This is a genomic window from Pseudomonas sp. BIGb0558, assembly GCF_024807515.1.
Lineage (GTDB): Bacteria > Pseudomonadota > Gammaproteobacteria > Pseudomonadales > Pseudomonadaceae > Aquipseudomonas > Aquipseudomonas yamanorum_A.
On sequence record NZ_JANUEW010000003.1, the window covers coordinates 1 to 57,671 of the forward strand.

At 55.5% G+C, this 57,671-nt stretch carries 46 protein-coding genes and 1 pseudogene (1 of these 47 running past the window's edge); 20 read left to right on the forward strand and 27 right to left on the reverse strand.

What is annotated here, in order from left to right:
• Positions 1 to 229: 229 nt before the first annotated feature.
• Positions 230 to 1,243, reverse strand: a complete 1,014-nt coding sequence (locus M2400_RS06100) for a PfkB family carbohydrate kinase (protein ID WP_259198771.1) — start codon at positions 1,241 to 1,243, stop codon at positions 230 to 232.
• Between the two features lie 183 nt (positions 1,244 to 1,426).
• Positions 1,427 to 2,053, reverse strand: coding sequence for a TetR/AcrR family transcriptional regulator (locus M2400_RS06105; protein ID WP_259198770.1), 627 nt, complete (start codon positions 2,051 to 2,053; stop codon positions 1,427 to 1,429).
• 248 nt (positions 2,054 to 2,301) lie between these two features.
• On the opposite strand from M2400_RS06105, the gene M2400_RS06110 reads away from it, so the two are divergent.
• From M2400_RS06110 to M2400_RS06120, 3 genes are all read left to right on the forward strand, one after another.
• On the forward strand, positions 2,302 to 3,483 hold the full coding sequence (locus M2400_RS06110; RefSeq protein WP_259198769.1) for an FAD-binding oxidoreductase: 1,182 nt from the start codon (positions 2,302 to 2,304) through the stop codon (positions 3,481 to 3,483).
• Between the two features lie 653 nt (positions 3,484 to 4,136).
• Complete coding sequence (locus M2400_RS06115; RefSeq protein WP_259198768.1) at positions 4,137 to 4,814, forward strand: GntR family transcriptional regulator; 678 nt, start codon at positions 4,137 to 4,139, stop codon at positions 4,812 to 4,814.
• Positions 4,815 to 4,853: 39 nt separating this feature from the next.
• Positions 4,854 to 5,603 carry an AraC family transcriptional regulator gene (locus tag M2400_RS06120; RefSeq protein ID WP_259198767.1) on the forward strand — a complete coding sequence of 250 codons (750 nt, stop codon included), beginning with the start codon at positions 4,854 to 4,856 and terminating at the stop codon, positions 5,601 to 5,603.
• 38 nt (positions 5,604 to 5,641) lie between these two features.
• Here the strand turns inward: M2400_RS06120 and M2400_RS06125 are convergent, their stop codons facing one another.
• From M2400_RS06125 to M2400_RS06165, 9 genes are all read right to left on the reverse strand, one after another.
• Positions 5,642 to 7,078: an NAD-dependent succinate-semialdehyde dehydrogenase gene (locus tag M2400_RS06125; RefSeq protein ID WP_259198766.1), complete on the reverse strand. Its 1,437-nt coding sequence runs from the start codon at positions 7,076 to 7,078 to the stop codon at positions 5,642 to 5,644.
• Between the two features lie 39 nt (positions 7,079 to 7,117).
• Complete coding sequence (locus M2400_RS06130) at positions 7,118 to 8,740, reverse strand: choline dehydrogenase (protein WP_259198765.1); 1,623 nt, start codon at positions 8,738 to 8,740, stop codon at positions 7,118 to 7,120.
• 76 nt (positions 8,741 to 8,816) lie between these two features.
• Positions 8,817 to 9,539: an amino acid ABC transporter ATP-binding protein gene (locus M2400_RS06135; RefSeq protein WP_259198764.1), complete on the reverse strand. Its 723-nt coding sequence runs from the start codon at positions 9,537 to 9,539 to the stop codon at positions 8,817 to 8,819.
• Positions 9,532 to 10,182, reverse strand: a complete 651-nt coding sequence (locus tag M2400_RS06140; RefSeq protein ID WP_259198763.1) for an amino acid ABC transporter permease — start codon at positions 10,180 to 10,182, stop codon at positions 9,532 to 9,534. The genes M2400_RS06135 and M2400_RS06140 overlap by 8 nt, the downstream gene beginning before the upstream one ends.
• Before the next feature lie 21 nt (positions 10,183 to 10,203).
• On the reverse strand, positions 10,204 to 10,866 hold the full coding sequence (locus tag M2400_RS06145; RefSeq protein ID WP_259198761.1) for an amino acid ABC transporter permease: 663 nt from the start codon (positions 10,864 to 10,866) through the stop codon (positions 10,204 to 10,206).
• 37 nt (positions 10,867 to 10,903) lie between these two features.
• Positions 10,904 to 11,719, reverse strand: coding sequence for a transporter substrate-binding domain-containing protein (locus M2400_RS06150; RefSeq protein ID WP_259198759.1), 816 nt, complete (start codon positions 11,717 to 11,719; stop codon positions 10,904 to 10,906).
• Between the two features lie 600 nt (positions 11,720 to 12,319).
• Positions 12,320 to 13,105, reverse strand: a complete 786-nt coding sequence (gene proC, locus M2400_RS06155) for a pyrroline-5-carboxylate reductase (RefSeq protein ID WP_259198758.1) — start codon at positions 13,103 to 13,105, stop codon at positions 12,320 to 12,322.
• A 35-nt stretch (positions 13,106 to 13,140) separates the two neighbouring features.
• Positions 13,141 to 17,100: a trifunctional transcriptional regulator/proline dehydrogenase/L-glutamate gamma-semialdehyde dehydrogenase gene (gene putA, locus M2400_RS06160; protein WP_259198757.1), complete on the reverse strand. Its 3,960-nt coding sequence runs from the start codon at positions 17,098 to 17,100 to the stop codon at positions 13,141 to 13,143.
• A gap of 287 nt (positions 17,101 to 17,387) precedes the next feature.
• A complete protein-coding gene (locus tag M2400_RS06165) occupies positions 17,388 to 17,588 on the reverse strand; it encodes a 4-oxalocrotonate tautomerase (protein ID WP_259198756.1) in 201 nt (66 codons plus the stop codon).
• A gap of 338 nt (positions 17,589 to 17,926) precedes the next feature.
• Between M2400_RS06165 and M2400_RS06170 the strand changes: the two genes are divergently transcribed.
• Complete coding sequence (locus tag M2400_RS06170; protein ID WP_259198754.1) at positions 17,927 to 19,210, forward strand: FAD-binding oxidoreductase; 1,284 nt, start codon at positions 17,927 to 17,929, stop codon at positions 19,208 to 19,210.
• Here the strand turns inward: M2400_RS06170 and M2400_RS06175 are convergent.
• Entirely contained in the window at positions 19,207 to 20,070 is an 864-nt protein-coding gene (locus M2400_RS06175; RefSeq protein WP_259198753.1) for a GntR family transcriptional regulator, read from the reverse strand. The genes M2400_RS06170 and M2400_RS06175 overlap by 4 nt on opposite strands.
• 48 nt (positions 20,071 to 20,118) lie before the next feature.
• Between M2400_RS06175 and M2400_RS06180 the strand changes: the two genes are divergently transcribed.
• Both M2400_RS06180 and M2400_RS06185 read left to right on the forward strand, forming a co-directional pair.
• Positions 20,119 to 20,967, forward strand: a complete 849-nt coding sequence (locus M2400_RS06180) for a VOC family protein (RefSeq protein WP_259198752.1) — start codon at positions 20,119 to 20,121, stop codon at positions 20,965 to 20,967.
• A 23-nt stretch (positions 20,968 to 20,990) separates the two neighbouring features.
• A complete protein-coding gene (locus M2400_RS06185; protein ID WP_259198751.1) occupies positions 20,991 to 21,476 on the forward strand; it encodes a hypothetical protein in 486 nt (161 codons plus the stop codon).
• 99 nt (positions 21,477 to 21,575) lie between these two features.
• Here M2400_RS06185 and M2400_RS06190 read toward each other — a convergent pair whose 3' ends face one another.
• The 4 genes from M2400_RS06190 to M2400_RS06205 all read right to left on the reverse strand — a co-directional run bounded on the left by M2400_RS06190 (position 21,576) and on the right by M2400_RS06205 (position 25,618).
• Positions 21,576 to 22,973, reverse strand: a complete 1,398-nt coding sequence (locus M2400_RS06190) for a hypothetical protein (RefSeq protein WP_259198750.1) — start codon at positions 22,971 to 22,973, stop codon at positions 21,576 to 21,578.
• Positions 22,974 to 23,055: 82 nt separating this feature from the next.
• On the reverse strand, positions 23,056 to 24,015 hold the full coding sequence (locus M2400_RS06195; protein ID WP_259198749.1) for a restriction endonuclease: 960 nt from the start codon (positions 24,013 to 24,015) through the stop codon (positions 23,056 to 23,058).
• 174 nt (positions 24,016 to 24,189) lie between these two features.
• The gene (locus tag M2400_RS06200) at positions 24,190 to 25,026 is read right to left on the reverse strand and encodes a DUF6602 domain-containing protein (RefSeq protein WP_259198748.1); all 837 of its coding nucleotides are present in this window, start codon (positions 25,024 to 25,026) and stop codon (positions 24,190 to 24,192) included.
• A 127-nt stretch (positions 25,027 to 25,153) separates the two neighbouring features.
• A complete protein-coding gene (locus M2400_RS06205) occupies positions 25,154 to 25,618 on the reverse strand; it encodes a hypothetical protein (protein WP_259198747.1) in 465 nt (154 codons plus the stop codon).
• A 230-nt stretch (positions 25,619 to 25,848) separates the two neighbouring features.
• On the opposite strand from M2400_RS06205, the gene M2400_RS06210 reads away from it, so the two are divergent.
• On the forward strand, positions 25,849 to 26,616 hold the full coding sequence (locus M2400_RS06210) for a hypothetical protein (RefSeq protein ID WP_259198746.1): 768 nt from the start codon (positions 25,849 to 25,851) through the stop codon (positions 26,614 to 26,616).
• A gap of 155 nt (positions 26,617 to 26,771) precedes the next feature.
• On the forward strand, positions 26,772 to 28,931 hold the full coding sequence (locus M2400_RS06215) for an SEC-C domain-containing protein (RefSeq protein WP_259198745.1): 2,160 nt from the start codon (positions 26,772 to 26,774) through the stop codon (positions 28,929 to 28,931).
• 485 nt (positions 28,932 to 29,416) lie between these two features.
• On the opposite strand, the gene M2400_RS06220 is transcribed toward M2400_RS06215, so the two are convergent.
• Together M2400_RS06220 and M2400_RS06225 are read right to left on the reverse strand one after the other, a co-directional pair.
• Positions 29,417 to 31,171 (reverse strand): SMEK domain-containing protein, encoded by a 1,755-nt coding sequence (locus M2400_RS06220; RefSeq protein ID WP_259198744.1) that lies wholly within the window; start codon positions 31,169 to 31,171, stop codon positions 29,417 to 29,419.
• Between the two features lie 483 nt (positions 31,172 to 31,654).
• Positions 31,655 to 32,424 (reverse strand): annotated as a pseudogene (locus M2400_RS06225) (mechanosensitive ion channel family protein); the annotation flags it as partial.
• A gap of 193 nt (positions 32,425 to 32,617) precedes the next feature.
• Here M2400_RS06225 and M2400_RS06230 point away from each other — a divergent pair.
• Positions 32,618 to 33,964, forward strand: a complete 1,347-nt coding sequence (locus M2400_RS06230) for a DEAD/DEAH box helicase (RefSeq protein WP_177044880.1) — start codon at positions 32,618 to 32,620, stop codon at positions 33,962 to 33,964.
• Between the two features lie 46 nt (positions 33,965 to 34,010).
• Here the strand turns inward: M2400_RS06230 and M2400_RS06235 are convergent, their stop codons facing one another.
• Entirely contained in the window at positions 34,011 to 34,286 is a 276-nt protein-coding gene (locus M2400_RS06235) for a hypothetical protein (RefSeq protein ID WP_177044878.1), read from the reverse strand.
• Positions 34,287 to 34,441: 155 nt separating this feature from the next.
• Here M2400_RS06235 and M2400_RS06240 point away from each other — a divergent pair, with 155 nt between their 5' ends.
• Positions 34,442 to 34,831 (forward strand): transcriptional regulator, encoded by a 390-nt coding sequence (locus M2400_RS06240; RefSeq protein WP_177044876.1) that lies wholly within the window; start codon positions 34,442 to 34,444, stop codon positions 34,829 to 34,831.
• 3 nt (positions 34,832 to 34,834) lie between these two features.
• On the opposite strand, the gene M2400_RS06245 is transcribed toward M2400_RS06240, so the two are convergent.
• From M2400_RS06245 to M2400_RS06255, 3 genes are all read right to left on the reverse strand, one after another.
• On the reverse strand, positions 34,835 to 35,701 hold the full coding sequence (locus M2400_RS06245; RefSeq protein ID WP_259198743.1) for a DUF6279 family lipoprotein: 867 nt from the start codon (positions 35,699 to 35,701) through the stop codon (positions 34,835 to 34,837).
• A gap of 66 nt (positions 35,702 to 35,767) precedes the next feature.
• Positions 35,768 to 36,493, reverse strand: coding sequence for a TorF family putative porin (locus M2400_RS06250; RefSeq protein ID WP_177044872.1), 726 nt, complete (start codon positions 36,491 to 36,493; stop codon positions 35,768 to 35,770).
• Between the two features lie 207 nt (positions 36,494 to 36,700).
• Positions 36,701 to 36,880: a hypothetical protein gene (locus tag M2400_RS06255; RefSeq protein WP_088422903.1), complete on the reverse strand. Its 180-nt coding sequence runs from the start codon at positions 36,878 to 36,880 to the stop codon at positions 36,701 to 36,703.
• 323 nt (positions 36,881 to 37,203) lie between these two features.
• Here M2400_RS06255 and M2400_RS06260 point away from each other — a divergent pair, with 323 nt between their 5' ends.
• From M2400_RS06260 to M2400_RS06270, 3 genes are all read left to right on the forward strand, one after another.
• On the forward strand, positions 37,204 to 38,040 hold the full coding sequence (locus tag M2400_RS06260; protein ID WP_177044871.1) for a S1 RNA-binding domain-containing protein: 837 nt from the start codon (positions 37,204 to 37,206) through the stop codon (positions 38,038 to 38,040).
• 110 nt (positions 38,041 to 38,150) lie between these two features.
• A complete protein-coding gene (locus M2400_RS06265; RefSeq protein WP_259198742.1) occupies positions 38,151 to 38,558 on the forward strand; it encodes a DUF2177 family protein in 408 nt (135 codons plus the stop codon).
• A gap of 211 nt (positions 38,559 to 38,769) precedes the next feature.
• Positions 38,770 to 40,212 (forward strand): NCS1 family nucleobase:cation symporter-1, encoded by a 1,443-nt coding sequence (locus M2400_RS06270; protein ID WP_259198741.1) that lies wholly within the window; start codon positions 38,770 to 38,772, stop codon positions 40,210 to 40,212.
• Here the strand turns inward: M2400_RS06270 and M2400_RS06275 are convergent.
• Positions 40,124 to 41,332 (reverse strand): MFS transporter, encoded by a 1,209-nt coding sequence (locus tag M2400_RS06275; protein WP_259198740.1) that lies wholly within the window; start codon positions 41,330 to 41,332, stop codon positions 40,124 to 40,126. The genes M2400_RS06270 and M2400_RS06275 overlap by 89 nt on opposite strands.
• A 104-nt stretch (positions 41,333 to 41,436) precedes the next feature.
• Here M2400_RS06275 and M2400_RS06280 point away from each other — a divergent pair, with 104 nt between their 5' ends.
• From M2400_RS06280 to M2400_RS06290, 3 genes are all read left to right on the forward strand, one after another.
• Positions 41,437 to 42,330, forward strand: a complete 894-nt coding sequence (locus M2400_RS06280) for a putrescine utilization regulator PtrR (RefSeq protein WP_177079495.1) — start codon at positions 41,437 to 41,439, stop codon at positions 42,328 to 42,330.
• A gap of 137 nt (positions 42,331 to 42,467) precedes the next feature.
• Positions 42,468 to 42,590, forward strand: coding sequence for a PA1414 family protein (locus tag M2400_RS06285; protein WP_003210728.1), 123 nt, complete (start codon positions 42,468 to 42,470; stop codon positions 42,588 to 42,590).
• A 442-nt stretch (positions 42,591 to 43,032) separates the two neighbouring features.
• Positions 43,033 to 45,132, forward strand: a complete 2,100-nt coding sequence (locus M2400_RS06290) for an NAD(P)-dependent oxidoreductase (RefSeq protein WP_259198739.1) — start codon at positions 43,033 to 43,035, stop codon at positions 45,130 to 45,132.
• Between the two features lie 62 nt (positions 45,133 to 45,194).
• Here M2400_RS06290 and M2400_RS06295 read toward each other — a convergent pair whose 3' ends face one another.
• The 4 genes from M2400_RS06295 to speB form a co-directional block, all read right to left on the reverse strand.
• A complete protein-coding gene (locus tag M2400_RS06295; protein WP_177044861.1) occupies positions 45,195 to 46,577 on the reverse strand; it encodes a sodium:solute symporter in 1,383 nt (460 codons plus the stop codon).
• A 112-nt stretch (positions 46,578 to 46,689) separates the two neighbouring features.
• A complete protein-coding gene (locus M2400_RS06300) occupies positions 46,690 to 48,195 on the reverse strand; it encodes a cytosine permease (protein ID WP_177044859.1) in 1,506 nt (501 codons plus the stop codon).
• 21 nt (positions 48,196 to 48,216) lie between these two features.
• A complete protein-coding gene (locus M2400_RS06305; RefSeq protein ID WP_177044857.1) occupies positions 48,217 to 48,642 on the reverse strand; it encodes a nuclear transport factor 2 family protein in 426 nt (141 codons plus the stop codon).
• Positions 48,642 to 49,592, reverse strand: coding sequence for an agmatinase (gene speB, locus M2400_RS06310; RefSeq protein ID WP_003210733.1), 951 nt, complete (start codon positions 49,590 to 49,592; stop codon positions 48,642 to 48,644). The genes M2400_RS06305 and speB overlap by 1 nt, the downstream gene beginning before the upstream one ends.
• Positions 49,593 to 49,832: 240 nt before the next feature.
• On the opposite strand from speB, the gene M2400_RS06315 reads away from it, so the two are divergent.
• The 4 genes from M2400_RS06315 to cysM all read left to right on the forward strand — a co-directional run.
• Positions 49,833 to 50,726, forward strand: a complete 894-nt coding sequence (locus M2400_RS06315; protein ID WP_259198738.1) for a LysR family transcriptional regulator — start codon at positions 49,833 to 49,835, stop codon at positions 50,724 to 50,726.
• A 5-nt stretch (positions 50,727 to 50,731) separates the two neighbouring features.
• On the forward strand, positions 50,732 to 51,322 hold the full coding sequence (locus M2400_RS06320) for a tRNA-uridine aminocarboxypropyltransferase (RefSeq protein ID WP_177044855.1): 591 nt from the start codon (positions 50,732 to 50,734) through the stop codon (positions 51,320 to 51,322).
• 70 nt (positions 51,323 to 51,392) lie between these two features.
• The gene (locus M2400_RS06325) at positions 51,393 to 57,320 is read left to right on the forward strand and encodes an NEL-type E3 ubiquitin ligase domain-containing protein (RefSeq protein WP_259198737.1); all 5,928 of its coding nucleotides are present in this window, start codon (positions 51,393 to 51,395) and stop codon (positions 57,318 to 57,320) included.
• A 107-nt stretch (positions 57,321 to 57,427) separates the two neighbouring features.
• A protein-coding gene (gene cysM, locus M2400_RS06330) for a cysteine synthase CysM (protein WP_003210736.1) crosses the window boundary here: on the forward strand, positions 57,428 to 57,671 show its 5' end (the start). Its footprint extends 659 nt past the window's final position; the window shows 244 of its 903 coding nt (coding positions 1-244); its start codon is at positions 57,428 to 57,430; its stop codon lies off the right edge, out of view.

A 57,671-nucleotide genomic window follows, 5' to 3' on the forward strand; every position in this document is an offset into this window, starting at 1 on the left:
TTTGAATTCTTCGGGGTAACGCGGGTTGCTCATGGCACCTCCTAATTGGCCTCAGTTTAAGGCATGGAGGTGTCTACGAAACCCGGGGCGATTCAGTGTTGCCACGCACAACACCGCTATCGCTCGTTGGTAAATGGCAACTGCGTAGCCAAAAACATCCATTGCCTACTGGTTCGTGTCGATTCTGCGCACCGGATTACGCATTGTTCGATAGAGCAGCATCCAGCGATCAATAACCTACTACGTTCAGCAAGTCTTTCACCTCAGCTAGCGCGGGAGCATGCGCTCCAGCATGGCGGCAAGATATGGATGCACAGGCTGCCGAAAACCGTAAACGATCCATCAAATCGGCTATACCCATCAGATCGGCAGCCAGCCAACCAGCCATGCAGGCGTCTCCTGCCCCCACAGTATCAGCGACGTCCACAGGAATCGCTGGCTGCTCATGTTGGCTGTCCGGCGTGTGCAGAATCATTCCGTGCTCACCGCGAGTAAAAAGGATGTGGGCCAGGGGATTTAGGGCCCGTATCTCGTCTATCGCCTGACTTTCGGTGAGCCCTGGGTAGATTTGCCTGATGTCTTCGTCAGAAAGCTTAATCATGTCGGCTAAGACGGTCATCGTTGGGAAGGTTTGCTCCCGGTAATGTCTGTCCATCAAATTACGCCAGCTGAGAGAGGCCATCATTCGGTAGGTCTCGATTTCCAGTAGACGTCTGATCATTCGTCCTTGGCGATAGGCATTCAGGCCTTTATTGATGAATAAAAACCGGTTTGTACCGTCAGGACAGAGTCGGAAATCACTCCAGACCACGGCATCAGATCCACCAATGACGGAGCCGCAAGGGTCTCTAAATGAGTAGCTCTCGAGGCTCTGATGCCATTCGGTATCGCTCTCCACCATTATCTGGACTGAATTAATTAGCCTAGGTAAATGTGGCTTAATCACCTCGGATAATTCCGGCGGCAATGCAGTCCAGTTCCGGAGTCCATCCTCAGAAGGCACCACCCAGGTCACCGTAAAAAATTCGGCATGCTGTTCCCATTTCAATGGGTGGCCACCCAGTCGCGAGATGCCTTGAACAGAGAGTGGATCTACGGATGTTTGGCAGAGTTTTTCCACAAGCGATTTGCACTCAAACGGATCGCCGATGAATGCTAAATGATAAACATGCGCGGGCTCCTCGAAGTAGAGGGACGGTCGAGCGTGTAATTCGTTATGGAGGGACTGTCTTTGGCTATGCATGAAGGGCTCGGATTGTGAGTGATCTGCCACTTATTCAGAGAGTGAACGTTAGAAATGATCCGTCCAGTGCTTGCTGCGCCCGCTTGTGAGGGCCCGCCTGTTGCGCCTTAGCTCTGCGCTGACGCTGCAGATACGCGGTTTTAGCGCGATCCATGTCGCTCCGGGCATGCCTCGTCGATGCAGTTAAGGAAGTAGAGAGGCCGCCTCGGTTGTCGCTGACAGAAGTTGGTTCACCATGCCATTGATGAGACTCACAAGTGTTGGCTCTGGCAGATTCCGGTGCTGCTTCAAAGTTACTGTGCAGCTAGTCAACCCGAGAATCCCGCAGGCAACGACTTCGGCGTCAATGCTTTGAAAAATGCCTTCTTTCATCCCTTTCCTTAGGATGCATTCGAGCTCCCGTGTATACAAATGCTCCTGTTCCAACACGCGCTTCTGCTGGGTAGGGTCTAGATGACAAGCTTCCATCTTGAGCAGACGCTCCTCTTGTTCGCAGTGCAGATGCCTATGTACGTTGAAGCGAATGAATGCTTCCAGCCGTGGACGCGTTGATCGGTGCTTCGATTTTTCGCGACGCCATGAGGCCAGCCGCTTCTGTTGAAGATGCTCCATTACTTCCTCTAGCAAATCCTGTTTGCTTGGAAAGTGGTAGTAGAGACTTCCTGCGTGAAGTCCAACTGTTTTTGCAAGGCCGCGCATGGACATCCCAGAAAAGCCTTGATCGGTGATCAGTTGGCACGCCGAGTCCACGATGTGCTGACCAATGGTAATTGCGCAGGGCGCATGGGCGGTGCCAATGGCGGTATTCATGTCCAAGCCGATCCCTGTTACTGGGGCGATTTGTATTTGACGCAGTACGGATCTCATAAGAAAGAATCTTGGCGTCGGTTTTTGTGCTTAAATCCGTTTGTCGTTAGCGCATTACTGCACAGTTGTTTAGGCGTCCGTAAATGTGCCGCAATGAATATAGAATTTAATCGTACCTCAAGTAAATAGGGGGTTTACAGTGGATCCACGAAAGGATACAAAGTCACCATCAATCCAGTAGGTGGCTACAAATGACTAAGCAAAATGTGCAGAAATTTGATGTTGCTATCATCGGGGGCGGCATCATCGGCTCCAGTGTTGCGTACCATATCCTCAAGGCATCGCCTGGTACGTCGGTATGCGTGATCGAGCCAGACTCAACCTATGAGTTCGCAAGTGCATTGCGTTCCTCGGGCGGTTGTCGAGTTCAATTCACCGGCACTGAGAACATCGAGATGTCGCTTTACAGCATTGAGCGCATCAAGAATTTCGAGCACGAGATGGAGTCGAAGGGTCGTCCAGCTCATGTGGATTGGGTTGAGGGCGGATACCTCTTTGTTGTCGAGCCTGAGCATGTCGCCACCATCGAGCGCAATGTACGCAAGCAGCAAGAGCACGGATGTGTGGTGGAGCTCCTTGACGCAGCAGGCCTCAAAAATCGCTTCCCCTCTATCAACAGTGATGACTTGGGGGTGGGCGCGCTTACCCCTCATGATGGCTGGTGTGATCCGAACGGTCTGCTCTGGGGTTACCGCCGCAAGGCTGTAGAGCTGGGGGCGGTCTACATAAAGGATAAATTCCTCGATGCGGTGGTGGATACGCACAAAGCGCAGACGGCAATTCTGGAATCTGGCTTACGCATTGATGCTGAAGCCTTCGTCAACGCCGGCGGAGCCTGGTCAGGACTGATCGCTGAGAAATTCGGAATGCATCTGCCGATTGTCCCTATGCGTCGATTCGAACACTACTTCACGCCTGCCACTCCAATGGAGCGGTTGCCTTACGTCAAAGACCTTTCGCGATTGGCATTTCGTTCCGAAGGGGAGGGGTTTTCTGGTGGGCTGGTCAACGGTGCTGAACCACGTGGCTTCAATTTTGAAGTGGATCACGATTACTGGGAGCAAGTGGTTTGGCCTGCAGTCGCGCATCGCTTCCCTGCGTTGGAAGCTGCTAAATGCCATCGCACTTGGTCGGGCCTGTATGAGGTCAACGAGCTGGATGGTAACGCCGTAATTGGCCGCTGGAGCACCAGACTGCCGAACCTTTACACCGTGGCAGGTTTCTCAGGTCACGGAATGATGCATGCACCAGCAGCAGGCCGAGCGATCGCAGAGCTGTTACTCCAGGGCTCGTACCAGTCCCTGGATCTGACTCGCCTGGGTTATGAGCGTGTGGAGGAAAATGTGCCTTACGCTGAAGAAGGCATTCTTTGATTCTCCGCATCGCTCAGAATCAAGGTGGTGATAGAGGCGCTCCTAGCTGACAGCCTCCGTCTATTAGTCAACCCTTTGGCGGCGGGAGGGACACACCTTCTCTACCCTGTTGGGGAGCCTTGCCCCACGGTATTTCCTCACCTGCCCAACTGTTGTGCTGGGCAGTTGTTTAAAGGAGGTGCAGGCCCGCATCGACTCATGTGATAGGCCGTTTCGATTTCTGTCGATTGATTAGCAGTCAGCTACCGGGAGCTCCGTTCCAGAGTTGAACAACAGAGATTTGCTGCTGAATTTATGCAGAAATACGTATCAATGAGAGTTTTTTATGTCCATCGATAATTGGCCATGCCCTAATTCAAGAATTGTCGAATAGGCCGTAGAATCTGGACTTTACAGTGGATCCATAAAAGGATACAAAGTGACGATCAAGGTTTTGTCGATTTTTCGCTTAATGGAATATGCAAAAATATGGTGATCAATACTGCCCTTAGGAGCACCATTCTCTCCTGCCATATCTGATCGCCGAGCAAGCCGACTCAGCCCTATCCAAAATGCAGAAGATGCATTTCTCAGACATTTCCGCCACGTAGGCGGGGTTGGAATCTCCTGATCCTGAGGCGTTCGTCTCAACTGTCCATCAAAAAGACTTTTCTATGCCCGTGCAAAATTCTCTCGAAGAAAACAAGATCGGCCTAAGCGCCGACGCCGTCACGAACCGCCTTCGGGAAATGATTCTGAGCGGTACTATTGGTATCGGTGTTCAACTCAAGCAAGTTCATTTGGCCAAGCAATTTGGAGTGAGTCGACTGCCAGTACGCGAGGCATTGAAAAGACTGGAGGCTGAGGGGCTCATTCGCCACGTTGTGCGGCAAGGCTCAGTCGTTGCGAATAAGTCAATTGCTGACCTGATTGAAACGTTGGACATCCGGATCGCCTTAGAGAGCAGAGCTCTCAAGCTGTCGATCCCAAAGCTTCAGGACTCCGACTTCAGTGCTGCTCGTGATGTGTTGCATCGTTACGAAGAAAGTAAATCTCCCAGAGAGTGGGGAGAGCTTAACCTGGAGTTCCATTCCATTCTCTACCAGGCCTGTCAACGTCCAACGTTGTTGAAAATGATCGCGGATACCGTCAAGGGCGTAGACCTTCATCTCAAGGTTTTGCAGTCCAATTCAGTAGATCAAAAATCTTCTCTCAAGGAACACGCTGACATCTTGGATGCTTGTGAGATCCGCGATGTTACGACCGCTATCCTCTTGCTAGAACAGCACATCGAACACACGCAGAATGCCTTGTTGCAAATGCCTGTTCTCCCTGAGTCGTTCGGACTCTGACATAGGCACATCACCACAGCTTAGAAACAGGATTATGAAATGGTCGATCTTGATTTTTTAACCGATCTCTCCTGCTCCGGGACGAATTTGTCGTTCGTCGAACAGCTCTTTGATCTGTTGCCGGATGTCCAGTTTTTCATCAAGGATCACGGCGCTCGGTATTTGGTAGTCAACCAAGCCATTGTTGAGCATGCTGGCCTATCGGACAAAAGAGAAATGATCGGGCGAACATGCGAAGAGATTTTCACCAATCCGGGAGGAAAGATTTCGCAGCAGGATTTGCATGTCATTGAGACCGGTAAAGAAGTCCTGAACGCGTTGGAGATGTGTCTTTCCCTGAACAAGCAACGCAAGTGGTGTCTGAGTTCAAAATTCAAGGTGCGAGGGGCTGTTCCAGGCGGAGCAGCGTTGGTTGGGATTTCTAAGGTGCTCCCTGCGACCGAGGAACGGCATGATAACTACAGGACGTTGAATTCATTTCTGGCGTATCTGAAAGAGAACTGCAACACGCCCATCCTGATAAAGGATGCTGGCAAAAAGTTTAATTTTTCTCCGGATGTGCTTGAGCGTCTGACCCGAGAGCTGTTCAGCCTCACCCCGAAGCAGATTCTCACCCAGCTCCGGATGGAGAGAGCTTGCACGTTACTGGAGACGACGACTCAGAGCGTAAATGAGATTGTCGGTGACTGCGGGTATGTAGATCACAGTGCATTCACTCGTCAATTCAAGGCAAGTACCCACTACACCCCCCTTCAATATCGCCATGCTGTTGCAGGGTTGCGTCGATAATGGGTGCTCCAACTTGGGTAGGTTGGAGCACCTTTTAGTTAAACTTGCGCGTCAGCTACCATTTTGGTTCGCAGATAAGCGTCCAGGCCTTCCATCCCACTTTCATGGCCGTACCCTGATTCATTGAACCCTCCGAAAGGGGTCTCCGCCTCATGCACAGACATGTGGTTGATGCCCACCACACCCGCCTCAACCGCTTGGCTCGCTCGTGCAGCAGTCGTTCCGTCGCGAGTAAAGATGTACGCGGCCAATGCATACGGCAGCGCGTTCGCTCGCTGAATCACCTCTTCGAAGGTGTCGAACACGGTCAGTGGAGCGAGCGGGCCAAACGGCTCATCAACCATGATCAATGCGTCATCAGGGACATCACGCATTACCGTTGGGGCAAAGAAGAAACCTTCACGTTCCAGTCGGCTTCCCCCTGTGAGCACCTTGGCGCCTTTCGCGACTGCATCGGCCACCAAGGCATCCATGTTATCCAAACGACGTTCGGTGATTAGCGGGCCCATTACTACGCCTTGCTCCAAGCCATTCCCGATGACTAGGCGCTTGGTGCGCTCCACAAAGCCTGCAATGAATTGCTCATAGATTGAGCGATGGATAAAGAAGCGGGTAGGGGATGTGCACACTTGACCAGCGTTTTTGAATTTCGCTGCCACGAGTTGGTCGAGAGCACGCTCCAGATTCGCATCCTCAAAGACCAACACAGGAGCGTGTCCACCGAGCTCCATTGTGCAGCGCTTGAGGGTATCCGCAGCCAGCTTTTGCAGCATTTTGCCAACAGGCGTGGATCCAGTGAGTGACACCTTCTTGGGGATAGGTGAGCCAATCAGGTATTCCGAGATCGGGCCTGGCGGGCCAAACACCAGACCGATAACTCCTGCTGGAATGCCCGCGTCCTGGAAGCAACGAACGATACTCACCGCAGTGCCAGGAGTTTCATTGCTTGGCTTCACGATGATGGAGCAACCCGCCGCCAGCGCGCCAGCAATCTTCAGTGCAACGTTACCTGCGGGGAAATTCCAGGCTGCGAATCCGAGCGCCGGCCCGACAGGTTCTTTAAGAACGCTCTGACGAACCAACGGATTTCGTGCAGGAATGATTCGACCATATGCCCTTTTGCCTTCTTCGGCGTACCAGCGAATGGCGTCTACACAGAACTGAACTTCACCCGTGGCTTCCTGCAGCGACTTTCCGTTCTCCTGGGTGAGCACACGGGAAATCTTCGGTTTGCGAAATTCCAGCAGATCAGCTGCTTTGCTGAGCATCGTCCATCGTTGGGCAGCAGTGAGCTGTTTCCATTCTTCAAACGCTCGCTGGGTAGCAATGAGAGCCCGGTCGAGGTCTTCAATGCTCGCACATGGAATGGTAGCAATTTCTGCTCCGGTTGCAGGGTTAAGCAAAGGGAGAGTTTCACCTTCGCTGCCCAGGCACCATGCTCCATCAATCAGCAATTCGATCTTTTCGTTAAACATGTGAACTCCAATGAATTTGGGTGTGGCGCTATGCCCGAATCAGCTTCGATAAAACGATGCTTTTGAAGGGGGAAGAGGAGTTTTGCCAGCGATGCGGTCGCTGATTTTTTCAGCCATCATCATGATCGAGGCACTGAGATTCGCTGTGACTACGCGCGGCATGATCGATGCATCTACGACGCGCAGCTTTTGAACGCCGCGCACGCGACCGTCTGAGTCAACTACCGAGCCTTCATCAGTCCCCATCCGGCAAGTTCCGGCAGGGTGATAAGAAGTGCCGGTATTAGCGCGTATGAATGCCTCCAGATCCTTATCGGACTGAGCGTCAGCACCTGGTGCAAGCTCCTCTCCGCGAATTCCATCCCATACTGGTTGCGCGATCAGCTTGCGAGCGAGGCGGATCGAATCGATCATGTCGCGCATGTCCTGCTGAGTACTCAGATGATTGAACACAATCAGAGGCGCGTCGGTCGGGTCTTTGGAGCGAAGAGTCACCGAACCACGGCTTTCGGGGCGAGAAAGATCGACCCAGAATTGGAATCCCGGAACGGCTACGAGCTTTCCGTTCCGTATAAAGCGGGTGAGTGGCAAAAACTCGAATTGAACGTTGGGAAAGTCGACGTCGTCACGGCTTCTTAGAAACGCACCCGTCTCGAAAAAGTTGGTCGCCCCTAGGCCTTTCTTCTGCATCAGCCACTGCGCACCCATCTTTACCTTACCGATGGGCCCAAGCTGCGAGACCAGAGAATCCTGATGGCGTGCGGCGTACTGGATATTCACCCCTGGATGGTTTTCCAGATTTTTGCCCACGGCAGGAAGGTGTACTTCGCTTTTGATACCTAGTTTGATGAGTTCGTCCGCGTCACCAATGCCTGACAGCATCAGAAGCTGTGGAGAGTTAAACGCTCCCGCGCACAGAATCACTTCGCGTTTGCAGCGAATTGAGTGGGTTTTGCCTTGATGGTCTACCTGCGCGCCAATGGCTACGTTCTTCTCGATATCAATCCGGCGCACCGTTGAGTGAATCCAGACTTCGAGGTTGGTACGGTTTTCCACTGGGTGCAGATAGCCCCTGGAAGAAGACCAGCGCACGCCGTTGTAAACCAACGCCTGAGCAATATGCAGGCCTTCTTGCTTATACCCGTTGTGGTCATTGGTCAGCGCATAGCCGGCTTGCTCGCCGCAGCGCAGGAAGGTGTCGTAAAGTTTGTGCTCGGCCTTGCAGCGAGTGATCTGCATTGGGCCTTCGCCACCTCGCCATTGGTCGGCGCCACCGGAGAAAGTTTCCATGCGGCGGAAGTACGGCAAGCAATGGGCAAAGCTCCATTCGGGGAGGCCGTTAGCAGACCAGCCCTCGAAGTCCAGCGGATTGCCTCGGTTGAAAATCATGGCGTTGATAGACGAGCTACCACCGAGCACTTTTCCTCGCTTTTCGTCGATCATGCGATTGTTCAGGTGCGGTTCTGGCCCGGAATCATAATGCCAGCCCAATTTCTTGCTTCCGTAAGCAAATGGCAAAGCCGCTGGCATGTCGATGATGAGCGATTTGTCTTTGCCACCAGCTTCAATCAGCAGAACTCGTACTGAGGGATCCTCAGTAAGTCGATTAGCGACAATGCATCCAGCGGAGCCCGCGCCAATAATTATGTAATCGTATTCCACGTGAGCCTCGATCTTCATATGACTCGAATTTGGGGTAGCGGCGATACTTCGATCCCACTACCGCCTTCAGCGCTGATCATTTAATGGACTTCAGGAACTCAATCGTCTCTGGACGTGTAGGATTGCGGATGACCTCGTCGGGAGTGCCCAGCTCATGAATGAGGCCGTGGCGGAAGAAGGCGACTCGATCCGAAACCTCTCGGGCAAATGCGATCTCGTGAGTAACCAACACCATTGTCATGCCGTCCTCTGCGAGCATTCTCATCGTATCGAGTACCTCGCCCACGAGCTGTGGATCTAGGGCCGACGTAGCTTCATCGAACAACATGTAATCGGGATTCATTGCCAGCGCCCGAGCGATCGCCATGCGCTGTTGCTGGCCGCCAGAGAGTCGTGTAGGGAACACGTTAAGTTTCTCTCCCAGCCCTACATGCTTGAGTTGCCGAACGGCTTCATTCTCTGCCTCCTCTCGGCTCTTGCCCAAAACCTTGCGTGGCGCGAGCATCACGTTTTCGAGCACCGTCAGATGCGGAAAAGCATTCCACTGTTGGAAAACTATTCCGATTTTGCGACGCAGTTGGTTGAGGTTCGTTTTTGGGCTGTGAACATCGATACCGTCAACCTTGATCGTGCCGGACTGAATTTTTTCCAGCCCGTTTATGCACATGAGCAGCGTAGATTTGCCAGAGCCCGAACCACCAATGATCGAGAGCACTTCGCCTTTCTTAACATCCAGCGAAACGCCTTTGACAACCTCTAGATCCCCAAAGGATTTGCGAACTTGATGGATATTAATCATTGCTGTTCAACCTTTTTTCAACGTGAGCGCCGCACCAGGCGACACCCCAACTCATGATGTAATAGATAAGACCGACGATGCACAGTACTAGCAGTGGTTCTTGGATGCGGGTAATGACCGATTGAGACGATCGCAGTAGTTCGTACAAACCTAACCACGTTACTAGCGCTGTGTCTTTCATTGCCGCCAGGGTCATATTCACCCACGATGGAAAGGCAACCCGTGCTGCAAGTGGCGCACTTATGAAACGAATTTCCTGCCAATAAGTTAGGCCCAGTGAGCGGGCCGCACGAGTTACGCTAGTTGAAACTGACTGCAAACCACTTCGGACGATATCTGTGCAGTATGCAGCACAGTAAAGTCCTAATGCGATGCAGCCAATAGTGAAGGTTTGGAAGTGCCACCCCAAGATGCTATTCAAAGAGTTGGCCAGTACAAACTGAATCAGGAGTGGCACGCTTCTGAAGACATCCAAGATCCAGCCGAGTGGTAGGGTCAGCCTGGGTGCATAATTTCGCAACCATCCAAGTACCATACCGAGCACGGTTCCTATCAGCACTGCCCAAAACGTCAGTTGTATGGTGAGCCAAGTACCGGATAGCAATATCATCAGGTCAGAGCTTGTAAAACTTGTATTGAACATGTGTTAATCCCTCGCTGGTGCTTAGTAGCGAAATAAGCGCCAACCCAACAGGCGGGCTAATCCGACCACCAATTTGCAAATGCAGTAATACATCACGGCTGCTGTTACGAAGAGTTCAAATGTGCGGAAGGTCTTGATGTTGATTTCTTGGGTTACCCCGGCAAGATCATTGTTCAGACCTACAATTACGCCGAGGGACGTCATCAGTACGGCCCAAACCATCTGGTTGGCAATCGGATGGAATACAATTCGCAACAGTTGTGGTACGACGATGTGCAGGTACGCTTGGGTAGCGGTGAGTCCAAGCGACCTTGCAGCTCTGATCTGAGTATCAGGTACCGCCTTCATTCCTCCTCGGAAACTTTCAGCCAGGTAGCCGGCATTGTTGAAGGTGATGCCGGCCACCAGAGCGACAAGCGATGGCACATGAAGGCCAAATGAGCCAAGACCAAAGTACAAAATGTAGATCTGAAAAAGCGAAGGCGTATTGCGAGCAATCGACACCCAGATCATTGCTATGCCTTTCAGGATCCGGAATGGCGATTCCCTCATAACTGTCAGCAGCAGCGCAATGATGACTCCGAGTAGCATTGAGATCGCAGCTATCTCAATGGTAACAAGGGCCCCGTCTAGCATAGCGGGGAGCGCTCGGCGTATCGCGCTCCATTGGATGTTGTAACTCATAACTGCCCTCGCAAATCAGATAACGGGTGACACACAATCATTGGAGCTCGCCTGATTTGCTTGGATCCAGAACTGGGCCGCCGATCCATTTGTTCCACAGCTCGGTATATCGGCCGGAGCGTGTTTGCTGGTTGACGAACAAGTTTAGATAGTTCAGAAAACCATATTCATCTCGTGCTACAGCCAGCGACACATAGTCGATCTGCCACGGCGCAGCGCCAGCAATCTTCAAACCTTTAAACTTCCCAGACTTAACTGCATCCTGAGCAACGGTATTTACAACAACAGTAGCATCGCTGTGACCTTGGCTGACGGCCAAGATATTGTCGTTCATGTTTTGGAATGACTTAAGACTACCCTTAGGGTCGTTCCATCGTTTGATATCAGCTGTAATGAATTCAGTGCCGTAGTTGCCTTGAGGAGTGCTGACCGTGTGCCCTTTCATATCCTCGTAGCCTTTGATGCCGGTATCTTCTCGTGTAAGAACGACATACTGGTATGCGAAATATGGAGCCGAAAAGCCAATCGATCTAGCGCGTTCCATTGTTGGTGATGTCGAGGCGACCGCGACGTCAGCGCGGCCAGAAATGATTGATGGAATTCGGTCAGGAAATGGAACGTCAACGATCGATGCCTTAACTCCCAAGGCCGCAGCGAGGTCTTTACAGTAATCTACGTCGAAGCCGGCCGGGTTGTTTTGAGCATCGCGAAAACCTGCTTGACCATTGTCCAGTGTGATCGCACAGCGAAGCGTTCCGTCCCCCACAATATCTTCCAATTTATCGGCATGTGCTGCTGATACAGAAGCCAGGCTGATCGCGGTCGCGAGATACACAACATTGAACTTATTCATAACGTTTGGATGCCTTTGTGGGTTAAGCACTAAGTGCTACAGGATCGATATTGATAGAGCAGAGAGCGTGCCAGTCTTCAGCGATGGTGCGTGTGGCGGGCGGAGAGCCTCGACCATTCGTCTCGTGTTCAAGGGCCAGTGAGGTGAGCCGATTTTCGTTGCAGCCCCGTAGGGACAAGGGTTTGCGTTTCCCCGCAGGTTCACGGAGGAAGTGAGAGGTGGCCCCGTGAAATCAGCAAATTTTTTTTCTGAAAATTGTGCAGAAAATCGTAATTTATTTATTGTGCAGAATTCCGTTTCCATCTCACGGCTTAAATCCACACTGCTACCAAAGGGAACATCTCCAAAGGTCGCCGAGTTGCACACTTTTTGGGCTAGATTTTGCAGTCTTTTCAGGTGGCGCACCTGGCTGGTGCAACTGGTTGGAATGAACGCAAAGTAAGGGCAAAATTTGCACACATTTGGTTTTAGAATATGTGCAGTAATCCGCTGTATTAGGGTGGCAGTTTGCACCCTTATTGACAGGAATTTGCTGTCGGAGTGATGAAGGGAGCTGGGGATGTAGACCCTGGCCACAGGTTGCCAGGGTCTGGGAGGAGATCAGTCTTGGGACAATTCCACTGATCGTTGGCGAGCAGCCTCTGCCGCAGTCTTCACAAGTTCACGTAGCGAGCTCTGCTTCTCAAATATATCGATCGCCGCAGCAGTTGTTCCATTGGGAGAAGTAACGGCCTTACGCAGGGCCTCAAAGCTAGCATCTGGTTGGCATTGCAGTTTCGCAGCACCCAGCGCCGTGTGGCTCGCCAACCTCTTCGCAAGCTCTTCCGGGAGGCCCATAGCCGCGCCAGCATCAGCCAATGATTCGCTGAAGAGATGAAAATAAGCTGGGCCGCTTCCGCTGATTGCAGTAACCGCGTGGAGCTGCTCCTCTTCATCGACCCAGCAGGCAATACCGACTGCCTCGAATAACCGAGTCAGATCATGCCGGCGCTGTCCGATATCAGAGTCTGTATAGAGCCCGGTGCAGCCGGCATTTACCATTACCGGTGTATTTGGCATTGCTCGTACCACTGGAATGGCGTGACCACTCGCAGTTTTCAACGTGGCGCTAGTGACTCCAGCCATTACCGACAGCAAAATTGCGCCTTGAAGCGCTGAAGCAGGTAACGCTGAAATTGCCTGGGCAGCCATGTTGGGTTTGACCGCCACGACGACAAGATCAAACTTATGGGAAGGCAGTTGGGAGAGGTCGTTAACGATTAGCGCCTGCATACCGCTGGGTGCTCCCGGATCGTACGCAGTTACTTCATTGACAAGGCCGGTGTTCAACCAAGCCTCGCCTAATGCACTACCCATTTTTCCGTAACCTAGAAACAAGACTTTCATTCAATTGTCCTCCGATCGGTTTGGTTTTGGCTGACTTAGTCGATGGTCATCAAGCTTGCGTTTCCGCCAGCAGCTGCCGTATTCACGCTTACCGCTCGCTCGATGACCAGACGTTCAAGGGCAACCGTTGTTTCGCCTTGGGATAGTCCTTGAACTCCAACAATGGCTCCTGCACGTTTCGCAACCTGCTGGCAGATCATCCGCAACTGATCTGAATCCCCGTGGTGGAGTACTGCGTCAAAATGCACGTCGTCTTTATCCCAATCAGACACCATCTGAATTTGAGAGGTGACCTCTTTGGGAAGGCTCGTCAGAAGTCGAACGCTGGAATCGGCGTCGAGCCAAACCGTACTGCCACCCACAGCCAGAACAGCTGCTAACTGGATCAGCAAATCGCCCTGTGTCTCGGCTATGCACAGCACCCGATCGCGACCGAGGATGCTGTAGGAGTTCCGTTCTCCTGTTGGGCCAGGAAGCAGATAAGTCATCCCGCTCTGAGACTGTTCTGCGAACCGTATACAGAGGTCACGTAGCTCGATTTTTTTATTCGCTTCCGCCCAGGCTTTCAACGCTTTCAGGGGGGCGAGTTGCTTCTCTTTGGCTCGCTCATCAGGCGCTGAGGATGCGGTGCGTGTGAGAGTTTTAGTGACTGAGTCCGAGGAAGAGGTCGAAAGCAGTCGATATAGGTAGAGAGGGCCACCCGCTTTTGGGCCTGTCCCCGACAACCCCTCACCACCGAATGGCTGCACCCCGACCACTGCGCCTACGATGTTGCGGTTGACGTAAATGTTGCCTGCATGGACGTTGTCGACGACTTTGGCAATCGTCTCATCGATGCGCGTGTGTACGCCTAGTGTCAGGCCATAACCTGACGCGTTGATTTGCGCAATCAGCTGATCCAACTCTTTGCGTTTGTAGCGAACAACGTGCAGCACCGGGCCGAAGATCTCGCGCTTCAGTTCGTCGAGGCTTTCAAGTTCGATGAGGGTTGGCATGACATAAGTGCCACGCTTTACTTCGTCCTTGTCCGCGATAGCGACTTGGTAGACGGAACGGCCCTTATCACGCATGGCTTGAATGTGCTTTTCAATACCAGATTTGGCTTCTGCATCGATCACCGGGCCGATGTCTACGGACAAGCGCTCAGGGTTGCCAAGGCGACTTTCAGACATTGCGCCTCTAAGCATCTCGATTACACGGTCGGCGGAATCCTCCTGCAAGCATAGTACGCGCAACGCCGAGCAGCGCTGGCCGGCGCTGTCAAACGCTGAGGAGACCACGTCTACGACCACTTGCTCAGTCAGAGCTGAGGAGTCGACGATCATCGCGTTCTGACCGCCGGTTTCGGCTATCAGTGGGATAGGCCGTCCTTGAGAGTCCAAACGGCCGGCGATGTTACGCTGCAGAAGGCGTGCGACCTCGGTAGAACCAGTAAACATAACCCCTTTAACGCGCTCGTCGCCGACCAAGCCGGCGCCTACTGTTTCCCCGCGACCAGGGAGAAGCTGCAGCACGCCTTCTGGCACGCCAGCACCCAGGAGAATACGGACTGCCTGGGCGGCAACAAGGGGCGTCTGTTCCGCTGGCTTGGCGAGTACAGAGTTGCCGGCAGCCAATGCTGCGGCGATTTGGCCGGTGAAAATGGCCAGAGGGAAGTTCCACGGACTAATGCACACCACGGGCCCGAGAGGACGGTGGGTATCATTCGAAAGGTCTTGCCTAGCCTGCGCTGCGTAGTAACGCAAGAAGTCTACGGCTTCACGGACTTCGGCGATCGCATTGGCAAATGTTTTGCCCGCTTCGCGTACGAGCAAGCCCATCAACGGTTGAATCTTCGATTCCATTTGATCAGCCGCACGATCAAGAATTGAAGCGCGCTGACTTGGTGGAGTGGCTTGCCAGATTGGCCCTGTGATTAGCGAAGCTTCAATCGCTGTGCTGACGTCATTGAGGCATGCTTCTTGGACGTAACCAACGATATCTCGATGATCTGAAGGGTTGCGCACTGGAATCGCTGTTCCTTGAACAGTCGGGCCACCAAGCAATGGGCCAGCTATCCATTCGTTGTGAGCAGTAGCTAGCAGGGCGCTGGACAGGGAGCCGAGACGGTGCTCGTTGGCCATGTCGATGCCACACGAGTTGGAGCGATCGCTACCGTACAGATGGCGCGGCAGAGGTATGCGCGGGTGGGGCAAGCCGAATCCCCCTTCCTGGTTGGCCATATTTTCGATGACCAGGACAGGGTCTGCGACCAGTTCTTGTATGGAGATGGAGTGGTCTGCAATGCGATTAACAAACGAAGTATTGGCACCGTTCTCCAGGAGGCGACGTACGAGGTACGCCAACAAGGTTTCGTGCGTCCCAACCGGCGCGTACACGCGACATGGGCGGTTCAGCTTGCCATCGGAAACCTTCCCAACAACCTGTTCGTACAGTGGCTCACCCATGCCATGGAGGCATTGGAATTCGTACTGACCTGGGTAGTAATTCTGTCCGGCAATATGATAAATCGCGGATAGCGTGTGCGCGTTATGAGTGGCGAACTGTGGGTAGATTGCTTCCGGCACTGAGAGCAATTTGCGTGCGCACGCGATGTAAGAAACATCGGTGTACACCTTACGTGTGTAGACCGGGTAGCCCTCAAGTCCTTCGACCTGTGCGCGTTTAATTTCACTATCCCAATAAGCGCCTTTTACAAGGCGAATCATCAGGCGGTGACGGCTGCGGCGGGCTAGGTCGATTACGTAGTCGATCACATAGGGGCATCGCTTTTGATATGCCTGAATCACGAAACCGATGCCATTCCATCCAGCGAGTTGCGGCTCAAAACACAGGCGCTCCAATAGATCCAGTGACAGCTCCAGGCGGTCAGCTTCCTCAGCGTCAATGTTCAAGCCGATGTCGTACTGCTTGGCGAGTAAGGTCAACGACAGCAGGCGCGGGTACAGCTCGTTCATCACCCGATCGTACTGGGCCCGGCTGTAACGGGGGTGCAGCGCCGAAAGCTTGATCGAGATGCCAGGCCCCTCATAAATGCCACGGCCGTGTGAGGCTTTGCCAATTGAGTGGATAGCTTGTTCGTAAGACGCAAGGTATTTCTGTGCATCGACTTCAGTGAGAGCGGCTTCACCCAGCATGTCGTAGGAGTACCGGAAGCCTTTGCTTTCGAATTTATTTGCATTCGCCAAGGCAGCAGCGATGGTTTCGCCGGTGACGAATTGCTCTCCCATCAGGCGCATGGCCATGTCTACGCCTTTACGGATCATAGGCTCGCCAGACTTGCCAATGATCCGACTCAGGGAGGATGTGAGGCCAGATTCATTATGGGTGCCGACCAGTTTCCCCGTGAGCAGAAGGCCCCAAGTAGCGGCGTTTACAAACAGTGATGTGCTATTTCCTAGATGAGGCTGCCAGTTACCGGTACTGATTTTGTCGCGTATCAAAGCGTCGCGTGTGCCTTTGTCGGGAACGCGGAGTAAGGCCTCGGCCAGGCACATCAACGCTACGCCCTCTTGCGAGGAAAGCGAAAACTCTTGTAGCAATCCTTGAACGATACCGGCACGACCGCTGGCATTTTTTTGGTTGCGCAGTTTCTCTGCGATCCCCGCCGCGAGCTTATTGGTAGCGTCGATCATCGCGTCAGATAGGCGGGCTTGTTCCAGCAACATTGGCACCGATTCAGTTTCGGGGCGACGGTAAGCGCCTGTGATCGCGGCGCGCAAGGTGGACTGGGGTAAAACGGTTTCGGCGAAATCCAAAAACGGCATGAGCGGGCCGCTGGCTTCGATCTCTGACAGCGGCAAGGAGGGCTCATCATCGGAGGTCGGAAAATTCAGAAGGTCGTTGACGATATCTCCACGCTCGGATCGCTCAATGAAGTGGAGGATGAGTTGTTTGATGACAAAATGAGGAGTTCTGTCGGCGCCGTGGGCCGCCTTCTTTAGGCGGTCTCGGGTTTCGGGGGATAACTTCACTCCAACAGTCGACGTGCTCATGTGTGATCCTTGCTAATCAGAGTTAGCGTTTGCTCGGTGCTTGGCACAAGCCACAACGCCTTGAAATATTATTCGTTAATTAGATTTCGTATACTTTCACGTCTGCATCAATTGATGCCGTGCTGACTGCTAGGCAGTTAGCCGGCGAGAGCGCCAAGTCAATGCCATTGACTAAAAGCTTGCCGCTGCGGTGATTTTGCTCGGAGCTTAAGCGTCTCGCCCTGTTATCGTCGCTCTACCAGGTATCCCCATCGCATGCGGTTGGATGGGGGGGGGGCTTTAGGATCTTAGCTAGCCTCTGTAGCGGGGGTTGAGTAAAAGCGGCCTCCATGGGCCCAGTTCTCAGGGGCGATTTCAGCAAATATGACATCCACACTTTCCGGAGAGCACTTCAGCACGTCTGCGGTCAGGCGAGTGACCTCCTTCACGTACTGAGCTTTTTGCTCTTGCGACCTACCAGTGCAAAGTTCCACACGGACTGTTGGCATCTCAGATTCCTCAGGTTGTTATCAGATTTAAGAACCGCTCATCGCCGGCACTCCTACCCACCACCTTTCCAGGGAATGAGGTAGCACCTAGGTGCAACCGTACACAGATATCCAAAGTTGTACAATCGTATACTATTACAGTAATGTGTATTCCGACCTACGGCCTTAAAGCACGAGCCAGTGGTACCTGCGCTGCTATAGGGGGCGTAAGGCATACATAGGTGAAGCAGGTTGGCGGTCACCGTCGACCATCAATCCCCACTCTGGATTGCTCAAAGTCTTTGCGGCTTCGGGCGAACTGAGGTTTAAGAATGAGCAGACACCGCAAGGACTCCCTATTGGGTGAACCACTCAATATGCCTACTTCGCTTTGGTCTACTACTGCCGAGGCTGGCCCGCCATCGGAGCACTTGATGCGGAGTGAGGCGGCGGACGTCATCATTGTGGGGGCAGGATTTACTGGTCTTTCGGCAGCCATTCACTTGGCAGAGGCTGGGCTTTCTTGTGTGGTACTCGAAGCAGCTGAGCCGGGATGGGGCGCGTCTGGACGAAACAACGGTCAAGTAATCGCAGGTCTTAAACAGGATCCCGATGTCATCGAAGGTCTCTACCCTGGTGAGCAGGGGCGTAGATTGGTGCAGTTTGGCAGTGACGCGCCAGCCGAGGTATGGAGGCTGGTGGAGAGACATTCAATTAGCTGCGCGCCGAACCAACAAGGATGGATTCAGCCAGCCTTCACAGCAGCAGGCGCTACGGCAGTAAGGTCACGACACTTGGCTTGGCAACAACGCAAGGTGGACGTGCAGTTGTTAGAAGGGGCACGTTTGCACCAGCTTTTAGGCACTACGAAGTACAGCTTGGGGTGGCTGGATCCGCGTGGTGGGTCTGTGCAGCCTCTGAGTTATGCGCGTGGTCTTGCCAAGGTCGCCGTGGCACTTGATGTACGCATATTCGGCTCAGCGAAGGTAGATGATTTGCGTCCGAGCACAGGGAAGTGGACTGCATCAGTCGGCCGACACAAGGTCACAGGTCGGCATGTGTTGGTCGCTACAGGGGCATATGCTGACCAGCTGGTTCCTAAACTTCGTACCTCGTTTGTACCCGTGCGTACTGCACAGGTGGCGACTCGGCCACTTCCCGAGGCAATGCGCCAAGTCATCCTTCCAAATGGTCACGTTTCATCGGACACACGGCAATTACTCACCTCTTTCCGATTATCGCCGGACGGACGCCTTGTCATGGGGGGCTCCGGTGCAACGGCTTGCTTGGATCATTCTGCAATTGTTCCTTACCTGCATAAAGCGGGTCGGGAGCTTTTTGGTCACTTAGGACGAATGGAATGGGAGTTTCATTGGAGTGGCTATTTTGCTGTCACTACAGATCACCTACCGCATGTGCATGAGCCCGAGCGCAATTTGCACATTTCGGTTGGCTGTAATGGCCGAGGAATTGCCGTCTCTACCTCACTCGGAATTCAGATTGCCAATCGAATCCTTGGAGCGTCTGCTGCGGAATTGGCTGTTCCTGTTTCGTCGATCAAAACCGTCCATTTCCACATGTTTCGAGGGATTGGTGTCAAAGCGGCAACGGCCTTCAAACGGCTTCAGGATCGACGAGGTTAGGAGGGCGTTGATTCTGAAAGTTCACCACGAATCGAATGGCGGAACGAACCCTGAACCTCGCGTTGTGTTTGTTCTATGTGTTTACGAAGCAGCGCTACGGCCTTGGCTGTATCACCCTGTTCGCAAGCATCGAGGATCTGAATATGTTCCTTATGCGACCTCGTATGTCCCGCTACACCGGAGACACGCAAGCGGAGCATACGGCCCATGTGGTCTTGTACGGAGCGAATCATTGTGACTAGACGTGGCCTATTGGCTGGGGCGTAGAGGCAGGCATGAAAGCTCATATTAAGATCACTCCACTCCTCTTGGGTCATAGCCTGGTCGTACGCAGCCAGAAGCTGACGCGCTTTAGCTATGTCCGAGGACGCCATATTTGGGACTGCCAGCTCCAGCGCGCGACACTCCAGCGCCAAGCGCATGTCGAGCATTTCGATGTAATCACTGACGGTCAGTGTTGCAACGGTTGCTCCAGCGTTTGGTGTCAACACCACCAAGCCCTCGGACTCCAAGCGAGTGAGCGCTTCACGCACTGGTATCTTGCTGACGCCGATTACTCCGGCGATTTCATCTTGGCGAATGGGGGCACCTTCGGCGAGTGTTCCGTCGGAGATACGCCGCTTGATTTCTTCATAAGCTCTTTGCGCGGCTGTGATTGCCTTCTTCGCTGGTTGCATGCCCAGGGATACCTTAGTTTGACCGCTTGGTTCTGTCTTTTTAGGAGCAAGAAAGTATACCAAATCTAGATTTTTAATATTTGCGGAGGCATTCCATGGTCGAGCCTTACCGCGGATCACAAACAGCAGGTCAAAGAAGATTTTGTAAGTGGCATTGAAGCTCACTCCATCGGGTTTTTGCATGGACAGGCCGAGCCGTCGATCTCATGTATCAATAAATAAGGAAAAGCTATGACCGCAAAAGTAGGAAGGGTTGATCATCCTGTTGTGGCGGTAAACGACCTCAGGGCGACGCGTGCGCAGTACCAGAAGCTAGGCTTCGTAGTCCCGCCTAGCGGGAAGCATCAGGAGTGGGGCACCGAAAATCTTTGCATCATGTTCCCTGGGGATTATTTGGAAATCCGCGGAATCGGGGATCCGAGTAAATTTTTAGCGGGAGTCGATAAATTCCTGGAGAAAGGCGAGGGTCTGTACAGCGTTGCTTTCAATGCGAAATCCGCTGACGATAGCTACCTGGCAGGAATTAGGGCGGGCTTGGGCATTGAACCGCCAAAGGCGTTAAATCGTAAACTCGTACTCGAAGACAAAGTACTAGACCTTCATTTTCGGACGGTGATGCTCGACCACAGTCTTTATCCTGGATTGACCCACGCCAATCTCTGCGAGCACCTCACCGCGGACACATTGCGCCAGCCGGGCTGGCTGAATCACCGAAATGGTGTCGTTTCGTTTGGTCGTATAGTCGGTGTCATTAGCGATTTCGATGCTGCGCAGACTGCTTACAACAAGCTACTTGGGCCCGAGAGCGTACGTCGAGATACCGATCGCATTTGGCTGAACTTCGGGGAGGGCGCGGGTGTAGAGTTGATCACCGCCAAGGAGGCTGAGTCGCGCGGAGACGCTCATCCAAACAGAGGTGATGCCTATCTCGCCGCCGCTACATTGTTAGTCAAGGACGTGGCTAAAACCGCCCACGTGTTTGAAGAGAATGGTGTCGAGTTCACGCAGGTATCGGAGGGAATACTTAAGGTGAACCCAAAAGATGCCTGTGGTGCACATCTCTATTTTCAGCAGGCTTGACTGCCTGATGCTGCATGTCACAAATGCGTAAAGTTGTCGCGATTGTCAGGAACTATCAGGAAAGAATCTCGGCTGAGTCTGTGGCACGCTATACCCGCGTACGTCTTGAAGATGAGTCTGGCAAGACATACTACATCAAACGCTTGGTTGTCCCTGGCTATCTAGCTAGAAAAGGGGCTTTCAGCAGTGATGTGCCACGGACGTGGTATGTTAAGAATGTTGATAAACATACTGTTGTGATTGTGGGATTTGAGGACAGTGCGGGCAAGTTTTTCTACGACCTTGACGAAGTAAAGACCCTTTCCAAGGGCGCCAGGGTACAGGGTGTTATTTATGCCATTGCTGCTGTGCCAGCGCCCATAATCGTCGCTGTAGCGACTTATGGTCTTGGGCTTCTATTGATGCCACTATTCGTTTATCAGGCTTACAAGTACCTCATCAAAATCCCTTCGCTTCTTAGTCAGGCGACGCTGAAGAGGGATTTCCAGGGTTTCGGAATCAGCATTTAAAGCGCTTGTGGATCTGTCGTAGGCTTGTTAAAGAGATAAGTTTACTGGTGACAAGCCTGCGCGCTGTTGAGGCGCGTAGGTTCTATGCTATGCCGGATTTTACTCCAGATCATCGTCGGTAGAGGTCAGCTGCTGCATGAAGTGATCCTCACGCCGTTGTTGCATTGGGCCGTAAACACCAGGTGGCATGTGAAACTTTTTCATTGCTTCTGCATCATTGACGAGTTGATCAAGTGCGCTGCACTCATCGTAAATATGCTCCCAGTGGGTCAGGACGTTGGCGCGTATTCGAGAAGGTGCGCGTATCCTGGTGTGATCATCGAGGAGGATGTCAGGTAATTTGAAACGCCGGAAGCTATCGCTCGTTTTGAAACTTGTCTTGCGGAGTTTTCGATTGTAACTTGCAGCACAAAGCAGTCCAGTATGCCTGAACTTGGAGTCTTCATGCCTAAGCAGTTTGATGGCTAGTGCGTACTCTCGGTCGCTTAGAGCTTCAGAGAGTGGGTAGCTCATTTCCCAAAGCTTCAGCGTGTGATCAATTAGATGGAGGGCTGATTCTTCAATATGCTCAGCCATCTGCGCAGCTGTCATGCCGACCTCTTTGGTGTACCCATAGAGCATTAATATTAAATAAAAAACCACTACGTGGCGCGACATGCCACGACAGATGTCGTTGCAAAGCACGTCCCCCAGTCCTTTGTTGAGAACAAAGTCATTTATTATGTTGGCCAGCATTGCAAGGTTCAAGCTCGACATGTCAAGCGCGAGGTGGCAAAGTGTCGAGGCGAGCTTAAGTCTGTGACGAAGTGAGAGTTCTGGAAAGTGGATGGCGATGAGGATGTGGATGATGTTGTATTCGAGTCTTTGGCTGTCTTCGAGTAAGTTCTGAAATTTAGATTCTATCCTGTTTTCCTGAAATTGGCTTAGTCCACCTAATCTACAAGTCACCCACTTATATTCACCTTCATATTCACTGGCAATGGCATTGGCTTCAAGAACTGAGAGCATGCTGAAAGCCGTCTCTGCGATGGGTACGCCACCTTTAATCAACGTGATGATGACAATCGAACCGTAGGTTTTGGAGTAGTGCAGACGGTTTTGGATAACCAGGTTGTCTAGCTTGACCTGATGAAAGACCCGGTTGAAGGTCTCGTGCATCATGATTTCGGTTATGTTCAACATCACCACCGAGGCAGCGGATTTGCCCTGCGTCAAGATTTTTGACAAGGCGGCATTTCGGCGCAAAAGAAACTCAGCGCCCCATACCGTAGTCGTCAGGTCAAGATAATGAGTGTACTCATGGATGCAGAGGTTATAGGCATCTTTTTCAGAAGGGGTGAGCTTGCCTGTGCTAAGTCCGGCCTTGAGTGCTGATCGGATCATCTTCCTATCTTTGGCGGAATAGGTGTTCAGGAGGATGACACTAGTGGTGTAATCAAGACTTCCAAGCTCATCTGGCGAGCACAGTGTAAATTTAGATCCTGGCTTGACTTTCATTGTGTTTTTTTGTGCTCGTGGTTGTTGGGTGTTTCATTGTAATGCTTGCGATGTAATTGTCTCAGTTTGTCGAAAATTATTCTTAATTTCGTAGCTCTAGAAACGGTTTCTTGTCGATGATTGCGGCTTGAGACTTATTTTTAAGAAGTTCGACTAAATCGCCCTGGTTTTGCAACAGGCTCACGATTTCTTCTAGGGTGCACAGGAAAATGGTTCTGTGATTAAGGAACTCTGCGCACTGACTGATGACGGCCTGCGTGTACCTGCTGTTTGAAATGAAGATGCCCGACACGTTTGCTCGGTTCATCACCCTCGCTAGGTGCGAGCTGAAATCGCCTACACCTACAGGGTCTTTAAGCCACTTCATTTCCACCACGTGTAGGGTGCCCGAGAGTTCAATGATGCCGTCGATCTGCTCCAGCACCACCGCGCTGTCCGGTGCCCTGCGGACAAAGTTCTCTCTCACATGGATGCCGTAAGCACGGAAGAGATCATTCAGCACCACCTCCAGGCGTCGGCCTCTTTCCTGGGGTTGGTCGTCCATACCGAAGAGGGCGAATAGACGGTTCTTTACGTCCTCGACCTCGCTGCGCTTGCGCGCGGCCTCCTGCTGGGCTGCACGGTGTGTTGCTTGCGCTTGATCGCGTTCAGCCTCTCGCTCCTGCTGCATCCTGGTGAACGCGTCTTTCTTGTTCACAGCTTCACGGACGCTGGCCACCAGGCCCTTGGCTTCGAGACGGTCGTCTGGCCAGCATGATTCGAAATCCTCAAATTCGACGACCCGACGGATCACCCCGCGACGTGGGCCTAATCCGTTATCACCACGCATGTTTAAGCGTGTCAGCACGGTGCGCACGATCTCGTATTTGCTGATCGAGCCTGGCGTGGTTTTCACCGTTGCGCTGACGGCTGCCAAATCCTCCTCAGTGACCCCGGCACCCTGGAAAAATAGGATGACGGATTGCTTGGACTTGACCAGTTTCGGGATGGTCTTGATCAGCAGTTCCAGGAGGTCTGCCGGATAGTGAAATTGCTCAGCCATGAAAGCACTCGTTGTCCGTAACCTTTCCGATGGCTCACGCAAGGCGAGCCTGCTGCGCTTGTCATCATGGCCCTAGATGGTCGGAAGGTAAATCCCGACCGTAGGGTGGCCTTCGCTTGCCAGCTCACCTGACGTGGTCGGGCTGGGTTGCTAGCGAGACTCTTCCAAGCAGTACTAGGACTGAGTGCTGGCTCTTACCTTTCGCAGGTTTTCGAAGAAGGTAGCGTTGAGCGTGCCAGTCCAGTCGATGGGCAGCAATTCAACCCAGCTCAGGGCCTCAAGCAGGGTCACTAAGCCGAGGCCAAACGCGTTTTCGGGGGCCTGTTCTGTGTACAAGCCTGCCCCGTACTTGGTGTCAAAGAAGAGTGATGACTTGATGCCGTCTGGGCCTAGGTTCACCGTCTGAGTCGCGATGTGGCTGTTACCTAGGATTAATAGATCAGGTGTGTGTTCGCCGTAAGTGCGAGGGAGGGCGACGTCGGGTGAAAATTTGCGTGCAAATACTGCACAGAAAGGCTGGTTTTTCAGTGGTGGGTACGTACGTGGCCAATCCCTGGGCCGCCCGTTGTAAACCGGCCCATCCTTTTCATAGTCAGGGTTGTTGAGGCCACGGCGCGTGAGCACAAGCTTCTTCACCGCCTCGGCCTGGCCGATTGCCTTCTCCAGTACCTCTGAGGTCGCTATAGAGTGCTTGCACTCGATGTAGCCGTACACAGCGTCAACCGGGATCTGCTCCTTGACCGGAAACTGCCGGCTCAGGCTGGAGCGCAGGGTTGGACTGGCCATCTTGTCGTAGATGATGACGTCATCCCCAGCTGTCCTGCCATCTTCGGCGACAACGAAGCCACGACAAACCCCGTACTTGGCAGGCAGCACGTCTTCCAGCAAGGCGCAAAGGGCGAGTTCGAATTCGTCGCCCAGGTCGAAGTTGTAGATCGCTTCGATATCCTGCAACCGAGCTTCGACCTTCTTGGCCAACCGCTCAATGTAACCCCCGTACGACCCCATCATTTTGCTCCTTCGCTCGTCAGCTGAATGATTACAGGCAAGACGCTGAGCATGCGTGCTTGTTTGGGTGACTTGCAAGGTGCTGGAGGAGGAGGTGATCTGGCTTAGCAGGTAAGTCTGCTACATGGCATTAGAGAGCCGCTCGCGCGTCCTTCACGGCAGCCACTAGCCAGCACACCAAACAATAGGGAATGGAGCCACAGCTTTCGAAATAGCTGTTGACATTATAGCTGTACGGATATACAGTTAAATCATCTGCCGACGGGTTCCCTCTCAAATCAGTTGAGCAGTAATGAGCATTGCGATGTTCCCCGGTAGTACCGCACACCGATTGGATGACGATGATGCGGATAAGAGCCCCTTCGGGGGCTTTTTGCATTTCTATGTCCGACAAAAAACCTCTGAGGTAGGGTGCTGAGGACGTAAACAGCAGCGCAATCCAGACTAGCTCCTGTTCTCGGTCTGGGCTGTTTTCTGACCAGTTCTGCTGCTGATCATTCGGGGCAGTAGAGTGCGCCGCCCTCAATGGCTGTCGACCAGCAGATGCGTTGCCGGCTGATTTCGGCTCAGGTTTTGCTTTTGTTTGGGCCGCCAACTTCTCATCATCGGCTTTCTTCGCTTTATCTGCTTCAGCTTCGGTAGTTGTCGCGGTCTCCCCAGGCCTCCACTACTACAATCTGGGCGTGTCGAGAGGTAATGCCGCTATTTGATGACTCTCTAGGGTGAAGGGTGGATGGCTCTATCTCGCTGCTGTGAGACCAACTGGTCGTTGCTTGGTAGTCGAAGTGTCGCCACTATGGCCGATTGATTCAGTCGAGAATTGGCATGCGGACAGCACTACACCGTGACACCCTCGAAACCCTGGATGCTCAGGGCTATGAAGACGCCTATGGAAAGCCCGTTGATAAAAATGGCAAGGAGCGAGTACGACCTCCGGCCCTTTGTGATATCTGCCGACAAGATGTGTTCTTGCGAGCTGAGCACAGCAAGCTTCGCACTCCCAATTTCGTTCACTTCGAGGACAGCGCTCCCTGTCCGGTCAAAGCCTTCAACGCTCGAGCCTACCGCGCACTCCATCCCGGACAGGGCAATGCCGACGACGCTCAGAGGCTTCGAGAGGACTTCTTTGCGATCTGGCGGTATCACTGGCGAGAATTCGACCGGATCATCGGTTACGCCTCGGTCTTCGATTTTGTCTCCGTCCTCAGATACGCTGATCGCCACGGCATCTGGCGGTACCGGGACATGGGTGTTAAGGATGTGCTGCCTGTCCTGCTGACGCTGATGGACTTCCCCCCGCTCCCAAAGGGCAAGCGCCATCTGCGTGACTATGGCTTGCGCTTCCTCTATGTGGGCACCGTTGCCAGTACCAATGACTATTGGAACCTGCCGGCTCACGAGCGGAGCCTTCTCAAAGTGGTTTACGAATTCCCGGGACAGGCTCGTACATTCCAGTCAGAGCGAATTTCAGCGAAGCATCCCGTGGTTTTTGAGCCGGATTACCAGGCTGCTCGCTTCGATTTGGACGTCGATAATCAACCCACAGCCCACCCCTATGTCGTTAGCACCATGACCAAGGAGTTTAGGGTGTAGGTTTCGGGCCGGATTGTTGCTTGCGTACTGCCATACCTGATAAGCGATATGTGCCAAAATCTAACGAGTAAGTTCGCCAAGCAACATCACCGATGGTGGGAGGGAGACGGGAAGTCCACCCTCCCATAGGAATCACGAACCTTGGAGCAGCAGGAATGAATCCCACGCACCGAAGTGAAGCCGAAGTTTTCAAGGAACTGATAAATCTGACGGCTCGACCAGGCTACGCTCACGCTATAGCCGGGATTTGTCATCGCGACAACTTTGTGTCGTTCCAGGGTGAGCACAAGCCCTCTGATCTTGATCATATACTTGACCGTAAAAGACTCAACCGCAATGAAATAAGCACGGTGTTGGGTCTGATGATGCGTCAGCCTCTCGATCTGTCTGAGGTCGATGAAACCACACTTAGAGGCTATGCCTCCCGCACTGACCAGCTATTGGGTGAGCTTCACAGTGCTCTCAACGGCCAGGTGATCGGCGAGCTGGCCCCACAAGCCCAGAAGGGCGAAGTCGTGGAGGACTTTTGGCAAGGGCCGATGATGAAGGAGCCCATTTTCTATGCCACCGAATCAGCCTACAGCTTCCAGTATCGAGATTTTTTTGCAGAGAAACACGCGCCGGATGATGCCTGGTTAGAGCGGGTCTTGGGGTTCAGCAGCGCCCAAGCTTTACGAGTGGCGAACGCGATGTGTTCGTTGATGAACGAGCGAGCTAACAACGGAGCGCGACTGACTGGTGAACCCCAGCTAGGCCGAATGCCGACAGGCTCGGTGCTGGAGCTTTTCGAGTTCAGGGCGCAAGAAGTAGCCCATTGTTCGGGCCTGGAACAGGGTGTCGTTGAGGCAGTTTTCAAAGCGCTGACGTTCAGTGGTGATAATGGCCTGTTCAGGGAGGTTGGGGACTTCAACCAGGTAGCGGCTACGCCTCTGCTGCCAACAGGTCGGGACTCAGTACTTCTGTTCTCTAATCACATGATTTACGAAGCCCTGTACGAGTCGCCTTTCTTCTGGATGAATCAGGATAAGGATTACAAGCAACAGGCCTCAGACAATCGTGGTGCATTTACCGAACAGTTCTCTCTGCGCCGCTTGGTATCGGTCTTCGGAAAGTCAAACGTCCACACCAACGTCAATTTGATCGAGGGGAAGCGGATCGTCGCAGAAGCGGACGTGCTGGTCATCTTCGGGGATCGGATTATCATCGTTCAGGCTAAAGCTAAAAAGCTGACCCTGGCGGCCCGCAAAGGTAGCGATGGACACATCAAGGCTGATTTTGCTGCTGCCATTCAGAAAGCCTATGACCAAGGGGCTGAATGTGCGACAGCTATCAGAGCTGGGAGCTGCCGCCTCGAAGATGATCAGGGCCAAGCTGTTGCGCTTCCGAAGCAGGTCAAAGAGATCTACCCGTTCTGCGTCGTGTCCGACCACTACCCGGCGTTAGCATTCCAAGCCAGCCAATACCTCAAATACTCAGCCGATGAGGTCGTTCGTCCACCTTTGGTGATGGATGTATTCCTGCTGGATGTCCTTGCGGAGATGCTTGATACGCCCATGCGTTTTCTAAGCTATGTCCGAATGCGCTCAGAGTCATCATCAAAGCTGATGGCGGGGCACGAGCTCACAGCCCTGGCCTATCATCTGCGGTGCAATCTCTGGCTCGACGATCAGTTCGATATGGTGATGCTGGAGGACTCGATCGCAGCAGACTTAGATGCCGCCATGGTTGTCCGGCGGGAAGGACTACCGGGCCAGCGAGTCCCTGAAGGCATTCTCACTAGGATGAAAGGGACGTACTACGAGCGCTTGATTGAGCAAATTGAGCGCCGGCCTAACCCAGCAATTCTTGAACTGGGTTTCACCCTGCTTTCTATGAGCGAAGAAACCTGTAATGCGGTTCATCATGCCATTGAGCGCTTGACCAACATGACGAAAATCGATGGCAAGCGCCATGATTTTACGATTGGTATGACTGAGCATGGGGTGGGGATTTGTTTTCACTGTAACCCCACTCCTTCCGAGGAAGCCGTTCGAACGCTGGAGGTGCACTGTGCCAAACGCAAGTACACACATCAGACGCCGGAATGGTACGGGGTTTCGGTGGGAGTTAATGGTGAAATTCAGTTTGGCATAACCCTGAATTTCCCGTGGGAGAAGTCCACCCAGCTGGATGATCTAACAAGGGAAATGAAACCATCTTCATCGGTTAGACAGGGCCTGAAGGCCATGGAGAGATTGTTTGCCCCCAAAAAGCATGGGCGTAACGATGCGTGCCCCTGCGGAAGTGGACTCAAGTACAAAAAGTGCTGCCTGTGAGGTTGTGTAAGCCAATGCTTGGTTGCCAGCAGCATGTGATGCTTACATGAAGGCTGGCTTCATAAACTTCAAATTCGCTCTTGACTGAGTCTATCTTTGGTGACTAGCGGGAGCAGGGAAGTGTTTGTGTAAGTCATACCGGTTCTGGCGGTCGTCTTGTGCCGATAAGGTGGCTGCGCGATTGTCAGCCGACGCCACCCACCCCGTGATACCGGAGTGGGTGGCTATGATCAGATATCGCACTCTATGCTGATGCCGTGCTGGCCTGCGTCCTTCAACAGAATTTGCTTTCAGTCGCATCGGGTAGCCCGCAGATATGGAAATGAGCGGAATCACCCATTTGCATTTCCATGCCTTCTCGATCAATCCTATTGAGATGGCATCAGCAGCATTGAGCTTGTCTTTGCCTTGGGCTTCCTTTGGAACTCCAGTCCATCTCTTGATTTAAAATGTGGCTCGGCAATTTGAACGGTAGTTGGTAGTAGTTATGAGATCTTCTGATCAAGTTGTGAAAATCTTACGTGCAAACTATGCAGGTGATCTCGCAGGCCCAGCTTTTTATAAATTTGCTCCGCCTGCGCAAAGTCTTCTTTAGCTCGTGAGTGCTCCCCCAATGCTTTATGGATGAGCGAGGAGCTGGCCAGTATGTGGCCTCGAAGATTTGGATATAGGTTTTCTTCCAGCTTGAGGGCAAGTTCTAAATTTGACTTTGCAGAAGGTAAGTCGTTTTCATCTTTGTCCACCAGGCCGAGATTTAAAAGTGCTGCTATTTGAGAACGTTTTTCTTCTTCTTTGACGGATAGGTCGTAGGCTTTTAAGTTGTATTCCCTTGATTTTTCTAGATTTTTAAGGTTCTGGTAGATGTTTGCGATATTGCCGTAGTGCTTTAATAAGCTCCCCGAGTCTTTCAGCAGTTCTGCCAAGTCAATGGCGTGATGCAATACTTCCAGTGCTTGATGAAGCAAACTCTCGTCGCCTGAGATTTCGGCCTTGTATTTCAATCGAATAGCGAGATTTGTCAGTAGATAAGACTTGATCGAACGTAGTTCTCTTCTTTCAGTTTCGCTCTTTGAGTTGTCCATTACTTCGTCAAGTAGTAGCTTTGCTTTGTTGTAATATTTCTCTGATAGTTCGAGGTTTCCTAGATTTGTATAGCAGCTGCTAAGGCCATTGAGATGTTTCACTCGGCCTATTTTGTGATCAATGCTTTCGGATATTACAAGCGCCTTTTCAAAAGCTTCGATGGCATCAGGCACTCGCCCGTTATTTTTGTAAAGAAAGCCTAGATTTCCTAGTACGGCTTCCCGTTCGCGTGGGCTTATATCTGCTTTTTCGAGGCATACATTAAAGATTTTTTCGGCCTCCGGCAGCCTACCTCTAAGCATAAGGCTTGTGGCATAAATGTTAGCCTCTTTCACACTTTCGGGGTTCAAGCTTGCTGCGTGAGAATAATAAATGTCAGCTTGGTCGGAGTCTAGCAGCGCGTACAGGTTGGCTATATCGATCAAGTCTTGCGCTGCCATGGCTTTACTGGTTTTGGCTAAACTGTCCAGTAGTTCCTTTGCCTGGCTTGGTTCGTTCTTTTCAATAAGAAGAATGACTTGGGCTTTAATTGTCTCTCCAGTTTGAAAGGATCGGCCTAGTAGTTCCTCTAGCTGTTCGCCAATCATGGAATTGTCAAATTTTGACAGCCATTTACTCATGGCTGTCGCTGTTTTAATGATGCGCTTAGGTGTTTCGGCGAAATTTTTGACTACAATGTCGCGCAACAGCTTTAAGTCATCTACTCCTGTGGATAAGGCTTTCGTCTTTCTCAATACTAGGTTGAAGTCCAGGACGTTTTTGTTGGTAAATTTCACGCCTGGGCAGATGGCGCTAACTTTAGATCTAAATTTCTTGGGCTTTAAAGAGAAAAAGAATAGCTCGTCAATTTTTTCGCGATGCTCGCTATCGATTAGACTGGTAATGGTTGAGTTGATTTTTTTCAAATCAATTCGTGAGCTTACTTGAACGCCTATTCGGTTTCCTGCATCCAATAAGTCAATGGATTGTGTATTTGGAGTGACATGGTTGGTATTGGTTAAGTTCCATTTGTGAGATATATTCAAAATGCTAGCAACAAAGTCCTCGCTTATTATATTTTCATCAATAAGGCCGGAGGCTGAGTTGGTTTCTATGAATAATTGAAGGAATATAAAATGAGTCGTGATCTCATCAGCAAGAGCCTTTCTTTCCAACATTTTCAATCCTTGATCAGTGGTTTCGTGGAGTAAGCCGATAGTACAGATCGTACAATCGCATGGTGTCAGAAGGCTATCTCTCTCTCCCGCATCAAGCATTAACTCAGTTCATTCGCCAGCAGCGGCTCTGCACCAGCAATTCCGAAATCCGTCTCAGGCGTACGCAGCGTCCACCGTTGGGAGGTGAGATGCCTTGAGATCTCAATGCCTGGGCATCGCATGACAAGTTCATGGATGTGATTACTGGACACGGCTGGGCGAGGACTGGTGGTGTCGGATAGATTCGAGGACTGGGAGGAAAGTGCCGCGCATCGCTAACGCATCGCTTGCAAGGCTATCTAATCCTAGGTGGATTTATGCTTGGAGATAGGGGCTTGCAGGAGGTTGGGTTTAGGAATAGTACAGCCGGCTGTAGTACCTGTACTAATAGCCCACTCAATGGGGCTGGGGGGCTTGCTGGGGATAGTATGTTTTCCAAGGGCGTCCGCTGAAGTTCTTGAACGACTCGGACATCAGGCGCCAAGTGGGATCGAGACGATGGTCTTGTCGAAATTCTGCACTTTGACGGTGTGCAGGGTGATGTCCACCACGTCACCATCGGCGCCCACCTGAGGCATTTCGATCCAGTCGCCGACCCGCAGCATGTCGTTGCTGGTCAGTTGTACGCTGGCGACGAACGACAGCAGGGTGTCCTTGTAGACCAACAGGATCACCGCCGACATCGCACCCAAGCCGGAAAGCAGCAATAGCGGCGAGCGGTCGATCAGCGTGGCGACGATGATGATTGCGCCAAACACGAACAGCACCATCTTTGCCAACTGCACGTAGCCCTTGATCGAGCGGGTGCGGGCGTGTTCGGTACGGGCGTAGATATCCAGCAGGGCGTTGAGCAGGGCGCTCATCGCCAGCACCATGAACAGGATGGTGAACGCCAGGGCTACGTTGCCGATGAACAGGGCGCTGGTCTTGCTCAGGTCCGGCACCAGGTACAGGCCGAACTGGATCACCAGCGACGGCGTCATCTGTGCCAGGCGGTGGAAGACTTTGTTGTGCCGCAGGTCGTTGAGCCAGTGCAGCGCGGGTTGCCGGCCCAGCAACTTGACGGCGTGCAGGATGAGGTACCGCGCCACTCGTCCGAGCAGCAAGGCCACCACCAGCAACACCACCAGCGCGAGGCTGGAATGCAGCAACGGGTGCTCGTCGAGGGTGCCCCAAAGGTCTTGGGCGTTGAGCCAGAGCTGTTTGATATCCATGGGTAAACGCGATTCTTCTGTAAGACGTGACGGGGCGATTAGAGCATTTAAGTCCTTCAAAGTTGTCGTTGTGGACAAATTCGCTGACAAAAAAGCGCCTGATTGACGCAGTACGCGTAAAGAAACTCGGCCTCGGCGCCCGAAACCGTTACCCTATGCAGCTGTTTTTTTGTATTTCTTCGAGGTAGCACCCGTGTTTTCCCAATTCGCCCTGCACGAACGCCTGCTCAAAGCCGTGGCCGAGCTTAAATTTGTCGAGCCAACGCCTGTGCAAGCAGCGGCCATCCCGCTCGCGCTCGAAGGGCGTGACCTGCGGGTGACGGCTCAAACCGGGAGTGGCAAGACGGCCGCTTTCGTACTGCCGATTCTGAACCGTCTGATCGGCCCGGCCAAAGTCCGTGTCAGCATCAAGACCCTGATCCTGCTGCCGACCCGCGAGCTGGCCCAGCAGACCTTGAAGGAAGTGGAGCGCTTTTCGCAGTTCACCTTCATCAAGTCCGGCCTGATCACCGGCGGCGAAGACTTCAAGGTCCAGGCCGCCATGCTGCGCAAGGTGCCGGACATCCTGATCGGCACCCCGGGCCGAATGATCGAGCAACTGAACGCCGGTAACCTGGACCTCAAGGAAGTTGAAGTCCTGGTGCTCGACGAAGCCGACCGCATGCTCGACATGGGCTTCGCCGACGACGTGCAGCGCCTGGTGCAAGAGTGCGTAAACCGCCAGCAGACCATGCTGTTCTCGGCCACCACCGGTGGTTCGACCTTGCGCGAGATGGTCGCCAAGGTCCTGAACAACCCGGAGCACCTGCAGGTCAACAACGTCAGCGACCTGAACTCCACCACCCGTCAGCAGATCATCACCGCTGACCACAACGTGCATAAAGAGCAGATCCTCAACTGGCTGCTGGCCAACGAGACCTATCAGAAGGCCATCGTGTTCACCAACACCCGCGCCATGGCCGACCGCATCTACGGTCGCCTGGTGGCTCAGGAGTACAAGGCGTTCGTCCTGCACGGTGAGAAAGACCAGAAGGACCGCAAGCTGGCCATCGACCGCCTCAAGCAAGGCGGCGTGAAGATCCTGGTGGCCACCGACGTTGCCGCCCGCGGCCTGGACGTGGACGGCCTGGACATGGTGATCAACTTCGACATGCCTCGCAGCGGCGACGAATACGTGCACCGTATCGGTCGTACCGGGCGTGCCGGCAACGATGGCCTGGCGATCTCGCTGATCTGCCATGGCGACTGGAACCTGATGTCGAGCATCGAGCGCTACTTGAAGCAGTCGTTCGAGCGCCGCACCATCAAGGAAGTCAAAGGCACCTACGGCGGGCCGAAAAAGGTCAAGGCGTCGGGCAAGGCCGTTGGCGTGAAGAAGAAAAAGGTCGATGCCAAGGGCGAGAAGAAGAAGGCCGGCGCCAAGTCGCCGACCAAGCGCAAGATCGCCAACCGTCCAAAGACCGACAACTTGTCGTTGGTCAGCAAGGACGGCATGGCTCCCCTGAAGCGCCGCAAGCCGGAAGCACCGGCTGCCGAGTAAGGCTTGAGCCACAAAAAAACCGGACAATGTCCGGTTTTTTTTCGCCTCAGTTTTTGGCTTTGGCGGCCGCTTCGTCCATTTCCTTGAGGCGCTGGTCGATCAGTTGGCACTTGTCGGGCAGGTCTGCGCTGGCGGTTTCCAGCTTCATGTTCTGCAATTCCTCGTTGATCTCCTTGGCCTTCTGCGGGTTCTGTTGGGTGAGCTTGGTCACCTCCTTGGCCAGTTGCTCACGTTTGGCGGTGGCTTCTTCCAGCGTGCAGGCCCAGGCGGGCAGGGCGGTGAGCAGCGTGGCCGCGACGGCGATATTCAGCAGGGTTTTCATGGTTCGGACCTCCTTGGCGATGATATTCGGTTGAGGGCTTCGAACGCTGAAAAGTTCAGCGAAATCGCGCCTGTCCGCTAGGCTGAACGGACGATGGGTCCGGCATGTCACACCTTTGAAGGGCCTATATTCGTGTGCCTTCAGGAGGAATCAGGATGACGACTTACGATTGGGATTTGATCGAACGATTGCTGCATGAGGTGCAGAACGGTGGCAGCAGCTTTGCCCCGCGCAAATATGCCGAGGAAGAAGCCGCCAAAAGGGCTGCCGCTGGTGAGCCCATCGGTAATCTCGATGAGTTTAAAAAGACTGCAGCGGATTACGAGGGATTGTTGTTCACACGCGGCTTTATTGAGTCGCGGTCAGAGGAAGAGCGTGGCAATGGCGAGAATTTCAAATTGACCCCGCGCGGCTCACAGCTGCTGAGCCTGATCGACAGCTGCATCCCTGGCGATAATCACCCGCGCCAGGTGCTGGATGAGCAGGCGGATGCGCTGGATCCGGCGACGTTTGATGAACTGGCCTCTAAACCACAGATTGCCTGATGACTACGGGGTGCCAGCCTTCAGGCATTTGAGGGCCTTGAAGTCGCTGCGCACCTTGTCGATCTTCTGCGTCAGCTTCTGGCGTTGTTGCACGGTGCTCTGCGCCATCAGGTCGACGATCAGGCTGCGGGCGGCGGTTTCGGTCTGGGCGTAGGCCTGGCGATACTCCGCAGTCCATAGGCTTTCGCGGTCTACCAGCAACTGCTCGATCTTCTGTGGGAAATCGCTGCTGTGGCGGTCTTTTACCGCCGCGATAAACAGCGCCTGCCAGTGAGCGCGGTTACCGATCCACTGCTGGTTCTGCTCTCCGAGGGCAATTGACCAGGCGGTGACGCGATTCTGCTGGCTGGCGCTTAACGGCCCGAGCCATGCATCCAGCCGCTTGTTCATGCGCTCGGCGCGTTCCTTGATCTGCTGTTCGAGGGACGGTTTGAGGTATTCATCCTGACGCTTGCGCAGGTCCTTGGCGAACGCTTGCTCCATGTCCTGCACTTGCTGGTCGTCGAGCCCCTGCAATAATGCGACGGCGGAGGGTGTGATCGCCCGTGCGCTTTCGGCAATCGCTTGCTTGGCCTCGGCGGTGCGGGTTTGCAGGGCGGCGTCGGTCACCTGATTGTCGTCGACCATCTGTTGGAGGCGGTCGAGCCAATCCAGGTAGCCTGGCAGTTGCGTGGTGCAATGCCAGGCGAGGTGTTCCTTGAGTTTGTCGTTGAACCAGCTCTTCTGCCCGGCGTTCATGTCCAGGTAGTCGCTGAGGGTCCAGGGGATGATCACATCGAGGTTGCGATAGGCCAGGCCCACCCGGTTGCAGCCGGCAAGCACCAGGCTGACGGTTAGCAATACAACAAGAAGTTTTAACCGACGCAGCATGAGCGAGTCCTTGCGCAGACGAGAGTATTGCATCTGAACCCGTCAGTGCAGCGACAGTTCAGCCCATCAATAAAACGCCCGCTCGGCCTTAAGGGTCAAGAGACCGTCGCATTGCGAGTTGTGTCCGGAGTAGGCCGAGCAATCGCCGCCGCTGAGGCTGGAGTCGCTGTAGATCAGGTTCAGGTCGACGCCCATCCACGGCCTGGAAAATTGCACCGACCAGTCGCTGAAGCTGCGAATGGAGCTGCCATCGGCGACCGAGACCGGCGTGCCCAACTGGTGGGTGGTGTATTTCATGCTGACGCCGATGCCGAAAGGCTTGGTGCCGCCGAGGTCGGCGAACAGGGTGCTGTCCTGTCGGTCCGGGTCGTTGCTGAAGGAGGCGCCAAAACGATTGCCCAGCAAGGTCAGGCCGCCGTAGAACTCCTGGCTGTCGAGTGGGCTCAGCTTGGGATAGCTGTAGTGGATCATCCCCAGTTCATAACCCAGGGTCTGGTCAAAGGGACGCTTGAAACCCAGGTAGGAATCGACTTCCAGGTTGCTGGTCGGGGAAATCCCCATGCTCGGTGAGAATTGGCCGAGGTACAGGCCGCTGTCGTGGCTCAGGTCCAGCCCGCCGTGGAACGAGTCGCTGCCGGGCGAAGTGGGTTTGACCAGGCCTTGGGCCATGCTGCGACTGGGTGTGGTGCCCAATTTCAGGTCGAAGTCACCCAGTTCACGCTGGAAAACCTGCGCTTCGGCCAGGGGGCTGGCCAACAGGGCGCCGGCCAGGAAAATACAGGATTTGAGCATGCTTCACTCCATGAAAAGCGAGGAGCAGTAACGGGGAATATCAGGCAAATGCCCGATCTAGACGTGTGCAAGCATACCGGCGATGGTTCGCGGATGAAGCCCGTTCGTCGATTGGTGCAAAAGGGGGCGTATCAGGGGGTGTTGCGGGCTCTAGTCCTAGCGCCTTGAAAGGCAAAGCGCATAGGGACCAGGTGTAATGCGCGAGTATTACTTTTTACCCAGGGTGATCTGCTTGGACGGGCCGAAAGTCTGGCCGCTTACGCCTTTGGCGATCTGCTGGATTTCGCCGCCCTGCTTGAGGAATGCAGCAATTTGGTTGTTGATCGATTCGCTGGTTTCAACGGCGGGAGCTGGCTTTGCTTTGCTGTTGGATGCTTTTACGCGCATGGCGGCCACTAACCTGTAGAAAATTAACTTGGCCATGCATCGTACATGAAATGCTTGACAATTGCTTGGCAAATATCCTTCTGAAATAATGGCGGGCTTATGAGTTGCCCACAGTTAATGATTGAAATAGTCACCTAACTTGCTGTTTTAACTCGAAACCCATGGGGAAAACAGGCTGCGTGCACTGGGAGAATCCAGGCCGATGATCTGACGAGCGGGTTGGTGGCCGGCAAACCCATGATTTTTCAGGCCTGTGCGCCGGTACGCGGGACCGCCGCCGTCAACTCGGGTAGAATGCCGCCCACGCAATGAGGGTATTGAAAATGGCTTTAGTCGGGCGCTACAACAGCTTGCAAGTGGTTAAACACACTAACTTTGGTTTGTACCTGGATGGTGATCAAGAGGGCGAAATCCTCTTGCCCAATCGTTATATCCCCAAAGATATTCCCAGTGAAGATGAAGACTGGCTCAACGTTTTTATTTATCTGGACAGCGATGACAAACTTATCGCCACCACCGAAAAACCAAAAGTACAGGTGGGTGAATTTGCCAGTCTGAAAGTAGTTGAAGTCAACAGCATTGGTGTATTCCTCGATTGGGGATTGCCCAAGGACCTGCTGCTGCCTTACTCCGAAGAAAAGCGCCAGCTGACCGCCGGTGAATATTGCGTGGTGCACGTCTACCTCGACAAACACACCAAGCGCATCACCGCCACCGCGCGCCTTGACCGCTACCTGGACAAGACCCCGGCCACCTACAAGGTAGGCCAGGAAGTTGACTTGCTGGTGGCCGAGGCCACCGACATGGGCTTCAAGGCCATTATCAACAACAAGCACTGGGGCCTGATCCACAAGAACGAAGTGTTCAAGTTCCTGCGCCCGGGCAAGGAAGAGAAAGGCTTCATCAAGGAAATCCGTGCCGACGGCAATATCAGCCTGAGCCTGCAACCGGTGGGTGAGGAAGCGGCGTCCAGCCTGAACTCGAAGATCCTCGCCAAGTTGCGCGAGAACAACGGCACCTTGCCGGTCAGCGATAAAAGCGACCCGGCAGTGATCAGCAGTTTGTTCGGTGTCAGCAAAGGCAACTTCAAGAAGGCCATCGGTGCCCTCTACAAGCAAGGCAGCATTGTGATCCACGCGGATCGTATTGAACTAAGCTGATCGCGGTTTGCTCTTCTGTAGGAGCCGGCTTGCCGGCGATAAGGCCCGTGAGCCTTGGGCGATTCTTCTGACGCCATCGCTGGCAAGCCAGCTCCTACAGGATCATGTGAATGTCCAGAAAAACCCTCTTCGCCTATCTCGGCACCTTGCTCGCCTTTTTGATCCTCGACGGCCTTTGGCTCGGCGTGTTCATGGGGCCGACCTACAAAGCCCTGCTTGGCCCGCTGATGCTCGATCAGCCGCGCCTGTTCCCGGCCGTGGCGTTCTACCTTCTTTATGTATTCGGTTGTGTGGTGTTGGTCGTCCTGCCCGCTTTGACAAGCGGAGGCTGGCAACGCGCCGCGCGGCTTGGTGCGTTGCTGGGCCTGGTGGCCTACGGCACGTATGACCTGAGCAATTGGGCGACCTTGCAGGGCTGGTCCGCCGGGTTGGCCGTCATGGACATTGCCTGGGGCACTTTGCTCAGTGCAGTTTGCTGCACCTTCGGCTATCAATGTGCACGCAAGGTGCACAATTGATTGTGTACAGGATTGGTCTGCACCATCCCTGAGCGAAGCCGCACCGTTTAATCATCTTTACGCCTCCTGTAGATCCAGGCCTGGCGCGGGATTGTGCCGGGTTTCGCGCCATTGGCACGCATTCTGCTCATCAACTCGTATACAAACCATGCCGCCTCCCGTACGCACTCCCGTCGCGGGTGGCAGGCCGGTATTTACGAGGAGCCCTGCGATGACCGAACAATTGCCCAAAGGCTACAGCCCGCGCCTGTACAACCAGGACCTGGGGCCGCTGCCGCAAAAATGGAACTGGTACAACATCTTCGCTTTCTGGATGAGCGACGTGCACAGCGTTGGCGGCTACGTGTTTGCCGCCAGCCTGTTTGCCCTGGGGCTGGCCAGTTGGCAGGTGCTGATCGCCTTGCTTGCCGGGATTTGCATTGTGCAATTGATCGCCAACCTGGTGGCCAAGCCGAGCCAGCAGGCCGCGGTGCCATACCCGGTGATCTGTCGGTTGGCCTTTGGTGTGTTCGGGGCGAATATTCCCGCGGTGATTCGCGGCTTGATCGCAGTGGCCTGGTACGGGATTCAGACTTACCTGGCGTCCAGCGCACTGATCATCGTGGTGCTGCGGTTTTTCCCACAGATGGCGGTATACGCAGAGCCACATTTCGCCGGCCTGTCGTATCTGGGCTGGTTCGGTTTCCTCAGCCTGTGGACGCTCCAGGCACTGGTGTTCTGGACCGGCATGGAATCTATCCGCCGCTTCATTGATTGGGCGGGTCCGATCGTCTACGCAGTGATGTTTGCCCTGGCCGGCTGGATCGTTTGGAAGGCAGGCTGGGCCAATATCAGCTTCACCCTGGCGGAAAAATCCTTGTCGGGCTGGCAGGCCTTTGGCCAAATCATCGTGGCGACCGCATTGGTGGTGTCTTACTTCTCCGGCCCGACTTTGAACTTCGGTGATTTCAGTCGCTATTGCCGCACGATGAGGGACGTACGTCGCGGAAATTTCTGGGGCTTGCCGGTTAACTTCCTGGCGTTCTCTCTGGTCACCGTGGTGATTGTCTCGGGCACCTTGCCGGTGTTCGGCGAAATGCTCCACGACCCGATCGCCACCGTCTCGCGTATCGACAACGACATGGCCGTGCTGCTGGGGGCGTTCGCCTTTGTCACCGCGACCATCGGCATCAATATCGTCGCCAACTTTGTCTCACCGGCCTTTGATTTTGCCAACGTGGCCCCGAGCAAGATCAGCTGGCGCGCCGGCGGGATGATTGCGGCGGTGGCCTCGATCTTCATCACCCCGTGGAACCTGTTCAACAACCCGTTGATGATCCACTACACCCTCGACATCCTCGCAGCGTTTATCGGGCCGTTGTTCGGGATTCTGCTGGTGGATTACTACCTGGTGAAGAAGCAGAAGATCGACGTCGACGCGCTGTTCGATGACAGCCCGAACGGGCGCTACTACTTTGACGGCGGCGTGAACTGGACGGCGGTCAAGGCGCTGGTGCCCGCGACGCTGGTAGGCGTCGCGATCACTTTCACCCCGGCGTTGCAGGGCATGGCCAACTTCGCCTGGTTTACCGGCTGCTTCCTGGGTGGGCTGTTTTTCCTGGTGTTGGCGCGGCGTGAACAGGTTCGCGCAGCTGTGCCGATGGTTGCCGGTTGACCAGCACCGATCCCGCCACCAACAAACCGGCGCCAGCGACCACCAGCGCCGGTTGCAGGCCACCACTGAGGTGGCTGCTGACCGATGCCAGCAACGGCCCGCTCAATTGGCCGATCGCAAAGCTGGCGGTCAGCAACCCGGTGCTGCGCTGGTAGCCGTGGGGGGCGACCTCACGCAAGCGCGCCATCACCAGTTGCATACACGCCAGGAATGGCCCGCCGCACAGCAACACCCCCAGCGCCAGCCCCCAACCGTTGCCCAACAGGCAGGCAAACACCCCGGCCGCTTGCAGCCAAAGCGTGGTCATCAGCCAGCGGCGGGTGGTGTCCGGGTCCTTGCGGCGCAGGCTGGCGGCGACCACGCCAATCGCGGCGGCCAGGCCAAAGCAGGGCCAGAACAGGTCCGCCTGCCATGCACCCTTGAATTGCGCGCTGGCCATCTGTGACAGGAAGGTCGCCGGGATGATGTAGCCCAGGCCGTACAGCACGTAGATCCAGCACAGGTGCGTGATGCTGCCGTTGCTGGCCACGGCGGCGTGGCTGGCAACGGGCGAGTTGGCGGCGGAAGGCTTGGGCAGGAACGGCAGGATGGCCAGCAGCATCACCAGCGCGACCACGCCATACACCAGCCACAAGGTTGCAGAGTCTTGCCCCAGCAGGTTGGAGCCCAGGGCCAGCAACCCGGTCAACAGAATCCCCAGCCCCGGCCCGGCAAATACCAGCGCACCCAGGCGTGGGCGCCCGGCCGCAATGGCCAGCGGCTGGCTCAGGCTGGTGATCATCACCAGCGCCCATGCGCTCGCCACCCCGGTCCCAAAGCGCAGCAGCAGATGCGGCCAAAACCCGTGGGCCCAGTACGACGCCAGGGTCAACAGCACGCATAACCACAGCCCGCCATACAAACGCCCGCGTACATGGTGATGGCTGCGGGCGAATATCGAATCCACCGCGCCGACGAAGTAACCTAGGTAGTTGGCTGCCGCGATCAGGCCGGCGCCGGTCAGGTCGATCTGGCCCTCGCTGAGCAGATGCGGCATTTGCGGGGTCAGTGCGAAGCGGCCAATGCCCATGGCCATCATCAAGGCGATAAAGCTGGCGAGTAAGCGGATCAACGGTGACATGGTGGTTTTTCCTGGGAGCAGCAAGTGACCCTCAGGCTAAAGTGAATTGACTTTCTGTAAAAATGAATAATAGTGAGTAACTTGTTCAGTTTTGGAGAATGGTGATGGAGTTCAGTCAATTGCGTATTTTCCAGGCCGTGGCCGAGGAAGGTTCCATCACCCGCGCCGCCGAGCGTTTGCACCGGGTGCCGTCCAACTTGTCGACCCGGCTTAAACAGATGGAAGAACAGCTGGGTGTCGATCTGTTCGTACGTGAGCGCCAGCGTTTGCAGCTTTCTCCCGCAGGCAAAGTGTTGCTGGACTACAGCGCACGCCTGCTGGCCCTGCATGACGAGGCCCATGGCGCGGTGCAGGGCGGGCAACCGGCCGGCGACTTTGTGCTCGGCAGCATGTACAGCACAGCGGCGATTCATCTGCCCAAGCTGCTGGCGCGCTACCACAAGGCGTATCCGATGGTGAATCTGCAGGTGCAGTCGGCTCCCAGCGGTGAGCTGCTGGAAGGCTTGATCACCGGGCGCCTGGACGCCGCGTTGGTGGACGGGCCGTTGACCCTGGCCACCCTTGACGGCGTGCCGCTGTGTGAAGAACGCCTGTTGCTGATCTGCGAGGCGGATCACCCACCCGTGCGTGGGCCGCAGGATGTTGCCGGCCGCTCGGTGTTCACTTTCCGGCGCAGCTGTTCCTACCGGGCACGGTTGGAAGCCTGGTTTTCCCACGACCGCGTGGCCATGGGCCGGGCCATCGAGATCGAGTCCTATCAGGGCATGCTCGCCTGTGTGATCGCCGGTTCCGGGGTGGCATTGATGTCTGAATCGATGCTCGACAGCCTGCCGGGCAAGGACAGCGTGTCCATTCATCCGCTGGCGGAGCCGTTTGCCAGCGCCACCACCTGGTTGATGTGGCGCAAGGGCATGCTCGGCGCTAACCTCAATGCATGGATTGACCTGCAACAAGAGGGCAAGGTGCTACCAGACACTGAAACCAGAGCGATTGCTTGAACGATCCGTCAGGATTTTGATCAATTCAGTAATAGTTCGTTGTGGTTTCGTTCAAGCAATCCGTAGGACTTAAGACTACTATCTGTAGGAAGCGGCCACAGAATTCCAGCCGCTCGGCATTACCCCAAGGGGGCACCATGAAAGAGAAACTGCAAAACTGGCTGCACGACCTCGGCGTCGCACTCGGCTTGATCGAGCCACCGCTGCAACCGGTGCCAATTCGCACCGATGACGAGCAGCGTCGCCCGCGTCGCAGGTAAGTCCTGAAAAGCGCTCAAACCCCTGTGTTTGGGCGCGTTCTGAAGCGGCATAAATTTTATGTGGGAGCGGGCTTGCTCGCGAATACTGTGTATCAGTGACCTTTACACTGACTGACGCACCGTATTCGCGAGCAGGCCCGCTCCCACATTTGCTTTGTACACTTGCAAAAAACAGGCTGCGGTCAGGAAGTTTTTCGAACAAGCCATTTGATAGTTTCACGGTAATACCTAAGTAGTCCGATTCTGTGCACTCCAGTCAGGCTTTGGCGTTCAAGTGTCGGAAGTGGACTACCTGTTTGTCAGAAGTGTCTGGCTTATTCAATTCTGAAGATAAGCGTAGGTTGAGTTCCGTTAGGAAAAGATTTGTATCGTTTGCGTTTTCAAACATCCCAACTTTATTGAACTCCCCCTTGAGCAAGTCAGAGTTGTTGGAGATAAAGCCATGATGCTTTCTTCCGTCCCGCCAGTCGCCGCGTCACTGATCGCCACAACCGGAAATATCTTGCATATCGCACCTGTGTCGAGGTGCTGGAAGGCCGATGCACCCAGTAACGTAGTGTTTTTCCCTCCATCATTAACCAAGCAAGCTCTGCTCATACAGATCGGACTCTTGCGTCCAACAACGATCATTGTCGCAGACCAAACTATCGATGCAGATGTCATAGAGCAATGGCGTATATCGCACCCGTTTGGAGACCTTTACTTAGTTCGCAGAGGTACGAGCCTGGATAAGGTGCGATTGGATTTGTGCGCATCCAACAACATTCGGGTGATCCATACGCCCGGAGTTAATGCGCCGCATGTTGCTGCTTATATTGCGCACTGGTTGACACTCGCCGATGGCTCCCTGCCTCGTGATGTCTGTGTACTGGGATACGGCAATGTAGGAAAAGAACTCGTCAAGTTATTGCTTGAACTGGACCCGGGGGTTCGGATCAAGGTGTTGTGTCGACGCGGTCGGATTCCGGACACTGTCGAGAAAGCCTTTTCCGATTGCAGGGTGTCATTTGTCGAAGACTGGTTCGAGGCGCTGGAAGGGGCCAAGGCGGTCGCCCTCTGCTTATCCCTGAATGTTGAATCTGTTCATCGCATTGATCAGGCCCTCATTCAGCATATGCACAGACACGCTCGCCTGGTCTGTGTCGCCAAGCCCGATGTCTTCAGCGACGATGCTTTGCAGGCCCTGGCAACAGCTGAAGGCATCCAGCTTGTATTGGACTACGGGCCCGGGACACTGGATGCGTTTCGGCTGCGTACACAAGCGCTCGGCTGTGGTGTTTCCACATGGCGCAAGCCGGCGACACTGACTACACAGGCGGCAACCACCGAAGCCTGCAATGGAGACCTTGACTATGCGGTCTCTGTTCAACTGAGCCTGGTGGCCTTGCGCGGCCTTGTCAGGCGCAAACTTGCACACTCATTGATCATCCCTTCTCAGCAGGCGCATGCCGGGGCGCCGCGCGTCTCGATTATCGGCCGGGGTATCAACGGCCTGCTCCAGGCCGTGATGTTCCGCTTGGCGAATTATCAAGTCATGGTTTATGGGGGAAATCAGCAGGCAGATGGAGCCAGTCACAAGCAGGTGAACATGCGCCATTTGTCAGCGACGGAGACCACTGCAAAGCCGCTGCAAAACGATTACCTGACGTGCGGAAACCGGTATTTGGCATTTGAGTGCAATCGTGCGGGCATCGAGTTGTTTGAAAAGCTCCTGGCCGACAACCCGTCGCTGGCACGATTCGCGCGATCGCGGATTGTACGAGCCTATGTGGAGGATGCCATTGGCGTAGATGCCGCGATCCGCGAGCAATGCGATATCGAAAACAGGCCTTGGCCGAGTGGCAAGCCGGGACGTGAACCTGTAGAGATCAGCCAGCGGCAATTCCAGGAAAAACATGGAATCCCTGGGATCGGCCGGTCTATTGAGGTATCGGGCTACGATCTGGAGTTTGTCCATCTCATGGATGAGATAGAGGTGCTTTTGCAGCGCTCCGGTGTGCAGTTCCTGCCCCAATATCTGAGTCCGGTGCAAATTGCTGACCTGAGCAGAGAACACTTCGTCATCACCGCCATGGGGGTAGAGGAAGCAGAGGTCATCGCGATCACTGGCTGGTTTTTCAAACTGCGTGCTGTGGGTAATGAAGGTGCTGGAATGCGCGGGCTCAAGTTGCAATACGATTTGCCAATCGGCGTCATGAATTGCCGCCTGGATGGGGACTGCATTCTTGTCTCCGGCGGGCAGGTTCCGCCCGATTCGACGCAGGAGGGCAAGGAGCAGATATTGGCGGCGTGCCTGGCTGCTGTTTCTCGGCACTTCCCGACGTCCTACCGCAGGGCGATCGAAAGTGGCGACTTGCACATTATCGAGTGTGCGAGACCCGGCACCGCAGATGGACTTTCAATCGTTTATTGGTCGGCCTACAACCGAATTGTCGCGGGGGCAACGTATGCCGCAGGCACAACCCAGGGAATGGTATGGGCCTCGTTGGTTCAAGAGGTCATCCAGGCAAGAGCGTCTGCGGTTTCGGCAATGTGGGAATGAAAAAAAACGGGTGCGACATCCGACGTCGCACCCGCTGAAGAAAGCTGCTTCCAAATGTTCGTTCAGACCGCCCGCGCCGCCACCGCCTCCGGGCGGCGCGACAGCAAACTCACCACCACAAAGCTCACCAGGCCCACGCCCAGGCTGTAATAGATCGGGGTGTTGGCGTCCAAACCGTCCTTGATCATGAACACCAGCGCCGTCACAAAGCCCAGGGTCATGGAGGTGATTGCCCCGGAAGTGGTTGCACGTTTCCAGAAAATCGCCCCGATCAGCGGAATCAGCATGCCGCCCACCAACAGGTTGTAAGCCAGGGTCAGTGCGCTGATCACGTCGGTCACCACCAGCGCGATACCCAATACGGCAATCCCCGTCAGCAAGGTAAACAGGCGGTTGATCTTCAGGCTCGACTGTTTGCCGCCCCGCAGGCGCGGCAGCAGGTCTTCGGTCAGTACGGTGGAGGCGGCGAGCAGGCCGGCGCTGGCGGTGGACATCATCGCCGCCAGTGCAGCAGCAATCACCAGGCCGCGGATACCGTCCGGCAGCGAGACTTTGACGATGGCGGCAAACGCATTGTTGACGTTGTCCAGGTCCGGGATCAGCACGTGGGCGGCCATGCCGATCAGCGCGCAGGCCAGGCCGTAGAGGATGCAGTAGAAACCGGCGAAAGTGCCTGCGTACTTGGCGACCTTTTCGTCACGGGCGGTGAACACCCGTTGCCAGATGTCCTGGCCGATCAGGATGCCGAAGAAGTAGATCATGAAGTAGGTGATGATGGTGTCCCAGCCAATTTCAGTGAAGCTGAAATTCGACGCGGGCAGCTTGGCCACCAATTCATCCCAGCCGCCGACGCGGTACAGGCAGATCGGCAGCAGAATAAACATCAGGCCGACGGTCTTGATCACGAACTGCACGATGTCGGTCAGGGTCAGCGACCACATACCGCCGATGGTCGAGTACACCACTACCACGCCACCGCCCAGCAGCACCGAGATCCAGAACGGCAGGCCGAACAGCACTTGCAGCACGGTGCCGATGGCGAGGATCGAGGTCACACCGATCATCAGCGCGTAGGCCAGCATGATCACCGCACTGGCCTGGCGGGCCATCGGGTTGTAGCGTTTTTCCAGGACCTGGGTCACGGTGAAGATTTTCAGTTTCAGCAGCGGCTTGGCCAGGAACAGGTTCAGCGCAATGATCCCCGCACCCAGTGCGGCGCACAGCCAGAACCCGGAAATGCCATGCACATAACCCAGGCGCACGGTGCCGACGGTGGACGCTCCGCCCAGCACGGTGGCAGCCATGGTGCCCATGTACAGCGTCGGGCCGAGGTTGCGGCCGGCTACCAGGTAGTCTTCATGGGTCTTGGCGCGGCGCATGCCGTAGTAGCCGAGCACCAGCATGCCGGCGGCGTAGATGAGGACGACGAATAGATCTAAAGCCATGACGGCGAGTCTCCGATTTATCTTTTTTATGTGGGGCTAAAGGGGGCTGTGTGGCGAGGGAGCTTGCTCCCGCTGGGCTGCGCAGCAGCCCCAATCCATTCCACGCCATTCATCAGGCGGCCTCGCGACTGCTGCGCAGTCGAACGGGAGCAAGCTCCCTCGCCACAGTCGGGCCGTAGACCGAGGCCGGCTCAGGGAACACGCGAAGCAGCGTCAGGTACACCAGCGAGGCCAGGCCAAGGGTCACCGGCAGGCTGATGTCGATGCCGTCGGCGAGGTTGCCCAGCGGCCCGACAAACTGCCCCGGCAGGTTGACGAAGCACAGGCCTACCAGCGCACTCGGGATCCAGGCCCCCAGGCCGCGCCAGTTCCAGCCATGGCTGAACCAGTAGCGCCCGCCGGTTTCACCGCGGGTGAACACTTGCAGGTCGTCCGGGCAGTAGTAACCCCGGCGTACGATCAGCCCGATGATCATCATCACCATCCACGGCGTGGTGCAGGTGATGATCAGCACGGCGAAGGTCGACACGCTCTGCACCAGGTTGGCGGCGAAACGTCCTATAAAGATGAAGGCAATCGACATCACCCCGATCAGCAGCGTCGCCTTGACCCGTGACAGCAGCCGTGGAAACACGCTGGACATGTCCAGCCCGGTGCCATACAGCGAGGTGGTGCCGGTGGACATGCCGCCGATTACCGCGATCAGGCACACCGGCAGGAAGAACCAGCTCGGTGCCACCGCCAGCAGGCCGCCGACATAGTTGTTGGCGGCGATATAGTCCGGTGCCTTGACCGCCACGATGGTCGCCGTGGCCAGGCCGAACAGGAACGGGATCAGGGTGGCGATCTGCGCGAACACCACCGCCAGCATGATCCGTACTTTCGAGGTTTCCCGCGGGATATAGCGCGACCAGTCACCGAGGAACGCACCGAAGGAAATCGGGTTGCTCATGGCCACCAGTGCCGCACCGATAAACGCGGCCCAGAAGCCGGTCTGGCCGAGGGCAACGGTGCCTGCGAAGTGGCTGTCGAAAGCGGGGGCGAAGGCGAAGATGCCCAGCAGGAACAGCAGGCTCGCCGCCCACACTGCAATACGGTTGACCCACAGCATGAAGCGAAAGCCGTAGATGCACACCGTCAGTACGAGAATGGCGAACACGCCGTAGGCCAGGCCCAGGGTCAGGTCGGTTTCCGGCAAGCCCACCAGTCGTTTCGCACCGCCCACCAGCGCATCGCCTGAACTCCACACCGACAGTGAGAAGAACGCGATAGCGGTCAGCAGCGACAGGAACGAGCCGACAATCCGCCCGTGCACCCCAAAGTGCGCGCCCGAAGACACGGCGTTGTTGGTGCCATTGATCGGCCCGAACAGGCCCATGGGCGCGAGGATTACCGCCCCCACCAGCACGCCCAGCACAATCGCCCAGACGCCGGCCTGGAACGACAGGCCAAACAGCACCGGAAAGCTCCCCAGCACGGCGGTGGCGAAGGTGTTGGCGCCGCCGAAAATCAGGCGAAACAAATCCTTCGGCCCGGCGGTACGTTCGTGGTCCGGGATCTGTTCGACGCCGTTGGTTTCTATGTTGCGAATACTATTTTCGTTGTTTTTATTATTCATGATCAGCTCCGATCACATTGGCTAAGGGGGCGGCAGCCCTTCCGGCATAGCGGACAAATGTTCGTGACAGGCCAGCCACAGGCCTTCTTTTTGTTGTGTGCGATCACCTTGTCGTTTGAAGACAATGGTCTCGCGTTCCTGGCTAAAGAATTGCTCCCCGTTCATGCGCAGCTCGGTGGCCACGTCATGCACAAATACCGCGACGTCACCTTGCAGGCTGACGAATGCGTTGCTTGAGGTGCAGGACAGCACCTCGAATCCTTCGTCCCGGCGCCAGCTGTCCCACAACACCTGGTAGGCGTCGCGACTCAGCAGCGGCTGGGGGAGGGTGTAGAACACGAAGCTGGCGTCGGCGCTGAACGCACCAAAGTAAGCCTCGCGGTCATTGCGGGCGAAGGCCGACACCAGGTCGGCCGCGGCTTTTAATACCTCGGCCTGGTCGTTCATCAGCGGTGCGCCACGCCAGGCAGTACGCAGAGCATTTCGTACAGCAGGTTGGCGCCCAGCAGCGAGGTGTTGCCGGTGGTGTCGTACGGCGGCGAAACTTCTACCAGGTCGCAACCAATCAGATCCAGGCCTTGGCAGCCGCGGATGATTTCAATCGCCTGGATCGTGGTCAAGCCACCGATTTCCGGGGTGCCGGTGCCAGGCGCCCAGGCCGGGTCGATGCCGTCGATGTCGAAGCTCAGGTACACCGGGCCGCCGCCGACTTTTTCGCGTACTTCAGCCATCAAGGGTGCCAGCGAGTGGTGCCAGCATTCTTCAGCCTGCACTACACGGAAGCCTTGCTTGCGGCTCCAGTTAAAGTCTTCGGCGGTGTAGCCCTGGGCCCGCAGGCCGATTTGAACAACGCGGTCGCAATCCAGCAGGCCTTCTTCCACCGCCCGGCGGAAGGTGGTGCCGTGGGCGATTTTCTCGCCGAACATGTGGTCGTTGACGTCGGCGTGGGCATCGATGTGCACAAGCCCGACCTTGCCGTGTTTCTTGTGGATCGCCCGCAGGATCGGCAGGGTGATGGTGTGGTCGCCACCCAGGGTCATCGGGATCACGTTGTGTTCGAGGATCTCGTCGTAGGCTTCTTCGATGATGCGCACGGCGTCCAGCAGGTTGAAGGTGTTGATCGCCACGTCGCCGATGTCGGCAACCGACAGCGAGTCAAACGGAGCGGCACCGGTGGCCATGTTGTAAGGGCGGATCATCACCGATTCGGCGCGGATTTCCCGAGGCCCGAAACGGGTGCCGGCACGCAGGGATGTGCCGATGTCCAGGGGCACGCCGACGAAGGCGGCATCCAGGCCCTTGGCCGATTGCAAATGGGGAAGACGCATCATGGTGGCGATGCCGGCGAAGCGCGGCATTTCGTTGCCGCCCAGTGGTTGGTGGAAAATCTTGTCCACGGGATTGCCTCATCGTTTTGTTTATTAGAAGCCGATTCTGCGAAATGCACGGGAAGGGAAGAATCGGCAGGGGCAAATACTTAGTTCAGATTTTTCTAAACTAACGCTTAAGGTAAACTCGGCTGCAACTGTAGGCGCTGGCTTGCCAGCGATGCAGGCGCCTCGGTGTACCAGGCGCACCGAGTGGATGCCATCGCAGGCAAGCCAGCTCCTACAGGTTTTGTGTTACTTGGAGATCTTATGGCCAACGCCTTGCCCGACCTGAAACTCCTGCGCATCTTCGTCAGCGTCGTGCGGCACCAGGGTTTCGCCAATGCTCAGCACGAACTCAACCTGTCCACCTCGGCCATCAGCACCTATATGAGCCAGCTGGAAGCCGCGCTGGGCCTGGTGCTGTGCCATCGCGGGCGGGGCGGGTTCAGCCTTACCAGCAAGGGCGAGCTGTTCCATCAGGAAACCCTGCGTCTATTGGGCGAGCTGGAAGGCTTCGAGCAATACGCCGCTGCACTCAAAGGCGAGTTGCGCGGCACTCTGAAGCTCGGCGTGCTCGACTCCACCGTCAGCGACAAGGCCCTGCCGTTTGCCGAAGTGATCGGTGCCTACAGCCAGGAGCACCCGGCGGTGCATTTGCACCTGTCGGTGATGAGCCCGTACGAGTTGCAGCTTGGGGTCCAGGACAATCGCCTGGACCTGGCCATCGGTGCCTTCTCCAACCGCATGAGCGGGCTGATCTATATGCCGCTCTACCGCGAACAGCACTGGCTGTATTGCAGCACCCGCCATCCGTTGTTCAACGAGCGGCGCATCCCTGAGCAAGTCATCACCCAGCAGCGCATGGTTGGCCGCGGCTACTGGAGCCAGGCCGAACTGGCGCGCCATGGCTTCAAGCACAGCGCCGCCACGGTGGAAAGTATGGAGGCGCAGTTGATCCTGGTGCTGTCCGGCGCCTACATCGGCTACTTGCCGGAACACTACGCCCAGGCCTGGGCCGACAAGGGCGATTTGCGGGGGCTGCTGCCGGCGACCTTTGGTTACCAGGCGCCGTTCTCGATGATCATGCGCCGGGGCCGCAGCCGCGAGCCGTTGATCCAGACCTTCCGCGATTTACTCAAAGCCCAGCTCAACCAGGCCTGAAAACCATGTCCAGACCCCAATGCTCCCGCTGCCTGCGCCCCACCACCCATTGCCTGTGCGCGCTGATCCCCCGCCTGGACAGCCGCACCCGCGTATTGCTGTTGCAGCATCCGAGTGAGGTCAATCACGCCTTGAATACGGCGCGGTTGGCGGCGCTGGGATTGGTGAATGCGCAGTTGGTGGTGGGGGAGGTCTTTGAGGACATGCAGACGCTATTAAACCCTCCGGGCTACCAGGCGCGTTTGTTATTCCCTGCCGAGGGTGCGCAACCGTTGCAGGCTTACACGTCATCTGACGAACCGTTGTTGTTGGTGGTGCCGGACGGAACTTGGCGCAAGGCGCGCAAGTTGCTGCACCTCAATCCCTTGCTGGCGGCGTTGCCCCGGGTGACGCTGGCGGAAGGTGCCGTGTCCCGCTACCGCTTGCGCAAGGCGCCGGGCCCTGGAGCGTTGTCGACGGTGGAGGCCATCGTTCAAGCCTTGCAGACGCTCGAAGCGCCTGCGTTATTTGAGCCGCTGCTGAAACCGTTCGAGGCCCTTATCGACGGTCAGATTGCTGCCATGGGGCCAGCGGTTTTCGAGAAGAACCATGGTTGATGTGCACGCGCCATAGATACCGCGCAGGCGGCGGGTGACGGGATAGGCTGACCTTTTCAGGAACACGGAAATGGCCGACCCGATTACCCCCGCAGCGCTCCCGGACACGCTGTACGAATTCATGATGCAGCAACGCGCTCCGCTGATGGCTGAGCCAGAGTGGCAGGTGTTGCAAGCACTGGATGCCATGCGAGCGTCGTTCGACGATTTTTTCGGTGCGCTCAACCACGAAGAACGGCTTGAGTATGTACGCCTGCAAGGGGCATGGGTGGAGGCGCAGAAAGCCCTGGAGCAGGCGGTTCTTGAACTCACAGACGCGTTTCGGCAGCAGGCACTGGCTTCATTGCGCAGCGAGCTGAAAATCCTGACAGGCCAGGACATCGACCCCAGCGTCGCGCGTATCCATACGCGTTATCTGCAACCGGCAAGCCGTGTGCGACGGGCATCTTCGGGCGCCGGCGGAACGGTGGAGGTCGCCAGCATTACTTTTTGGGACGCGGCCTGCATGAGTTACGACGGTCTGACTGGCTGGAGCTATCCCGGCCGGACCGGCCTGGCCGATGCCAGTTATCTCGATGCAGGTATCAATGCCACCGCCGGACAGTTCATTGCGTTGGTGCGCAGGCTTGATATCGGCGGTCAACTCAAAACCCGTCTGGACCAGGCGTTGATGGCCAACGCGGCCCTGGGAAGTTGCCTCATGGGGCTGGCGACGACCGAGTTTGAGTTCGCCTTGATAGAGGCACTGAAAAACACAACGGCCAGTCGAGTCGACCGGGACAAGTACCAGTACGTTAAACGCGCTTTGACGGGGGAGGTGCGTTGGGGCTCGATGGAAGAGATGCTGCTGTTCGTGCCGCATGGTATGGACAACGTCAGTTGGGTGCCTCAATCCTTGGGCCTGACCGGGCAGTACGTGGGCCCACCGCCAGGCGATCGCCTGACGATTCCTCATCTGGTGTTCTCCGTCAGCGGTTGCAATGGGGCCTTCAGCTTTTTTCCGAACCGCCCTGGCGGGTCTCTGCGCCACCATGGCAGCCATCGAGAGGCCTGCCAGGAGTTCCATGTGGCGTTCCAAGCGTTCTATCGCTCGGGTCATGTCGACTGGTTGTATCAGATGATGTTGCTGCGTGATTGCGCACGGTTGAAACAAATCGTCAAAGTCACTCCGCCTCCCGACGCCGGGTTGCTTGCCAAGCTCCTCTATTCGCTGGCTCAAGCCATTCCGAGGGTCGATGGTGTCAAGCAGATCGGCTATGTACGCACGCCAGTGGAAAAAGTGCCGATCGTCAGTTTGTACGATTTTTATGTCAGACGCAGCCGTGCCAACTTGCAGGAGCTGGCCAATGAAACATCGGGTTTCATGACGACTCTGATCGAACTGTTCCAGGCCTTGATCACTGAGATTCTCGATGTGCTGTTGATCCCTGCGCCGGGGGCGTTGAAAGGTTTGGGGCGGGTGCGGGCCTTGGCGATGTTTGTGGCTATGGAGCAGGCGTTGGTCGAGGGCGGTGCCCTGGCGCTTCAAGGGGAGCCTGGCGAATTTCTTCAAGGGCTTGTCGACGTGGCCGATCTGCTGATTGGCAGTCGATTGCACACCCGATTGGACCGTTCCGTGCAACGTCGGCATCAGCGCTTGTTCCAGCGGCTGTCCGTGCCACGCGCAGGCGCTTCCAATCATCAAGCGCTGACCAACCCACAGGTTCTGGAAAGAATGCTCGGCACCCCGGATATTCCGGCCCGGGACCTGGATATTCTGCTCGACTCAAGTGCCACTTCACGACAAACGCTAAACCAGGTCTGGCAGGGCGTGCGTCCTTCTGCATCGCTGACCGAGGCTGTGAATCGGTTCAGGGCCGACAGGCTGATTGAGTGGGTTGCGCAAGGCGCTGATCCCGGTGTGCCATCGCTGGTGGGGGCCGTTGAGGTCATGGCTCCGTTGCTGACCCAACTGGACAATTGGCCTGCGGAAACGGCCTTGAGCATTGAAAACCAACAGGGCCTGGAAGTCCGGCGCTATAGCAAGATGGCGTCATCGCCGGCGACGGACGTGATCAGGGTCACCCGGCTGGAAAATCATCAGTTCGCTTATGCCACTGCGCGCCGGATCAGCATCGATTTTCCACAGGCAATCGTGGAATTGTTGCCGGCGGTTTTTGCGGGTGGGACACAGCCGCTTCGTCAGCAATTGGCGGCGTTGGCAAAGGCCTTGAAAATCGATCTGTTTGAGGCACTTACCCAGTTCGCTGATGCCAGTCGTTCTGTGCCAGGCGGTGCCGGTGCTTCAGTGCGCAGGTTATTACCCGACAGCATCGGTCACGAGTATCCCGTACCTGCCGTGATTACCCAACTGCGGGCCTTGTACCCCGAACTGAGTCAGGCGCGGTTGTTGGAAGTGCTGCGCGAACATCCCTTGTCGGAGCATCAGCAAACGCAGTTGTTGCACTCGCAACTGCAACCCGAAGCGCTTTATGACGCTTTGCGCGCTGCTCTTCAGGCAGCGCGCCGTTCAGCCATCGTTGATGGGGTTTTCCATCCCCGGCGGTTCAATCGGCAGACTCAGGCCTGGGCCGCAGCGTTCGCCGATGGCGTACTGCGCGACGTTACTGGCCTGGCATTGGTCGTCAGCCCCGCGAAGCAGGCGGTTCCCTTCGTTTCGCGGCGGGCCGGGGATCAAACCGTTGTGGTGATCGATCAAAACCGTGGACGATTTTCGCCATTTTTTCAGGGTGAAGGCCTTGTCGGGGCGATGTTTACCGGCGCAGACAGCTTCTATCAAGCGGTCCTCATCCAGCTCTCGGAGAATGATCAGCGCCGATTTGGTGTGAGTACGCAGCAGGCCATCACCGGGTTTCGTTATCGGGTCGCCCAGGCCCTGCTGAGCAACCGTGTCTCTGATGGCTCGTTTTATCCCTGCCAGCGCGCAATCGAGCACTATGCCAGCGCCGTCGATGCCGCTCGTCTTGAGCCGCAGCCTGATGCTCTCGGCCTTTACAGGCTGGGGGCGGATCGCTATCTGTTTCTTGACAGTGCGTTTCTCAAGGTTGTCCAGGGCGAGCCGCCTCAACCCTGGCGCGTCCAGCACCCGGTGCTGAAGGACGCGTATGCACCGGTGTTGAGCCACAACAGTGCAGGCAGTTGGCATCATGAATGGGAGAACCCGCTGACCTGGGACGGCCATAAACCGTTTCATCGCCTGGGGCCATTGGTCAGCACGTTTTCGCCGGATGACATCATGCGGATTCAGCAGATCAGTGGCGTTTCCCCGGACATCCTGCGGCGCATGCATGTGCGTAACGAGCGCCCGCCGGCGGTGCTGGTGGAGACCATCGAGCGTTTCAAGGTTCATCAGCGAGTCAAGGCTGGCATGGAGCTTGGCGCGGACTTTTTCGATGAGGTGCTTGCTGAGGTCGGGGCTGCCAGGGCCGATGCGCTCGTTGGTCGAGCGGGCCTCGGTCGCGCCGAGCAGATCGCCCTGCTTGAGGAGAAAGTCCTGTTCAGCCCACCAACAATGGAGCGGTACTTTTTCAAGGCGTTGCTTCACAAGAGCGAACTGTCGTCTGACCCCTTGGCGCAGGTGGTGCAACGGCATTTTCCTGGTTTGACGGCGGCCGTCGCCGAAGAACTGGTGCGTCAAACCAATGCGGATGAGGCACGGCTCCTGGAGTCGGGCCGTGTGCCTTGGACACTCACCCCGTACGTGCGCTGGTGGATCGATTATTTGCGAAAGGCTCGGGCTTTTGAGGGCGTGCACTTGCCTGCTGCGGCGAGTGGAGACAGTTCCAAGTTGATCCTGCATACATTGCCGTACATAGACGGCTGGCCGAATCATTTGCGAGTCGAGGTGTGGGAAAGGGGGCGACTGATCGACAGCATCGGCCCCGTCGACGGGTCGCTCAAGCGTGAATTAGAGTCGGTGGCCGGTCAATACCAGGCCTACATCCCCCAACTGAACGGCGGCCGGCAGCCGATAGGAAACCTTGGGGCTTTTTTGCCCGCTCTGTTAGCTGCGCTGCCGGAGTTTGAGCGCCGTGTACTTGGCTACACCCATGCGTCCGGAGTCGAGGAACTGACGTTGATTATTGGCGATCACCTGGAGCGTAACCGGGAGTCCTCGCAAGCCTTACTCAAAATTGGGCGCAACTCCTGGCGCATCCTGCCGCGGCGGATTGCCGATGGTCGTATCGGGTATCCGCTCAGTGGCGGTGATGAACTGAGGCCGATGGATCGCGCGCAAGTGTTGCGAATGCGTGAGTTGTTTCCTTCCCTGACAGATACAGAAGTGTTGGATTTACTGCTGGACGCTGGCGATTCGTTCGGGGAGCGCAAGTTAATCATTGATCATCTGTTCAGCGAGCGAAACGCGTTGAATACAACATTGCAGCGCTGGAACGACGAGGCGTTGGTAAGCGACCCGGACAGCATTTCGGCGGGCTTGCGCGCCTTGGCGGTGACACGGATTCAGCGTTGCTGGGCCAGGGAAGGCTTGACGTTGGGCGTTGCCCAGGAACTCAACCTGGACAGCCTCGACCTGGCGAGTTTGCCGACATTAAGTGCCCATTTCGGGCATGTAACGGTGTTGAGCTTGAAGAACAACCGCCTGACCGAATTGCCTTCGCACTTTCTGCGAAGCTTTCCAGGCCTTCGTGTCCTGTATTTCAACGGCAACCGGCTAACCCGGCTGCCATCGCTGGAGGGGGCTCCCTATCTGGCGGTGCTCAACCTGGCCCATAACCGCCTGAAGTTTGACTTGCAGAGCGAGCTTGAACTGGAAGCATTGACCGGGTTGAGGTCGCTCGATTTGTCGTTCAACCCGCTGGGGCAGGGGCGGCAATTGTCGTTCTATCGCTTGACCAATTTGCAGGAGTTGAGCTTGCGTGCTGCCGGGTTGAACCGCTTGCCACGGGGCGCGGTAGCCCTGCGTTCACTGCGCAGCTTTGATCTGCGTGACAACCAGATCAGCGAGTTGGCCGAGACGGACCTGTTCATCTATCCGCACGTGCATCGGGGGATCAATCTGAGGGGCAATCCACTGAGCCCCCAGGCCAGGCAAATGCTGCGCCGCCTCGGTGAGCGCCAGGGGCAGCCGGATATCGATTTCGGATTGTGGGAGCCTGCGGCTTCGCTTGACCAGCGCGCCAACCGTTGGCTGGCGTTGCTTCCTCCTGCAGAAGTGCAAGGGCGCGAACGTGATTGGGCGGCGCTTCAAGAGCAGCCGATGGCGGACTACTTTTTTGAGCTGCTGGGCAGCATCGCCAAGTTTCCCGGGTTTGTTGACCCTGAATATCGGGCACAGCGAGAAAATGTGACACGACGCATTTGGGCGTTGATCGACGAAGCGCTATTTCATGACGGCGTGAACATGATTGCCTACTTGCCGGCGTATCGATTCATGAGTGGTGGTATCGACGGCTGGCTGCTGTGCTTGCATGAGCTTGAGTTGCACAGGTTGCCGCAACAAATGCTCGCCGCCAACGTACAGAGTGCCGGGCCGGCCTTTGTGCATTATTACCGGGCATTACGTCGGATTGATGCCTTGAACCAGCTGATTGCCGAGCGCTTCGCCCCTCAATCCACGGGGCACGCCTGCACGCGAATTTTGAGTTATCGCATCGCGTTAGCCACCAGCCTCGATCTGCCTCAAGTATTACCGGAGCGTTTTAGTGCCTCCACCGCGATCCCTGATGCGCAATCGGTCGACACGCTGCGTCGGGCGATTTTGCGTCAAGAGTCGGGAGTCAACTGGCCTGCGCGGCTTCAGAGAGCGCACCACTGGGTGACGTTTCTGGAGCGTAAATATACGACACGATTCGCGTCAGTCCTCAAACGCTTTGACCGGGCCCTGGAAATAGCGACAGACAAAGTTGCCAATGGCTTGATGACAGAGGGTGAGTACCTGAACTACATCACGGTGCTGCAAGGCGCGAGGCAAATGGCCAAAAACACCTTGATTGAGGGACTCACGCAGCAGGAATGGGAAAATTTCGTGGTGGGTTGATTCGTTGCTTATGTCTTTAGGTAATAAGCACCGCACTTTGCGTGATATGGCCCGCCAGCCTTTCCCGGTATGATGGTCGCCCCCGCAGTCTGGATTGCGAATACGCCATGACCTTGCAGTACCCCACCATCGCCGATTGCGTCGGCAACACCCCGCTGGTCCGCTTGCAGCGCCTGCCGGGTAACACCAGCAATACCTTGTTGCTCAAGCTCGAAGGGAACAACCCGGCCGGCTCGGTCAAAGACCGCCCGGCGCTGTCGATGATCACCCGTGCCGAGTTGCGTGGGCAGATCAAGCCTGGCGACACCCTGATCGAAGCCACTTCCGGTAACACCGGGATCGCCCTGGCCA

Excerpts from the sequence above, each read along its gene's own strand:
- M2400_RS06250 (WP_177044872.1), bottom strand. The coding sequence starts at position 36,493 with ATGCTCAAATCCTGTATTTTCCTGGCCGGCGCCCTGTTGGCCAGCCCC.
- M2400_RS06210 (WP_259198746.1), top strand. The coding sequence starts at position 25,849 with ATGCGGACAGCACTACACCGTGACACCCTCGAAACCCTGGATGCTCAG.
- M2400_RS06235 (WP_177044878.1), bottom strand. The coding sequence starts at position 34,286 with ATGAAAACCCTGCTGAATATCGCCGTCGCGGCCACGCTGCTCACCGCC.
- M2400_RS06275 (WP_259198740.1), bottom strand. The coding sequence starts at position 41,332 with ATGTCACCGTTGATCCGCTTACTCGCCAGCTTTATCGCCTTGATGATG.
- M2400_RS06115 (WP_259198768.1), top strand. The coding sequence starts at position 4,137 with ATGCCCGTGCAAAATTCTCTCGAAGAAAACAAGATCGGCCTAAGCGCC.
- M2400_RS06290 (WP_259198739.1), top strand. The coding sequence starts at position 43,033 with ATGATGCTTTCTTCCGTCCCGCCAGTCGCCGCGTCACTGATCGCCACA.
- M2400_RS06110 (WP_259198769.1), top strand. The coding sequence starts at position 2,302 with ATGACTAAGCAAAATGTGCAGAAATTTGATGTTGCTATCATCGGGGGC.
- M2400_RS06145 (WP_259198761.1), bottom strand. The coding sequence starts at position 10,866 with ATGAGTTACAACATCCAATGGAGCGCGATACGCCGAGCGCTCCCCGCT.
- M2400_RS06240 (WP_177044876.1), top strand. The coding sequence starts at position 34,442 with ATGACGACTTACGATTGGGATTTGATCGAACGATTGCTGCATGAGGTG.
- M2400_RS06265 (WP_259198742.1), top strand. The coding sequence starts at position 38,151 with ATGTCCAGAAAAACCCTCTTCGCCTATCTCGGCACCTTGCTCGCCTTT.
- M2400_RS06120 (WP_259198767.1), top strand. The coding sequence starts at position 4,854 with ATGGTCGATCTTGATTTTTTAACCGATCTCTCCTGCTCCGGGACGAAT.
- M2400_RS06320 (WP_177044855.1), top strand. The coding sequence starts at position 50,732 with ATGTCCAGACCCCAATGCTCCCGCTGCCTGCGCCCCACCACCCATTGC.
- M2400_RS06200 (WP_259198748.1), bottom strand. The coding sequence starts at position 25,026 with ATGATGGGGTCGTACGGGGGTTACATTGAGCGGTTGGCCAAGAAGGTC.
- M2400_RS06215 (WP_259198745.1), top strand. The coding sequence starts at position 26,772 with ATGAATCCCACGCACCGAAGTGAAGCCGAAGTTTTCAAGGAACTGATA.
- putA (WP_259198757.1), bottom strand. The coding sequence starts at position 17,100 with ATGAGCACGTCGACTGTTGGAGTGAAGTTATCCCCCGAAACCCGAGAC.
- M2400_RS06105 (WP_259198770.1), bottom strand. The coding sequence starts at position 2,053 with ATGAATACCGCCATTGGCACCGCCCATGCGCCCTGCGCAATTACCATT.
- M2400_RS06125 (WP_259198766.1), bottom strand. The coding sequence starts at position 7,078 with ATGTTTAACGAAAAGATCGAATTGCTGATTGATGGAGCATGGTGCCTG.
- proC (WP_259198758.1), bottom strand. The coding sequence starts at position 13,105 with ATGAAAGTCTTGTTTCTAGGTTACGGAAAAATGGGTAGTGCATTAGGC.
- M2400_RS06135 (WP_259198764.1), bottom strand. The coding sequence starts at position 9,539 with ATGATTAATATCCATCAAGTTCGCAAATCCTTTGGGGATCTAGAGGTT.
- M2400_RS06270 (WP_259198741.1), top strand. The coding sequence starts at position 38,770 with ATGACCGAACAATTGCCCAAAGGCTACAGCCCGCGCCTGTACAACCAG.
- M2400_RS06305 (WP_177044857.1), bottom strand. The coding sequence starts at position 48,642 with ATGAACGACCAGGCCGAGGTATTAAAAGCCGCGGCCGACCTGGTGTCG.
- M2400_RS06255 (WP_088422903.1), bottom strand. The coding sequence starts at position 36,880 with ATGCGCGTAAAAGCATCCAACAGCAAAGCAAAGCCAGCTCCCGCCGTT.
- M2400_RS06180 (WP_259198752.1), top strand. The coding sequence starts at position 20,119 with ATGACCGCAAAAGTAGGAAGGGTTGATCATCCTGTTGTGGCGGTAAAC.
- M2400_RS06190 (WP_259198750.1), bottom strand. The coding sequence starts at position 22,973 with ATGAAAGTCAAGCCAGGATCTAAATTTACACTGTGCTCGCCAGATGAG.
- M2400_RS06315 (WP_259198738.1), top strand. The coding sequence starts at position 49,833 with ATGGCCAACGCCTTGCCCGACCTGAAACTCCTGCGCATCTTCGTCAGC.
- M2400_RS06325 (WP_259198737.1), top strand. The coding sequence starts at position 51,393 with ATGGCCGACCCGATTACCCCCGCAGCGCTCCCGGACACGCTGTACGAA.
- M2400_RS06140 (WP_259198763.1), bottom strand. The coding sequence starts at position 10,182 with ATGTTCAATACAAGTTTTACAAGCTCTGACCTGATGATATTGCTATCC.
- M2400_RS06220 (WP_259198744.1), bottom strand. The coding sequence starts at position 31,171 with ATGTTGGAAAGAAAGGCTCTTGCTGATGAGATCACGACTCATTTTATA.
- M2400_RS06100 (WP_259198771.1), bottom strand. The coding sequence starts at position 1,243 with ATGCATAGCCAAAGACAGTCCCTCCATAACGAATTACACGCTCGACCG.
- M2400_RS06300 (WP_177044859.1), bottom strand. The coding sequence starts at position 48,195 with ATGAATAATAAAAACAACGAAAATAGTATTCGCAACATAGAAACCAAC.
- M2400_RS06195 (WP_259198749.1), bottom strand. The coding sequence starts at position 24,015 with ATGGCTGAGCAATTTCACTATCCGGCAGACCTCCTGGAACTGCTGATC.
- M2400_RS06260 (WP_177044871.1), top strand. The coding sequence starts at position 37,204 with ATGGCTTTAGTCGGGCGCTACAACAGCTTGCAAGTGGTTAAACACACT.
- M2400_RS06245 (WP_259198743.1), bottom strand. The coding sequence starts at position 35,701 with ATGCTGCGTCGGTTAAAACTTCTTGTTGTATTGCTAACCGTCAGCCTG.
- M2400_RS06165 (WP_259198756.1), bottom strand. The coding sequence starts at position 17,588 with ATGCCAACAGTCCGTGTGGAACTTTGCACTGGTAGGTCGCAAGAGCAA.
- M2400_RS06280 (WP_177079495.1), top strand. The coding sequence starts at position 41,437 with ATGGAGTTCAGTCAATTGCGTATTTTCCAGGCCGTGGCCGAGGAAGGT.
- M2400_RS06295 (WP_177044861.1), bottom strand. The coding sequence starts at position 46,577 with ATGGCTTTAGATCTATTCGTCGTCCTCATCTACGCCGCCGGCATGCTG.
- M2400_RS06285 (WP_003210728.1), top strand. The coding sequence starts at position 42,468 with ATGAAAGAGAAACTGCAAAACTGGCTGCACGACCTCGGCGTCGCACTC.
- M2400_RS06175 (WP_259198753.1), bottom strand. The coding sequence starts at position 20,070 with ATGCAAAAACCCGATGGAGTGAGCTTCAATGCCACTTACAAAATCTTC.
- M2400_RS06150 (WP_259198759.1), bottom strand. The coding sequence starts at position 11,719 with ATGAATAAGTTCAATGTTGTGTATCTCGCGACCGCGATCAGCCTGGCT.
- M2400_RS06185 (WP_259198751.1), top strand. The coding sequence starts at position 20,991 with ATGCGTAAAGTTGTCGCGATTGTCAGGAACTATCAGGAAAGAATCTCG.